Annotated in this window: 54 protein-coding genes and 7 tRNA genes (2 of these 61 running past the window's edge); 36 read left to right on the top strand and 25 right to left on the bottom strand. The window is 37.9% G+C overall.

Annotation, left to right across the window (positions count from 1 at the left end; genetic code table 11):
- From LC419_RS09525 to LC419_RS09540, 4 genes are all read right to left on the bottom strand, one after another.
- On the bottom strand, window positions 1–562 hold the 5' end (the start) of the coding sequence (locus LC419_RS09525; RefSeq protein WP_223607121.1) for an erythromycin esterase family protein. Its footprint begins 716 nt before the window's first position; the window shows 562 of its 1278 coding nt (coding positions 1–562); it begins with the start codon at window positions 560–562; the stop codon falls past the left edge of the window.
- 329 nt (window positions 563–891) lie between these two features.
- Window positions 892–965, bottom strand: a tRNA-Arg gene (locus LC419_RS09530).
- Window positions 966–997: 32 nt separating this feature from the next.
- Window positions 998–1072: transfer RNA gene (locus LC419_RS09535), tRNA-Pro, on the bottom strand.
- A gap of 31 nt (window positions 1073–1103) precedes the next feature.
- Window positions 1104–1188 (bottom strand) — tRNA-Ser (locus tag LC419_RS09540).
- 135 nt (window positions 1189–1323) lie between these two features.
- Between LC419_RS09540 and LC419_RS09545 the strand changes: the two genes are divergently transcribed.
- The 4 genes from LC419_RS09545 to LC419_RS09560 all read left to right on the top strand — a co-directional run bounded on the left by LC419_RS09545 (window position 1324) and on the right by LC419_RS09560 (window position 5908).
- Window positions 1324–2349 (top strand): N-acetylmuramoyl-L-alanine amidase, encoded by a 1026-nt coding sequence (locus tag LC419_RS09545; RefSeq protein ID WP_223607122.1) that lies wholly within the window; start codon window positions 1324–1326, stop codon window positions 2347–2349.
- Between the two features lie 70 nt (window positions 2350–2419).
- Window positions 2420–3820, top strand: a complete 1401-nt coding sequence (aspA, locus tag LC419_RS09550) for an aspartate ammonia-lyase (protein WP_223607123.1) — start codon at window positions 2420–2422, stop codon at window positions 3818–3820.
- An 80-nt stretch (window positions 3821–3900) separates the two neighbouring features.
- Window positions 3901–4755, top strand: a complete 855-nt coding sequence (locus LC419_RS09555; protein ID WP_223607124.1) for a glycosyltransferase family 2 protein — start codon at window positions 3901–3903, stop codon at window positions 4753–4755.
- Window positions 4756–4861: 106 nt separating this feature from the next.
- Window positions 4862–5908, top strand: a complete 1047-nt coding sequence (locus tag LC419_RS09560) for a hypothetical protein (RefSeq protein ID WP_223607125.1) — start codon at window positions 4862–4864, stop codon at window positions 5906–5908.
- Between the two features lie 174 nt (window positions 5909–6082).
- Here the strand turns inward: LC419_RS09560 and LC419_RS09565 are convergent, their stop codons facing one another.
- The 5 genes from LC419_RS09565 to LC419_RS09585 form a co-directional block, all read right to left on the bottom strand.
- Complete coding sequence (locus LC419_RS09565; RefSeq protein WP_223607126.1) at window positions 6083–7561, bottom strand: lipopolysaccharide biosynthesis protein; 1479 nt, start codon at window positions 7559–7561, stop codon at window positions 6083–6085.
- A gap of 9 nt (window positions 7562–7570) precedes the next feature.
- Window positions 7571–8365, bottom strand: coding sequence for an FkbM family methyltransferase (locus LC419_RS09570; protein ID WP_223607127.1), 795 nt, complete (start codon window positions 8363–8365; stop codon window positions 7571–7573).
- A gap of 544 nt (window positions 8366–8909) precedes the next feature.
- On the bottom strand, window positions 8910–9737 hold the full coding sequence (locus tag LC419_RS09575; protein ID WP_223607128.1) for an N-acetylmuramidase family protein: 828 nt from the start codon (window positions 9735–9737) through the stop codon (window positions 8910–8912).
- Between the two features lie 197 nt (window positions 9738–9934).
- Window positions 9935–11812 carry a hypothetical protein gene (locus LC419_RS09580; protein WP_223607129.1) on the bottom strand — a complete coding sequence of 626 codons (1878 nt, stop codon included), beginning with the start codon at window positions 11810–11812 and terminating at the stop codon, window positions 9935–9937.
- A gap of 229 nt (window positions 11813–12041) precedes the next feature.
- Window positions 12042–13643: a hypothetical protein gene (locus LC419_RS09585; RefSeq protein ID WP_223607130.1), complete on the bottom strand. Its 1602-nt coding sequence runs from the start codon at window positions 13641–13643 to the stop codon at window positions 12042–12044.
- A gap of 388 nt (window positions 13644–14031) precedes the next feature.
- On the opposite strand from LC419_RS09585, the gene LC419_RS09590 reads away from it, so the two are divergent.
- From LC419_RS09590 to LC419_RS09690, 21 genes are all read left to right on the top strand, one after another.
- A complete protein-coding gene (locus LC419_RS09590) occupies window positions 14032–14874 on the top strand; it encodes an energy transducer TonB (protein ID WP_223607131.1) in 843 nt (280 codons plus the stop codon).
- Between the two features lie 165 nt (window positions 14875–15039).
- The gene (locus LC419_RS09595; protein ID WP_223607132.1) at window positions 15040–15813 is read left to right on the top strand and encodes a ParA family protein; all 774 of its coding nucleotides are present in this window, start codon (window positions 15040–15042) and stop codon (window positions 15811–15813) included.
- A 69-nt stretch (window positions 15814–15882) separates the two neighbouring features.
- Window positions 15883–16773: a ParB/RepB/Spo0J family partition protein gene (locus tag LC419_RS09600; protein ID WP_223607133.1), complete on the top strand. Its 891-nt coding sequence runs from the start codon at window positions 15883–15885 to the stop codon at window positions 16771–16773.
- A complete protein-coding gene (locus LC419_RS09605; protein WP_223607134.1) occupies window positions 16773–17432 on the top strand; it encodes a DUF5683 domain-containing protein in 660 nt (219 codons plus the stop codon). Before LC419_RS09600 ends, LC419_RS09605 begins: the two co-directional genes overlap by 1 nt.
- Window positions 17433–17499: 67 nt before the next feature.
- Complete coding sequence (gene dapB / locus LC419_RS09610) at window positions 17500–18201, top strand: 4-hydroxy-tetrahydrodipicolinate reductase (protein WP_223607135.1); 702 nt, start codon at window positions 17500–17502, stop codon at window positions 18199–18201.
- A 135-nt stretch (window positions 18202–18336) separates the two neighbouring features.
- Window positions 18337–19983 (top strand): signal peptidase I, encoded by a 1647-nt coding sequence (gene lepB, locus LC419_RS09615; RefSeq protein ID WP_223607136.1) that lies wholly within the window; start codon window positions 18337–18339, stop codon window positions 19981–19983.
- A gap of 61 nt (window positions 19984–20044) precedes the next feature.
- A complete protein-coding gene (locus LC419_RS09620; RefSeq protein ID WP_223607591.1) occupies window positions 20045–20668 on the top strand; it encodes a WbqC family protein in 624 nt (207 codons plus the stop codon).
- Between the two features lie 75 nt (window positions 20669–20743).
- Window positions 20744–22426 (top strand): S8 family serine peptidase, encoded by a 1683-nt coding sequence (locus LC419_RS09625; RefSeq protein ID WP_223607137.1) that lies wholly within the window; start codon window positions 20744–20746, stop codon window positions 22424–22426.
- A gap of 125 nt (window positions 22427–22551) precedes the next feature.
- The gene (locus tag LC419_RS09630; protein WP_090024080.1) at window positions 22552–23043 is read left to right on the top strand and encodes a lipocalin family protein; all 492 of its coding nucleotides are present in this window, start codon (window positions 22552–22554) and stop codon (window positions 23041–23043) included.
- Between the two features lie 25 nt (window positions 23044–23068).
- The gene (locus tag LC419_RS09635) at window positions 23069–23758 is read left to right on the top strand and encodes an OmpA family protein (protein WP_223607138.1); all 690 of its coding nucleotides are present in this window, start codon (window positions 23069–23071) and stop codon (window positions 23756–23758) included.
- Window positions 23759–23866: 108 nt separating this feature from the next.
- The gene (locus tag LC419_RS09640) at window positions 23867–24754 is read left to right on the top strand and encodes a decaprenyl-phosphate phosphoribosyltransferase (protein ID WP_223607139.1); all 888 of its coding nucleotides are present in this window, start codon (window positions 23867–23869) and stop codon (window positions 24752–24754) included.
- Window positions 24751–26070, top strand: a complete 1320-nt coding sequence (locus LC419_RS09645) for an FAD-binding oxidoreductase (protein ID WP_223607140.1) — start codon at window positions 24751–24753, stop codon at window positions 26068–26070. The genes LC419_RS09640 and LC419_RS09645 overlap by 4 nt, the downstream gene beginning before the upstream one ends.
- Entirely contained in the window at window positions 26070–26795 is a 726-nt protein-coding gene (locus LC419_RS09650; RefSeq protein WP_223607141.1) for an SDR family NAD(P)-dependent oxidoreductase, read from the top strand. The genes LC419_RS09645 and LC419_RS09650 overlap by 1 nt, the downstream gene beginning before the upstream one ends.
- Before the next feature lie 5 nt (window positions 26796–26800).
- Window positions 26801–27388, top strand: coding sequence for an HAD family hydrolase (locus LC419_RS09655; protein ID WP_223607142.1), 588 nt, complete (start codon window positions 26801–26803; stop codon window positions 27386–27388).
- 23 nt (window positions 27389–27411) lie between these two features.
- Window positions 27412–27876 carry a hypothetical protein gene (locus tag LC419_RS09660; protein ID WP_223607143.1) on the top strand — a complete coding sequence of 155 codons (465 nt, stop codon included), beginning with the start codon at window positions 27412–27414 and terminating at the stop codon, window positions 27874–27876.
- 2 nt (window positions 27877–27878) lie between these two features.
- Entirely contained in the window at window positions 27879–29054 is a 1176-nt protein-coding gene (locus tag LC419_RS09665; protein ID WP_223607144.1) for a cysteine desulfurase family protein, read from the top strand.
- A gap of 84 nt (window positions 29055–29138) precedes the next feature.
- Window positions 29139–29456, top strand: a complete 318-nt coding sequence (gene trxA / locus LC419_RS09670; RefSeq protein WP_034730057.1) for a thioredoxin — start codon at window positions 29139–29141, stop codon at window positions 29454–29456.
- A gap of 132 nt (window positions 29457–29588) precedes the next feature.
- Window positions 29589–29662 (top strand) — tRNA-Asp (locus LC419_RS09675).
- 33 nt (window positions 29663–29695) lie between these two features.
- Window positions 29696–29769 (top strand) — tRNA-Asp (locus tag LC419_RS09680).
- A 36-nt stretch (window positions 29770–29805) separates the two neighbouring features.
- A tRNA-Asp gene (locus LC419_RS09685) sits at window positions 29806–29879 on the top strand.
- 33 nt (window positions 29880–29912) lie between these two features.
- Window positions 29913–29986 (top strand) — tRNA-Asp (locus LC419_RS09690).
- A gap of 389 nt (window positions 29987–30375) precedes the next feature.
- On the opposite strand, the gene LC419_RS09695 is transcribed toward LC419_RS09690, so the two are convergent.
- On the bottom strand, window positions 30376–31056 hold the full coding sequence (locus LC419_RS09695; RefSeq protein WP_223607145.1) for an aspartate/glutamate racemase family protein: 681 nt from the start codon (window positions 31054–31056) through the stop codon (window positions 30376–30378).
- 293 nt (window positions 31057–31349) lie between these two features.
- Between LC419_RS09695 and LC419_RS09700 the strand changes: the two genes are divergently transcribed.
- Together LC419_RS09700 and LC419_RS09705 are read left to right on the top strand one after the other, a co-directional pair.
- Entirely contained in the window at window positions 31350–31766 is a 417-nt protein-coding gene (locus LC419_RS09700; RefSeq protein ID WP_223607146.1) for a hypothetical protein, read from the top strand.
- A 34-nt stretch (window positions 31767–31800) separates the two neighbouring features.
- A complete protein-coding gene (locus tag LC419_RS09705; protein ID WP_223607147.1) occupies window positions 31801–32628 on the top strand; it encodes a hypothetical protein in 828 nt (275 codons plus the stop codon).
- A gap of 304 nt (window positions 32629–32932) precedes the next feature.
- On the opposite strand, the gene LC419_RS09710 is transcribed toward LC419_RS09705, so the two are convergent.
- Window positions 32933–33319 carry a hypothetical protein gene (locus LC419_RS09710; protein WP_223607148.1) on the bottom strand — a complete coding sequence of 129 codons (387 nt, stop codon included), beginning with the start codon at window positions 33317–33319 and terminating at the stop codon, window positions 32933–32935.
- 162 nt (window positions 33320–33481) lie between these two features.
- Here LC419_RS09710 and LC419_RS09715 point away from each other — a divergent pair, with 162 nt between their 5' ends.
- Window positions 33482–34237, top strand: a complete 756-nt coding sequence (locus LC419_RS09715) for a response regulator transcription factor (protein ID WP_223607149.1) — start codon at window positions 33482–33484, stop codon at window positions 34235–34237.
- 113 nt (window positions 34238–34350) lie between these two features.
- Window positions 34351–35385 (top strand): L,D-transpeptidase, encoded by a 1035-nt coding sequence (locus tag LC419_RS09720; RefSeq protein ID WP_223607150.1) that lies wholly within the window; start codon window positions 34351–34353, stop codon window positions 35383–35385.
- Here LC419_RS09720 and LC419_RS09725 read toward each other — a convergent pair.
- The 3 genes from LC419_RS09725 to LC419_RS09735 all read right to left on the bottom strand — a co-directional run bounded on the left by LC419_RS09725 (window position 35378) and on the right by LC419_RS09735 (window position 37993).
- Window positions 35378–35905 carry a hypothetical protein gene (locus LC419_RS09725; protein ID WP_223607151.1) on the bottom strand — a complete coding sequence of 176 codons (528 nt, stop codon included), beginning with the start codon at window positions 35903–35905 and terminating at the stop codon, window positions 35378–35380. The genes LC419_RS09720 and LC419_RS09725 overlap by 8 nt on opposite strands.
- A gap of 3 nt (window positions 35906–35908) precedes the next feature.
- On the bottom strand, window positions 35909–37231 hold the full coding sequence (locus LC419_RS09730) for a retropepsin-like aspartic protease (RefSeq protein ID WP_223607152.1): 1323 nt from the start codon (window positions 37229–37231) through the stop codon (window positions 35909–35911).
- 123 nt (window positions 37232–37354) lie between these two features.
- Window positions 37355–37993, bottom strand: a complete 639-nt coding sequence (locus tag LC419_RS09735; protein ID WP_223607153.1) for an alpha/beta hydrolase — start codon at window positions 37991–37993, stop codon at window positions 37355–37357.
- A 224-nt stretch (window positions 37994–38217) separates the two neighbouring features.
- On the opposite strand from LC419_RS09735, the gene LC419_RS09740 reads away from it, so the two are divergent.
- Window positions 38218–38640, top strand: coding sequence for a hypothetical protein (locus tag LC419_RS09740; RefSeq protein ID WP_223607154.1), 423 nt, complete (start codon window positions 38218–38220; stop codon window positions 38638–38640).
- A gap of 51 nt (window positions 38641–38691) precedes the next feature.
- On the opposite strand, the gene LC419_RS09745 is transcribed toward LC419_RS09740, so the two are convergent.
- The gene (locus tag LC419_RS09745) at window positions 38692–39330 is read right to left on the bottom strand and encodes a response regulator transcription factor (RefSeq protein WP_223607155.1); all 639 of its coding nucleotides are present in this window, start codon (window positions 39328–39330) and stop codon (window positions 38692–38694) included.
- Window positions 39320–41317: an ATP-binding protein gene (locus LC419_RS09750; RefSeq protein ID WP_223607156.1), complete on the bottom strand. Its 1998-nt coding sequence runs from the start codon at window positions 41315–41317 to the stop codon at window positions 39320–39322. Before LC419_RS09750 ends, LC419_RS09745 begins: the two co-directional genes overlap by 11 nt.
- A 174-nt stretch (window positions 41318–41491) precedes the next feature.
- Between LC419_RS09750 and LC419_RS09755 the strand changes: the two genes are divergently transcribed.
- Both LC419_RS09755 and LC419_RS09760 read left to right on the top strand, forming a co-directional pair.
- Window positions 41492–41998 (top strand): outer membrane protein, encoded by a 507-nt coding sequence (locus tag LC419_RS09755; protein WP_223607157.1) that lies wholly within the window; start codon window positions 41492–41494, stop codon window positions 41996–41998.
- A gap of 24 nt (window positions 41999–42022) precedes the next feature.
- Window positions 42023–42436: a hypothetical protein gene (locus LC419_RS09760; RefSeq protein ID WP_223607158.1), complete on the top strand. Its 414-nt coding sequence runs from the start codon at window positions 42023–42025 to the stop codon at window positions 42434–42436.
- Window positions 42437–42722: 286 nt separating this feature from the next.
- Here the strand turns inward: LC419_RS09760 and tyrS are convergent, their stop codons facing one another.
- Window positions 42723–44018, bottom strand: coding sequence for a tyrosine--tRNA ligase (gene tyrS / locus LC419_RS09765; protein WP_223607159.1), 1296 nt, complete (start codon window positions 44016–44018; stop codon window positions 42723–42725).
- A 145-nt stretch (window positions 44019–44163) separates the two neighbouring features.
- Here tyrS and LC419_RS09770 point away from each other — a divergent pair, with 145 nt between their 5' ends.
- A complete protein-coding gene (locus LC419_RS09770; protein WP_223607160.1) occupies window positions 44164–44724 on the top strand; it encodes an RNA polymerase sigma factor in 561 nt (186 codons plus the stop codon).
- A 92-nt stretch (window positions 44725–44816) separates the two neighbouring features.
- Here LC419_RS09770 and LC419_RS09775 read toward each other — a convergent pair whose 3' ends face one another.
- Window positions 44817–45449 (bottom strand): hypothetical protein, encoded by a 633-nt coding sequence (locus tag LC419_RS09775; RefSeq protein WP_223607161.1) that lies wholly within the window; start codon window positions 45447–45449, stop codon window positions 44817–44819.
- 310 nt (window positions 45450–45759) lie between these two features.
- On the opposite strand from LC419_RS09775, the gene lipA reads away from it, so the two are divergent.
- Complete coding sequence (gene lipA, locus LC419_RS09780; protein ID WP_223607162.1) at window positions 45760–46626, top strand: lipoyl synthase; 867 nt, start codon at window positions 45760–45762, stop codon at window positions 46624–46626.
- Between the two features lie 58 nt (window positions 46627–46684).
- Here lipA and LC419_RS09785 read toward each other — a convergent pair whose 3' ends face one another.
- Both LC419_RS09785 and LC419_RS09790 read right to left on the bottom strand, forming a co-directional pair.
- Entirely contained in the window at window positions 46685–47986 is a 1302-nt protein-coding gene (locus tag LC419_RS09785) for a serine hydrolase (RefSeq protein ID WP_223607163.1), read from the bottom strand.
- A 70-nt stretch (window positions 47987–48056) separates the two neighbouring features.
- On the bottom strand, window positions 48057–48917 hold the full coding sequence (locus LC419_RS09790; protein ID WP_223607164.1) for an AraC family transcriptional regulator: 861 nt from the start codon (window positions 48915–48917) through the stop codon (window positions 48057–48059).
- A 195-nt stretch (window positions 48918–49112) separates the two neighbouring features.
- Here LC419_RS09790 and LC419_RS09795 point away from each other — a divergent pair, with 195 nt between their 5' ends.
- A complete protein-coding gene (locus LC419_RS09795) occupies window positions 49113–50315 on the top strand; it encodes an MFS transporter (protein WP_223607165.1) in 1203 nt (400 codons plus the stop codon).
- A 306-nt stretch (window positions 50316–50621) separates the two neighbouring features.
- Here LC419_RS09795 and LC419_RS09800 read toward each other — a convergent pair whose 3' ends face one another.
- On the bottom strand, window positions 50622–51002 hold the full coding sequence (locus LC419_RS09800; RefSeq protein WP_073335395.1) for an STAS/SEC14 domain-containing protein: 381 nt from the start codon (window positions 51000–51002) through the stop codon (window positions 50622–50624).
- 116 nt (window positions 51003–51118) lie between these two features.
- Here LC419_RS09800 and LC419_RS09805 point away from each other — a divergent pair, with 116 nt between their 5' ends.
- Complete coding sequence (locus LC419_RS09805; protein WP_223607166.1) at window positions 51119–52324, top strand: FAD-binding oxidoreductase; 1206 nt, start codon at window positions 51119–51121, stop codon at window positions 52322–52324.
- A gap of 79 nt (window positions 52325–52403) precedes the next feature.
- Here LC419_RS09805 and LC419_RS09810 read toward each other — a convergent pair whose 3' ends face one another.
- The 4 genes from LC419_RS09810 to LC419_RS09825 all read right to left on the bottom strand — a co-directional run.
- Window positions 52404–53600, bottom strand: a complete 1197-nt coding sequence (locus LC419_RS09810; protein ID WP_223607167.1) for a VWA domain-containing protein — start codon at window positions 53598–53600, stop codon at window positions 52404–52406.
- Between the two features lie 18 nt (window positions 53601–53618).
- Entirely contained in the window at window positions 53619–55220 is a 1602-nt protein-coding gene (locus LC419_RS09815) for a DUF4139 domain-containing protein (protein ID WP_223607168.1), read from the bottom strand.
- A gap of 152 nt (window positions 55221–55372) precedes the next feature.
- Window positions 55373–56050: an SIMPL domain-containing protein gene (locus tag LC419_RS09820; protein WP_223607169.1), complete on the bottom strand. Its 678-nt coding sequence runs from the start codon at window positions 56048–56050 to the stop codon at window positions 55373–55375.
- Between the two features lie 289 nt (window positions 56051–56339).
- Window positions 56340–57671: the 3' portion of an amidohydrolase family protein gene (locus tag LC419_RS09825; protein ID WP_223607170.1), read on the bottom strand. It continues 423 nt past the right edge of the window; the window shows 1332 of its 1755 coding nt (coding positions 424–1755); its start codon lies off the right edge, out of view; its stop codon occupies window positions 56340–56342.

Genomic DNA, 57671 nt, shown 5'->3' on the forward strand with positions numbered 1-57671 from the left:
AATCTTTTAACAGCTTTCCCCGGTTGAATGCCAGTACACTTCCGGAAAACTGAATGTCAAAACCTCCTACTTCAATAGGGTGAGCAGTCGTTTTAGTTTTTTGATAATACCGGATCAGCGGTTGGGTTTCTTTGCCATTCCACCAGAATTCGAAGAGGCCGAGACCTCCGATGGAATCTCCAGAAGTCTTAAGCGTGTGGTGCTTCATTTCTTCGTTCATGATCCAGGTATCATACTGTCCCGCTTCGTAAAGCACAACATTATAGTTCATATTTTCATGGAGGTACTTGATAAGCCTGCTTTTAGCTTCGGAAGTAGATCCGTCCATATGTGTATTTTCCCCAAGTACTAAAACCTTATTATCTTTCAGAATGGAGTCAAATATTTTCAGATCACTGTTGTCATTGAATTCCATAGAAATGCTTTTCACAGGATGTTTGTAGCGCTGGATTTCTGCCAGCTGCTCTTTCGTATCCTTCTCAGGAATTTCCTGGTATATTATTTTGTTCAGGACAAAAATCGCCATGACGGAAATGATAAAACTGTAAAGTATTTTTTTCATTCATTAAAATTTACAGGTTAATAAATTTTCTTTTGTTTTTATTGATTGGTGGTGTTTTATTAAAGAATGTTACTCTTCTGTGTGAATTATTTATGTGGATGACGAAAATAATGCCGGAAGGTAGAGTGGTGACGAATTGTCATCTAGTCTTTGACTACCATAAATGAAAATTGGTTTTTTATTGAAGGATCAGGTATTTATACAAAAGTAAAAGTAGATAGTTTGAAATTTTTGAGCGTACGTATTTGTTTTGTAAAACGTAAAATTTGTGTGAAAATGGAAGGTTGTAAAACAAAAGACTCACAATGAAAATTGTGAGTCTTTTTAAGTGAGCGCGTCAGGATTCGAACCTGAGACCGTCTGCTTAGAAGGCAGATGCTCTATCCAGCTGAGCTACGCACCCATTAAGTAATTTTGAGAAAATTAATAAAACTGTCGGGGCGGCAGGATTCGAACCTGCGACCTCCTGGTCCCAAACCAGGCGCGATGACCGGACTACGCTACGCCCCGAAGTGTATATTGATAGTAAAAGAAAAAATAGCGGAGGGTAAGGGATTCGAACCCTTGCGACGCTTGCACGTCGACAGTTTAGCAAACTGCTCCATTAACCACTCTGGCAACCCTCCTTTTTTCTTATTTTTTAATGATCGTTGTTCCGTTATTGCGAGTGCAAATATAGAACAGATTTCTTTATTTACCAAATAAAATTCAAGAAAAATTTGCGTATTTTTGAGGTGATAAATGATTAAAAAAATAAACTGATGCGTAAGACATTATATATCATCGGATTAAGTACTTTTGTTTTTTCATGTACTTCCCAACAAAATGTAAAAAAAAATACATACAAGCCGAAAACCCCGGTATCACAGGTAAAACCAACTGTTAAAACTCCGGTTGCTGAAACTCAAAAACCAAAAATTACCAACGAGCACGGTGTAGAATTTTTTACAACCAATCTGGCTGATCCCACGAAAAATGACAATACGGCAAGCTACGGTTCTATAGTATCCGCAAAACCGGCAGGATATAAAGTGGTAAAGACTTATTTCCCTTCCATTGCACAGAATTTCAGACAGCGTTATCTTATCTTACATTACACAGCACTTAATGACGAGAAATCCCTTACTGCTCTTACCCAACAGGGAGTAAGTGCTCATTATCTGGTCAATAATACCGGAGACAATGAGATCTATCAACTGGTAGATGAAAACAAACGTTCTTATCATGCAGGAGTAAGTGCATGGAGAAATGACAAAAACCTTAACGATACTTCTATAGGGATTGAGATCGTTAATGCAGGTTATACATCAGATACTACAGGTAAAAAGATATTTGCAGGGTTCAGTGATGAGCAGGTGAGAAAAGTAGCTGCACTGGCTAGGGATATTGTAAAGAGATATCAGATTCCGGCAACGAATGTACTTGCTCATTCCGATATTGCTCCTACCAGGAAACAGGATCCGGGACCTATGTTTCCTTGGAAGAAATTGTATGACGAATACCAACTTGGGATGTGGTATGACGAAGCAGCTAAGCAGAATTTCCTCACCCTTGCGGAAGCAGATTTCTCTGTGAGATATGCAGATCCTTCATTTGTTTTTGTAGTTCAGACTGCATTGCAGAAATTCGGGTACTATGTTGACCTGAGCGGAAAATGGGATGATGCGACCAAGAAAACAATCGAAGCCTTTCAGTATCATTTCCGTCCGGGGAATTATGACGGCATTATGGACGCCGAAACCTGGGCGATCCTGCAGGCTTTAAATCAAAAATATCCAGCGAAATAACGACTAAAACGCATCGGTTCAGATGCGTTTTTGCTATATTTAAAAAATAAAAACAGTTAAAATATCTGTAATGGAAAATTTCAGAAAAGAGAGTGATCTGTTAGGCGAATTGAATGTGCCTGCAGACGCATACTACGGGGTACAGACGCAGAGAGCGATCGATAACTTCAAGATTTCAGGACAGCTTCTGTCTTCATATCCGGACTTTATCAAAGGTTTGGCTTTCGTGAAAAAAGCGGCGGCAAAAACCAATTATGAATTGGGACTGCTTGATGAAAATCTTTATTTCAAAATAGCGGAGGCATGTGATGAAATTGTAGCAGGGAAGTACCACGAGCAGTTTCCTGTAGACATGATCCAGGGAGGAGCCGGAACTTCAATCAATATGAATGCGAACGAAGTCATTGCCAATATCGTTTTAGAAAAATTAGGAAAAAATAAAGGGGAGTACGAATTCTGTTCACCCAATGACCATATCAATCTTTCCCAATCCACCAACGATGCCTATCCTACAGCGATTAAAATGGGGCTGCTGCATATGAATATCGGACTTGTGGAGAGACTTGAGAAAATTGTTGAAGCTTTCCGTGCTAAAGGAAACGAATTTCATGACGTGATCAAAATGGGTCGTACGCAGCTTCAGGATGCCGTTCCAATGACTTTGGGACAAGAATTTGAGGCCTATGCAGCTACTTTGGAAGAAGATATTTCTAAATTAAATAACAATGCAAACCTTTTCGTGGAAGTTAATATGGGAGCTACAGCTATTGGTACAGGGCTGAATGCTCCGGTAGGTTATGCTACACTTTGCGCGAAAAATCTGGCCCAGATCACAGGTTTCCCGGTTATTTCTGCACCGAATCTTGTTGAAGCAACACCGGATACAGGTTCTTATGTGATTTATTCTTCTGCCACAAAACGTCTTGCTGTAAAGCTTTCGAAGATCTGTAACGATTTAAGACTTCTTTCCTCAGGCCCGAGAGCCGGATTATTTGAGATCAATCTTCCACCGATGCAGCCAGGATCATCCATCATGCCAGGAAAAGTGAATCCTGTTATCCCGGAAGTTGTGAATCAGGTATGTTTTAAGGTATTTGGAAACGATCTTACGGTAACTTTTGCTGCAGAAGCAGGACAGTTGCAGCTTAACGTAATGGAGCCGGTGCTTTCTCACGCTATTATGGAAAACATTAATTTCCTTTGCAATGCTTTGGATACACTTCGTGAAAAGTGCGTGGTAGGAATTACAGCCAATAAAGAGATCTGTCTGAACATGGTAAAACACAGCATAGGTATCGTAACGGCTCTTAATCCTTACATTGGTTATAAGAAGTCTACAGAGATCGCAAAAGAAGCTCTGGAGAGCGGAAACAGCGTTTATAATCTGGTTTTGGAGAAAGGTATTCTTTCTCAGGAAAAATTAGATGAGATTCTTGATCCTAAGAACATGCTGAAACCGCACAACAAATAAAATAATATAAGTGATAATTGATCGATCCATTATTGATCAGTTATCGCTTATTATTCATCATTTATATATAAATTCAAAACTTGAGGTTTTTAATCATCATTCCTGCCCATAACGAAGAGGAAAATCTTCCATTCACTCTGGATTCTTTACAGCAGCAAAGTTTTAAGGATTTCAGAACGGTGGTTGTTAATGACGGTTCTACAGACAGAACTGCGGAAGTGATCAGGAAATATACCGGTCAGGATTCCCGTTTTGAAACGGTGGATCTTCAGAAATCGGAACACCAGCCGGGCTCTAAAGTGGTGAATGCTTTCAAAAACGGTCTGAAAACTCAAAATACAGAGGAATTTGATATCATCTGTAAATTTGATGCAGACATTATTCTTCCTGATCATTATCTGGAAACACTGGAAAAAGCTTTTAAAAACAACCCGGAATTCGGACTTGTCGGAGGACTACTGTACGTGGAAAAAGATGGAAATTGGGTGTATGAAGGAAATTCAAATAAACATCACGTGAGAGGGCCTATGAAGGCTTATCGCAAAGAATGTTTTGTACAGATCGGAGGCTTGAGAGAAACGTTGGGTTGGGATAATATTGATTCTATTTTGCTGGAAAATCTTGGTTGGAAAGAAATGGTCCTTCCTGAACTTCAGGTTAAACTGATCAAGGTGAAAGGAGCGGATTATACAATCAGACCGGCAGATTATTACGGCAGATATTTTTACTTTTTAGGATTGAACAGATTCCTGGCTTACATTGCCTCTTCAAAAGAAGCCGCGAAAAGCAAATCCATATCTTTTTTCTTTAATATCATCAAAGCTTACGAAGCCTGCAAAACAGCAAAACTGGAACTGAAGATCTCAAAAGACGAGCAAAAAGCCATCAACGACAAACGATGGAAAACACTGAAGAAAAAATGGCTGAAAATCTAATAAATGCAGACTGAAATTCAGTCAAACCTTTTACCTTTGCTAATCCCTAATCCCTAATCCCTAATCCCTAATCCCTAATCCCTAATCCCTAATCCCTAATCCCTCATTGAAAAAAATAGCCTACATAGAAATAGACACCCACGCAGAAATTGCACAGGCTTTCATGAATATCATGAAGGATTCCAGTGATTTTAATGTAGATTATTATTATTCAAAAAAGATAAAGGATCTGGTGGAGGAAAATGGTGAAACGGTATTTTTATCTGATAGTTCCATGATTATGGAGCAGCTGAAGTTAAAGAAATATGATCTGATTATTGTTGGAACCGTTCACCGGTACTTCAATACTTTTCATGCATTGGTTCAAAAATATAATGCATCGGTCATTGTTCATAATATCAATTTTTCGACGGCTTCAAAAGGCGCTTTGATGAAAAGTATTTTCAAAGGAGACGTGATTTACAGACTTAAGCTCTGGTGGAAAGAAGGCTTGTTTTACACAGCAAAAGCGTATAGGAATGCCAAAAGTTTATTGGTGTTGGATCAGGAAATTTCATCAGATATTTACAAGTTTCTGCCCCTTTTTTATAGTGAAAAGGTCGAAAAACAGGAAAATGAGGCGCTTACCATTGTTATTCCCGGAGGGGTTTCTCAGAAAAGGAGAGATTATGATTATGTTTTTAAGACCATTCAAAATTTAAAAGCTGGGGAGAAATGTGAGTTTATATTTCTTGGAAAAGCGGAAGGTAATGAGTTGAAACAGCTTGAAAAATTAGCGAAAAAACTTCCCGGAAATATCTCTATAGACTATTTTTCAGACAGAGTTTCCAATCACGACTTTGAAAAATGGATGCAGAAAGCAGATGTCTTGTGGTGTCCGATTCAGCAGAAAACAGAATTTTTCAGCAGGGAAGAAGTTTATGGCCTTACAAAAATGACCGGAAATCTGGGAGATGCTATTAAATATGGCAAAACAGCTGTTTTTCCTAAGGATTATCCTTCGAAACTGGAGTTTATTATTCCTGAGGGGGAAAATATTTTAGAACAGTTTATAGAGTTAAAAAACGGCCGTTTCGATTTCCAGAAAGAATACAATAAAGAGTCAGTACTGAAAAAACTTGAAGATGTTCTTTCGGGCTTGATTTCTACTTAGGGAGATATTAGACGTCAGAGTCAAGATTTCATATGCCAGACATCAGATTTCAGACTGTCAATATAAGTCTTAATTACCAGCAACCAGCAACTGTCAACTAGCAATCTTTCATACTCATAAACCCTAAAACACTCAAACTCTCCAACCCCGCATCCGAGAACACGAATCCATTCCTTATTTAAATTTAAAAATACTTTTGATAAATTTTGCATTCAGATAATCCTCAAGTGGAAATACTTTTGTAAAATAATTCCCGATATAGATCAAGATCAGAACAACAGCCGGTTTGTACATCAGGTTGATGAAATTATTATTGAAAGTAGGTAAAACAATCGCTACTGTAATGGCTAAAGTACAGATAATGGAAACAAAAATCATCTCAATCGTCAGTGGAGAAACTTTGAAGACAAAGTAATTGAAAGCAATCTTGATGACATTGTAAGTCGTCAGTGAAATAGCGGTAGATAAAGCAATTCCGATCAGTTTCAGATCTGTATTTTTAATGAAATAATAGTTCAGTCCTATCGTAAGTCCTGCCAGCAGAAGCATGACAAGAATATTGAATCTGTAGTATTTGGAAAGTGAAATAATATTTCCGTTAAATCCTGTCGCAAGATCTATTAAAACGGCAGAACCCCAGATCCACACTACAGGCTCGTATTCCCTGAGCATCGTTCCGTTTTTAGGCATAAATTCAGTCAGGTAAGGAAAGCCAACCATAATGCATGAGAACAAGACAGCGCCTAAAAAATATAAAGATAATGACGTTTTTTTATGAAATCTGTCAAGTTCCTCCATATCACCTTCCAGCAAGGTTTTATTGATGATAGGGGCAGAAATATTAAACAATCCAAGCTGCGGAATAGAAATAAGTGAGATCAGGGCATACAGAACAGAGTAGATGCCTACCTCTTCCATTCCCATAAACTCACCAATCATAAAACTGTTGATAGCTAAATAATTTCCGAAAGTTCCTAAAAATCCGAAAAAACTGTAATTAAAAAACTCTTTCCAGAAATTATCTTTCTTGAAATAATCGGTATTAAAATCCAGCTGTATTTTTTCAAGTTTGTTGGTGTAATAAATATATCCGAAGAGCATTAAAGCAAAAATCCCGAAAAAGAAAGCAAAAGCAATCTGTTGTGATAATAAGAAATAAGCATACAGACAGAATGCTCCCAGATTGGCTATTTTAGGGAAAAGGTTGTCGAAAATATTGGAAACAACAATTCTTTTGTAGTTGGAAGTATATTTATTGAAGATGGTACAGAACGAAAGAATAAGAATCAATGGGATGATCATTTCCTTAAGCTTCCATGCCTCAGACCGTTGAAATTTTGGAAAAAAATAGGGGAGTATAAAAAATACGCCCGTAAAAATGATAAAATTAATAAAAACGACAAGCAGTGACAGCGACAGCATATTCTGTTTTTTGCCATCTTTTTCCACCCTGTGAAAAAACTTTACGTTGGAGTAGGAGATGCCCAAGACCACAACAGGAACCAGCATTTCCGCAGTGGGAAGGATATAGCGGAGCTTTCCATAGAATTCAAAATTATACGGAAAAATAAAAATGGCGGATATGGTACCCAGCAGAAAACCAATATAACCTATGATGGAATATTTGAAACCCTGTCTCGCTACTACACTCATATTGTTTTTTTAATGGTTTTTTGGCGTGAAAATAATGTTGTTTATATAGCTGGTCTTGTTTTTTTCGTCGTTTGTGTTGTCCAGTAAAATCTCTTCCGTCAGAAGTTCCAGCTTAAAACTGTCACGGTTAAGATATTGTGCTTCATAGCCCCAGCCTTTTACTTCCGAAATGTCATTCCAGATAGGAGTGTCGTGGTGTCTTTGTTCCATTTCTACCATGAGGGTAGGAAGGAAGCGTTTGATGATTTCTTTAGCCCCGGATAAGGTCTTCATTTCATTGCCTTCTACATCTATTTTAATAAAATCCAGTCTGTCGAAATGCTCTATGGCAGCCCATTCGTCAAGCTTGATCACTTTAACCTTTTCCGTGTAGCTTTTCTCTTCGCCTTTTTCTTTGTATGAGGTGTTTAAAGTCCCACGGGAAGCAATCTTTTTGCCGTTGATAATCGGAACTTTAAATTCAGCGGTCGTGTTCTCGTCAGAAAGTGCTAAAGGGAATATCCTCATCCTTGGAAACAGTCTTTTCAGACGGCGGTAAAGCTTCTTGTTGGGTTCAAAACCATAAATATGTTCATGATTGAGTTTATCTTCCAATTGATAAAGAAAAGTTCCCACATTCGCCCCGATGTCTAGTATCACAGCATTTTTAGGAAGGTATTCCTTGATCCATACCAGTTCCGGTTCTACATTCCGTGCCGAAAAATTACTTTTTGTAAGATTGTTTAAATTCTTAAAATATCTTTTCTTGTAAAAACCCGGACTTATATATTGTAGTTTTTCTGCAATTGTTTGGTATAAAGACATCCTTAGTTGTTTGACGAAAAGCAAAGATAAGGAAAAATGTTAAACTGATGTTAAAAAATAATAAACATAACCAGTTGATTATCAATTTACAACTTTTTAGTTGTATTTTATAAAAAACTGGATTTTAATAGATTGACGTTTTGCTTTTAAGACGATTCCTGAAAAGATATTCTGAAGTAAGATTTCATCTTTATCGATTTTAATTAACAATAAAAATTCATCTGTTTAAATTTATTATCAAAACAATAATCTTTTATCAACCACAAAAGTCACAAAAGTTTTATGACTTCAGTTATTTGAAGTTTAAGCGCTTGGTGAAAAGAAGATCACATAAGTTTTGAATAAATCAAGACCTTTATCCTGATGAATACCAGTTATTGAATCGGCAAAAAATTCTCCTCCCGTGGAGGGGTGGCGAAAATTCAAAGAATTTTTGACGGGGTGGTTTACAAAAGCAAAATTCCCACAGCTTACGGCCCCAAAAGCAATAAACCGCTCCTGAAATCGATGCACCTGCGGGAACTTTAAAAATAAAACTCCTTATTTAGTTTTGAGAATATTTTGCATAGGCTTTGGCAAGCTTTTCATCATATTTATTTTGCTTGTAGCCCGCTCCGTTATAAAGTTTGGCAAAACCTGCCCAGTTTTTATTTCTGAGATGAATCAGACAGTTATTTTTCTCCAGAAATTTCCCAAAAGCTTTCAAATGCTCACCCTCATTCACCTCCATTTGCGAAACAAAATGATGTACATCTGTGTAACCTAGGTTTTTAGCATGATAGCCCATAATCTGGAAACTTCCCCATGACGCAGATGATAAGGCAGCCTCTTCGAAGTTCGGACTGTTGTCAAGGCTGATCGCTTCATTAAGCCGGTCATATTCTTTCACGCCACCTTGGTAATAGGCTCTGGTCCATTTAGGATAAAGAACATTCTGACTGTTTGAATTGTAATAAGAATTAGGATCAATGCCTCTTTTCTTAAGCTCGCTCCAGAACACATGACCTTCGAACAGAATTTTAGGTTTATTGTTGATTAAAAAACCTTTTCCACTGCTTTCAATTTCATTCACGGCTTTTACAGCGGCCAGTTCCAGGTTGTATTCCTCCGCAAAATTGACAAGGTCACTTTCTTTCAGGAATTTATCAGTCTGGCTGACTGGTCTCGCATCTTTTTCAAGAAGAACAGCCCAGGTTTTCACTCCAACGATTCCGTCTACGACCAAACCGTTTTTGCTTTGAAAATCCTTTACCGCTTCATCTATTTCCAGAGTAAAGGAATCTGAAATCTTAATGCTGTATCCCAGTTGATAGAGGATCTCGCATAGTGTTAGTACTTCCGGTGCTTTTGTATAATATTTTAAAAGTTTCATGACAATAGTTTTATAAATTGTGAATTGTGAATTGTGAATTATGAATTATGAATTATGAATTATGAATTATGAGTTATGAATTATGAGTTATGAATTATTTGTGGTAAATCTCGAGATCATAATCCTCCTGCCTCATGCTCATCCTTAGCCTCAGTCTGATATCTGAGATCTGAAGTCTGTCATCTGCCATCTGTCATCTAATCAACCGGTATCCTCGGCATTCTCTCACAAATCATCCCGATCAGGAAATAAGATTTGAATTTCACCTCCTCTCTTTGGAGTTTGTATTCCAAATTGAGAGGCATGGCGCTGGTTACGCTGAAGTTCTGATTTAAAATTGCATAATCATCGATTCTAAGTTCAATACTGTATTCCCCGAGAGGAATTAATTGACTGATCATGCCGGTTTCATTGCTTTCGATCTCAAAAATCCGGTTATTATTGGTGCCTTTGATGGAAATAGCGCATTTATAGATAGGTTCATTATTGATCTTGTCCAGAATTCTGAACTGTACAACGGCACCTGCGGGCGGTGGTGGTACGGGGATGGGAATCGGCGTAGGAATTGGCGTCGGTATTGTTGGAAATTTAGGTCCCCAGGAACCCCAGGGTACTTTAATGGGGTTAGCTGGCTGGGGAGTAGGTTGTACCGGGCTGGCTCCGTGAGGAACCGGATTGAGTTGTTGTAAGTTTTTAATGTTATTGATCATGTTTCCCATGTTGGTTTTACCGGCGAAAGATGCATTGACCGTTGTTTTCATGGCATCTGCCGGTTCATGTTCCATTGCAGTTCTGGCATTGATGCTGTTGATAACTGTTGCCTTTTGGGTTCCAACAATGGCAGTTTTTCGGGCTAAATAATTTAGCTGGTCAGACTTGATGGTTTTCACATTCGTTACCGCCTTCAGGAATTTCTGATTATTGTTTTTATTCACAAAAACTTGCTGCTTCATCACCATTGGCCCAAAATAAACCAGCTGCTCCGCATTGCTTACGCTGGCGCTGATAATAGATGGATCTAAAATTACTTTCAGATTTTTAATCAGAATCATCGTCTTCGGAAATGCAGGAAGTTTAAAATCATTGGAGATCGTCTGCCCGTCTGATATTTTTTTTGGTTCTTTCCATTCAAAATAATTGGAGAGCATGAAGTTTTTATTGAACCAGTTTCTTTTTAAGTGTACAAAAGAATAGTCCACTTCCACAGCCTGAATCATACTTTCGTCATAATCTATCGATAAAATTTCTGACGGAATATTCTCATTACCGTTTTTCGCCTCGGAATGAAGTCCCTCGAGTTCAGATTTTTCAATACGCATGCTGTTCCATCCGGATTCATTTTCCATAAAATCGTAGGGAATGAAACTAATGTCATGAATCGAAGAATTACTGATCACATCTGTTTTCTCAGCAGCTTCAAAAGTGTGTTTTGCATTCTGTGCCATCGCGAGATAAAGGTCGGCATCGGATGATTTGTTAATCCTTGTCAATTCCTTTTCAATCGTGTCTTTACTGCCCTTTACCTTCCATTCAGAAAAAGCGAGTTCTTTTATGTTGTTCAGGGTGACAAGTTTGTCGTTCCAGTTGCTTTTTTCTTCGTCAGTATCCAATCCGTCAAACAATAGAAGGTGGTCGGTTATTTTATTGACGGCATCTTCAAATAACGTTCTGTATTTTTTATAAGCTTTAAATTCCTTAGTGTCACTGTTTTTAGCATCAAATAAAATGGTGCTTTTGCTGTCCAGAACTTTATCCAGATTTTCTTCCAGATTTTTCAGATTGTTTTTGTCCAGAATATCCCTGTAAATATCAAATAAAGAATTGTTCGGATTCAGATCCCAGAAGTTGGGTGAGATAGGAACAGAGTTCAGTTCATAGGCTACATTCTGCTTTTTAATAATCGAAAGCGCTTTTTTCTGTTCATCGTTCAGCAGACTCTGAGGTTTCAGAAGTTCCAGTTCCTCATTGTCATAGATTCTAAGCGATGGACAAATCATTGGCAGGTCATTCTCCATCGAACTGTGCGACATATAGATATTCTTAAGCTTCTGGTAAACGGCTACAAAATATTTCATGGTTATAGTTTTTAGTTTAGAAGAATAACCGGCAGAAAAAACTTCTGCCGGCTATTCTTATTGAGAAGGATATATGAAGTTATAAGATGGGAAGAGGGAAGAAGGGAGGTTAGAAGTTAGTATTGTACATTCATCTTTTAATAGTTCTCATAAATTAATTAAAACTATACCGTGATTGAATTTTGGTACTTAATAACTTGCTTCTTCCGGCTTCAGACTTCCTTTCTGCTTATGATTTTCCGTCTGCCCATTTCTTGATCTCCGGATTCGGGTTGGGAGATTTTGGAACAATGTGACATTTGTAACCGATAATGTAAATTCCTGTAGAAGTCAGTTTTTTGCCTTCCCATTCATAGCTGGATTTTACATTCTGATTATCGTAGCTGTAGTTTCCTCCGATTACGAAAGGTCCTATTCCCACAGCACCCCCTGCTGAAACTGAGTTTTTAGCTTCCGTATACGCAGAACTGCTGTCCTTAAAGTTGAATGAAACATCTTTTGCAATAATCAGTTCTGTAATGATAGATGGCATTAATCCTTTACCTTTTCCGTCACTGATCATATCGCCGTTTAGGGTTTGTGGAGACTGTTCGTGAAGTTTCCAGTATTTGGATTCAATAAATTGTTGATTGAACCAGCCTCTTTCCACTCGTACCTTTCCGATTTTGAAAGAGATATCCATACTTGTGTAATCAGACTTGATCTGTGTTTTCTCGTTTTTTCCTCCGGCTTTCGCTCCGATGGAGAATAGTCCCATGCTGAAACCGCCTGCAGCTCCCCAGTTGTGAATGGTTTTAGAATAATCGTAATTGGCTTTCCCTTGTGAAATAGAGATTTCTGGCCATCCTTTTGATTCTCTTAATGCATTGGCTGCTACAGGAATACATGGAGAATAGTTTGTGTAATCTAGAATTCTGGTTCTCTGGCTGTTTCTGAATTCTGCTTGGATTCTTTTCTTAATCACAAGCATGTGTTTCTCTTCAATTTCGCTCAGATAATTTTGAATTCTTTCCACAGCTTCCTTGTATCCTAAAGACTGCCATGCTTTTAAAGAGGCTTCTTCACGTTTTTTCATGTTTTTCCCGTCGATGGAAACTTTAGCCATTGCATCAGGATCTCCGTTGTCAGCTGCTGTTCTGATTTCGTTGTTGGCATCTACAATATCATAATACTTCATCTGGTACTCTACATATTTAGCATAAGTAGGCGCTACAAAGGTGTGAATCAGTTCTGGCTTGTTAAAGTCATCTACCGGAGCATTCTCATCAAAATCAGGATTTTTTACCTTTTTTATTTTGAATAATTTGTCTCTCAGAGAGTCCAGTTTTTTCTCCGTTTTTTTGTCAAAATCTGTGTCTACCACTACAGACCACTGCAAAAGATCTTCATATACTTTGGATACTCTTTTCTGAGAATCATTCATAATGGTAATCGCTCTTCCTTTTCCGTCTGCCGTAAGTGGTGGAAGCTGCGAAGGAATAGCATCGGTCATCGCAGCGAACTGCTCCATCTGAAGATATTTTTTGAATTTGCTGTTGGATAAAGCAGTCTGGTAAGCTTCCATGTCGACTTTCGGATTTCCGTTCGCGTCAAGGATAGGTTTTCCTGTTCCGTCCAGCATGGGTTTTGGGGAAGGTGCGTCTCCGAAAAGTCCGTTCAGGGCATAATCGAAAGTATCTTCAGAGAGTGTAATCCCTACCGGGTCAAATGCGATAAAATCATCAGTTCCTAAATGTTCAGGATTTCCTCCGTTAGTTACTGTGTCATAAACTTGCTTTAAAAGCATGCTCATTAATGAATTTGTTTTTGCTTCTTGAGTTAAAGTTGGCATAATTATAAGTTTTTAAATTTTTCTTTGCTTACTCTTTTTTTGGTTTTCAGCATCCCCTTATTTCTATGGTACAAATGTATTTCAGTTTCGAAATAAATTCAACAGTGTTTTTCCTGTTTTTTGATGTGGTTTTTACTGTTTTTTAATTTATGTTATGTATTTTATAAATAACAATGGTTTTTCTGAGAATAATTAAATGATAGAGAGGTGATTTTTGAATATTTCCCATGAAGAAGAATGTTAAAGTTTGCATATTGTTATAATTTTTTTAAAATATTGATGTTTTGATAAAATTTTGGCAGAAGTTTTGATATCGAAACAATACTTATCGATAAGAATACCTAAAACTAATAATCACTGATTTTAACAGTTTAAATATTTAATAGTGATGAAACACCTAAACCAAAACCAGGAATTTCGTTTCAACGAAGTTCTGTTCGAGCACCGAAACAAAGAATACGGTGCCTATGCATTAAGAAATGAATCAGATAGAATATTAACCAAAGCACTTTTTGTGGGCGTAAGCTTACTGGCTGCCATTTCGATAACACCACTTGTGATTTCGGCTTTTACGAACGGATCGTCTGTTCATGCACCTGTAGACGGACCGCCGGTAGTTATTAAACTAAAAAAGGTTGATGATCAACCGAGACCGCCTGTAGAAATTGTAAAACCTGTACAGCCTGTTGCCCCGCCAAATGTGAAACAAGTAGATACTTCTGTGCCCACACCTAAAAGCGATGCAATAGAGCCAATTAAACAAGATAAACCTAAAGATGCAACTCCAGGATTAATAAATGATTTCAAAGGAGAACCTGTGAAATCTGATAGCTATCTTCCTCCTCCTCCTGTTATTGGAACGGGGCCAGTTGTAAAATATACTCCGCCAGCTCCAAAAGTGGATGACAATCATATCGCAGATCCTACAGAACTGGCTTCTGAAGCTACATATGCAGGAGGAATTGATTCATTCAGAAATAAAGTAATGAACAATTTTGACGGTTCAGGTTTTGGAGACGATGGAGGTACTATGAAAACGGTGATCACCTTTATTGTGGAAAAAGACGGAACCATCTCAGGAATAAAAGCAAATGGAAAGGATGCTGAATTTAATAATGAAGCCATCAGAACCATTAAAAATATTAAGGGTTTATGGAGACCTGCTAAAAATAAGCAAGGGGAAACCGTAAGAAGTTATTTTAAATTTCCGATTTCGATGAACTTTGAATAGTTGATGAAAAACAAATCTTGATAAGTTATCCACAAAGAATTTTTTTTGTGGATAATTTTTTTTATTGCTAAAGTGTTTATTAACAGTATTTTAACTCAATTTTGAATTTCGTTACTCATCGAGAGCAAAGAAAAAAGTGTATTTTTGAAACCTAAAGTTCTAATAATGGCAAAAATCATAGGTATCGCTAATCAAAAAGGAGGAGTTGGAAAAACTACCACAGCTGTAAACTTGGCGGCAGCGTTAGGGGTATTGGAAAAAAGAATATTGATCATTGATGCCGACCCGCAGGCTAATGCAACCTCGGGACTTGGTGTGGAAGACGTTCAGTATTCTACATATAATCTTCTAGAGCACAGCGCAGATACAAGAAGTTGTATCAAAAGAACCGCTACTCCCAATCTGGATATTATCCCTTCGCATATCGACCTGGTAGCAGCGGAAATTGAGCTCGTGGACAAAGAAAACCGTGAGTACATGCTGAAGAAAGCATTGGCTGAAGTGAGAGATGATTATGACTATATCATCATTGACTGTGCACCGAGTTTAGGACTTATTACAGTGAATGCGCTTACAGCAGCAGATTCTGTGATCATTCCGATTCAGTGTGAGTATTTCGCATTGGAAGGACTAGGAAAGCTTTTGAATACGGTAAAAAATGTGCAGAAAATCCACAACAAAGATCTTGGGATCGAAGGACTTCTTCTTACGATGTACGACAGCCGATTGAGATTATCCAATCAGGTAGTGGAAGAAGTGAACTCACATTTCCCGGACATGGTTTTTGAAACCATCATCAGCAGAAATGTAAGATTAAGCGAGGCGCCTAGTTTTGGAGAAAGTATCTTAAACTACGATGCAGAAAGTAAAGGTGCAATCCAGTACATTCAGCTTGCAGAAGAAGTTTTGCTGAAGAATGAGAATTTAGTAAAAAATTAATTTAATAATAAATGGATCCTAAGTGAATGGGCATCATCACTTATCAATTATCATTTATCAATTATATCTATGAAGGACAAGAAAAGAGCTATGGGACGTGGTTTGGGCGCTATTCTAAGTGCTGAATCCAAAGCGAGTATCAACTCCGCTACCGATGAAGGAGCAGATAAGTTTGTAGGAAATATCGTAGAGGTAGCCCTTGAAGATATTTATCCGAATCCGACCCAGCCGAGAACGTATTTTGATGAAAAAGCATTGAACGAACTTGCTCTGTCGATCAAAAACTTAGGCGTAATCCAACCGGTTACCTTAAGAAAAGACGGCGAGAAATTCGAAATCATATCTGGGGAAAGACGTTACCGTGCGAGTAAAATTGCCGGACTTCCGACGATTCCTGCCTATATTCGTTTAGTCAACGACCAGGAGCTTCTGGAAATGGCTCTTGTTGAAAATATTCAGAGAGAAGATCTTGATGCTATCGAGATTGCTTTAACGTATCAGAGACTTTTGGACGAGATCGGTCTTACCCAGGAAAACCTGAGCCAGAGAGTAGGAAAGGACAGAAGTACCATTACCAACTCCATCAGATTGTTGAGACTGAATCCGGATATTCAGAACGCCATCAGAAGCGGTGAGATCTCTGCCGGACACGGAAGAGCCATCATCAGTCTTGAGAGTGAAGAGCATCAGCAGATCCTATTTGACCTGATCATCAAAGAAAAACTCAATGTACGTCAGGCTGAACAGGCTGCGACTGCATTGAAAAACCCTAAATCACCGGCAGCGAAAAAAATAAATGCTGAACTTTCCAACAATTTTAAGAAAGCCCAGAAAACAATCGCTGATATTTTAGACGTAAAAGTAGAGATCAAAACCTCCGGAAACGGTAAAAAAGGTAAAATTGTCCTGGACTTCAAAAATGAAGAAGAACTGGAGTATATTTTATCCCATATTAAATAATGAAGAAAATACTTTTCACATTTTTTTTGTGCACTTTTGCTTTCGTTTATTCGCAGGTAGTTCCCGGCGATACTGTTCGTATAGGACCACTTCCGAAGGATAGTGTAGCTGTGATCACACAACCGGCAAAGACTGCAAAACCCGTAAAAACAGAAGCCAAGATTATAGAAGATCTTGAAAATGCAAACGGACCCACAAAGAAAACCATTAAACTTAATCCTACAAGAGCCGGACTGTATTCTGCAGTATTTCCGGGGCTTGGGCAGTATTATAACAAAAGGTACATCAAAATTCCAATTGTTTGGGGTGCTGTGGGGGCTGGTATTGGATATACACTATGGAGCAATAATCAGTACAAAAAGTACAGAGAATATTACGTGGCAAAACTTAACGGAACACCTAATGAATTTGTAGACAGTCACCCGTGGCTTGATAAAAAGGCTTTTGGAAATGCCCAGGACAGATATAAAAGACAGCGTGATTATGCGATTGCCATCACAGGTCTTATTTATATCCTGAACATTGTAGATGCCGTGGTAGATGCCCATCTTTACGAAAGCCGCCATGACCCGGATCTTAGTTTTAACCCTACGGTCATTCAGGATCAATATGGGTTTTCTACTCCGAAAACAGGCTTAAGTTTAAGCTATAGATTTTAAAACAGAATTTTAATAAAAGTTGATATGAACCGTAAGGTTGATACCATAATCATAAATAAGATATCACATGAGAATAGCATTAGTTGGATACGGTAAAATGGGGAAGATCATTGATGAGATCGCACAAAAGCGAGGTCATGAAATCGTAGCCCGCCTGAAAGAAACTCCAACCGCTGAAAATCTTAATAATCCGGACGTAGCGATCGAATTTTCATTACCTGAAGTGGCTTATGATAATATCAAAGCATGTCTTGAACATAAAATCCCGGTGATCTGTGGTACCACAGGCTGGCTGGAGAAAAAAGAAGAGGTTGAAAAAATAGCTGTAGACAACGACAGTGCATTCTTATACGGGTCCAATTTTAGTTTAGGCGTAAATTTATTTTTTGCTTTGAACGAAAAAGTAGCCGATATCATGAAAAATGTGGATGAATATTCATGCCAGCTGGAAGAAATTCACCATGTACACAAAAAAGATGCTCCCAGCGGGACAGCAATTTCTATCGCTGAAGGAATCATCAAAAATAATCCTAAATTTAATGCATGGAAACTGGAAGAAACCCAAGGTAAGGAATTGGGAATTTTCGCCATCCGTGAAGATGAAGTTCCTGGTACCCACAGCGTTTATTACAAAAGTGAAGTAGACGAAATTGAAATAAAACATACTGCCTTCAACAGAAACGGGTTTGCACTCGGAGCTGTGGTCGCTGCAGAATGGATTAAAGATAAAAAAGGAAACTTCACAATGAAAGACGTTTTGGGGCTTTAATTTGTAACAAATTCTTTAAATTGCAGACCAATACAAAGGAAATGATGACTAGTAAATTATAAATAGCAAAAAGCTGTAATCATTTATTACTCATCATTTATCATTTATATATTTAGAATAGGCACAGAAAAAACTATGAATTATTTTTTAACTTATACAGTATATGTTCTCATTTTGTCTGTACTGATGGGGATTTCCACTTGGAAACTGTTCAAAAAAATGGGGCACAGTCCCTTATTTGCATTTATACCTTTCTATAATTATTTCATTATTTTAAAGGAAACAGAGCATCCGAAATGGTGGGTAATCCTATCCTATCTGCCGATAGTAGGGCCTATTATGATGTCTGTTTTCCATGTTTATCTGATGAGAAAATTTGGAAAAACTCTTTTTCAGCAACAACTTCTTACGGTCATCCTTCCATTTATTTATATGGCTACGGTAAACTATTCCAAAAATGTGGAAATAGAGGATGAAAATGCCAATGAACTGTTCATTACAGATGAAGAGAAAAGCGCAAAAAAGAAAGATACATTCATAGGATCCATTACTTTCGCAGTAGTTTTCGCAACCATTATCCACGTTTTTGTGACACAGCCATTTGGAATTCCTACAGGATCAATGGAAAGAACACTTCTTGTAGGTGATTTCCTTTTTGTGAACAAGTGGAGCTACGGTTACAGAATGCCAATGCGCCCTGTAGCAATACCATTCCTTCAGGGAACCATTATGGATACGGGACAGAAAGGAAATCCAAAAGATGATCCGAAATCATATGTTGATGGAATAAAACTTCCATACACAAGAATTTTCCAGTTCGGAAAGCCACAGAAAAATGATGTAGTGGTATTCAACTATCCTAGAGATTCCGTGCATACAGCGATCGACAGAAAAGATCCTTACGTTAAAAGATGTGTGGCTACGGCCGGGGATACCTTTGAAATGAGAGCCGGAAGACTTTTCGTCAACGGAAAACCTGAAATGGTGTTAGGTGATCAGGAAGTACAGCACAGATACATTGTGAATACAGGAAGTCAATTGGATATTCCTGCATTATATAACACTTACGGATTCTTACCGGTACAGGAAATCCAGGGTGAGAAAGGATATATTTATGCTTTCCAGGGACTGACAGACAAAACGGCCAAAGAAATCAAACAGCTTCCTCAGGTTATTGACATGAAAGAGGATATTACGCCAAAAGATGAAGCAGCAGTATATTACAGGGACGAAGCCAAAACAAAAATAGATACCACACAATCTATCTTCCCGATCAACCAGCCTTGGAATCAGGATTGGTACGGACCGCTGAGAATTCCTAAAAAAGGAGATATTGTAGCCGTTAATAATGAAACGCTTCCGTTATACCAATGGATTATTTCTGACTACGAGCACAATAAGCTTGAAAAAAAGAACGGAAAAATTCTTATCAACGGACAGGAAACAAACCGTTACACCATTCAGCAGGATTATTACATGATGGTGGGAGATAACAGAGACGCTTCACTGGATGCAAGATTCTTTGGTTTTGTTCCGGAAGAGAACATCGTAGGAAAGCCTATGTTTACGTGGATGAGCCTTCAGGGAGCATTCAAAGACAGCAGCTCTACGTATCAGGCTCCGTTCAAGATCCGTTGGGACAGAATGTTTAAGGCAACCAATACAGGAGAAGCCAACAAAACTTCATACTGGTGGGTGGCTGCTATTATTCTTTTATTATTCTTCGGATGGGAATATTTCATGAAATTATTCGGAAAGAAGAAAAAGGAAGAAGAGATATAATTTAATCTAAAACTTAAAGATAAAATGAAGTATTTGAAAAAATACTTCATTTTTTAATATGATGAATATGACAAATGTATTATTGCCGGTATTTTATATGCCCCCGATTTCATGGTTTTCAGTGTTTTTGAATCCTGAAAACGAGATTGTATTTGAACAGTTTGAAAATTTCCCCAAACAGACCTACAGAAACAGGACCAATATCTATGGGGCCAATGGAAAGCTTTCTTTAATAATTCCCATCAATCATAACGGTAAAAGAGAGTTTAAAGATACGGAGATCTCCTACAGGGAAGACTGGAGAAATCTGCATTGGAAATCCATCAAAACTGCCTACCAGAGCTCGCCTTATTTTGAATATTACGAAGATAAATTCAGGAAAATATATGATCTGAAAGAGACATTTCTTCTGGATTTTAATCTGAAAGGATTGGAAATTATACAGCAGATCCTTAAAACAGAAAAGGCACAGTCTTTGAATGAAGAATATATTAAAAATCCTGAAAGTATTAATTTCAGAGAAAAATTCTCGGCCAAACATCCTTCTGAGTTTCAGATGGAAAAATACTACCAGACCTTCTCAGACAAATTAGGATTTTTAGAAGATTTGTCGGTTTTAGATCTTATTTGTAACAAAGGCCCTGAATCTCTGACTTATATAAAAAATATTAAACAATCATATTAACATGAAATCGCCGTTATCAGGAAAATAATCCTGTCAAAATGGCGATTACATACGACTAAAAGTAAATATCAACATATGAAAAAGGTATTATTAGCAGCTGTTTTTCTGACAGGTTTTAGTTTCTCTTATGCGCAGGAAGCTCAGGCTAAAAGCGTTGATCCGAAAGAAGATAAAGATCTTATGACCTGGTATCATAAAGATTTTTCAACATCAAAAGTTTATGGTGTAAATACGGCAAACGCTTATAAATATTTAGAATCCAAAGGTCTTAAGCCTAAAACTGTTGTAGTAGGAGTTTTAGACAGTGGTGTTCAGGTAGATCACCCGGGTCTTGTGAAAAACGTGTGGTCAAATCCTAACGAAGTTCCGGGAAATGGAAAAGATGATGATGGAAACGGATATATAGATGATGTACACGGTTGGAACTTTATCGGAGGGAAAAACGGCGACATTGATATCGATAATATGGAGGTAACAAGAGTAGTGGCTAAATATAAACCTGTTTTCGAGGGTGATGATTCTGCAAAAAACAAAGCAAACCAGGCAAAAATGCCGGAGGAATTTGCGATGTACATGAAATCCAAAGAGCTTTTCAATAAAAAAAGTATTGAAGCAAAACAGAACCTTCAGACCTATACGATGATCAACAGTATCATCCCCAATATGGTAAAATTATTGGGAGGTAAGCCTGTAACTGCTGAAACATTAGCAGGAATTAAACCTCCAACAGACCAGAAAGATGCTATTGCAATGCAGGTTCTCGGACAGGTTTCTCAAAGCCCTGAATTCAAAGGAAAATCTTCTGCAGATTTTGAAAAACTGATGAAAGAGCAGATGAAAGAAGCCATCGATCATTATGCACCGCAGTCTAAGCAGTACGACCTGAGCTATGATCCTAGAAAAGAAATTGTAGGGGATAACTATGATGATTATTCTGAAAAAAGCTACGGAAACAATGACTATGAAGGACCTGATGCAGAACATGGAACACACGTTGCAGGTATCATTGCAGGTCTTCCGCAAGGTAAAGAAATACAATACGGGGTAGCTTCTAAAGTAGCTAAGATCATGTCTGTAAGAACTGTTCCAAACGGAGACGAAAGAGATAAAGATGTAGCGAACGCGATCAGATATGCAGTAGATAACGGAGCTAAAGTGCTAAACATGAGTTTCGGAAAACCTGTTTCTCCTGGGAAAAATGTGGTTTGGGATGCTTTTAAATACGCTGAAGACAAAGGAGTTCTTTTGGTTAAAGCAGCTGGTAACGAAAATGAAGATGTAGCAGAGCACCTTGCTTTCCCTACAAACTTTAAAAACGTTACGGATGAGAAACCGTTTGTAACGAATGTATTGGTTGTAGGAGCCAGCACGAACAGAAATAATGAACTAAGAGCATCTTTCTCTAACTATAATAAGAAAATGGTTAACGTTTTCGCTCCAGGAGAAGAGATCTATTCTACAGTACCTAAAAACGAATATAAATATCTTCAGGGAACTTCTATGGCATCACCTGTAGTAGCAGGAGCAGCGGCCGTGTTATTGGCCTATATGCCAAATCTTAAGCCTGATCAGATTATTGAAGCACTTGTAAAAAGCAGCAACCTGAGCTCAGAGAACAAATTTCCTGAATATTCTCAGGCCGGAGGCGTTATAGATCTGCAGAAAGCAGCAGAGTATGCGTACACGAATTTCTACAACGGGAAAACTTCACCAACAAAGAAGCCTGCGAAATCCGTAAAAAAGGCTGTTAAAAAATAATATATCTCCCTGTATATAAGGAGAAACCATTTAAAGTCCGAAATTTTCGGACTTTTTTTGTTTTTATTTTTCAATTTGGCACGGTTTTTTGTAACTTTATAAATAACAAAATAATAAACAACAAAATGAAAAAGTTACTACTTGCAGGGATGATTGGAACATCACTTTTTGCAGTGTCTTGTTCCTCAGTGAAAAAAGCAGAAACATCACAAAACCAGAGAGTTGAGTATCTTAAATTAAAAGGCGACTGGCAGATTGTCAGCGTTGATTATGAAAAAGGATTCAAGATCAAGCCTTTTGACGAAGGTGCAGATGCTCAGTGTTTTGTAGGAAGTCATTGGAGATTAATTCCCAATAATTACACCGGTGCCTATACTTTAAATGGAGGTGGAGCTTGCCCAAGCATTACCCAGCCTATCAAATTTGAAGTAAAAGACGGCAATACTTTCATGTTCAAAAAAATCGCTGAGGGAACTAAAGCTAAGCAAAACCTTGCAGGATATTCTTTAACGATTACCAACCAGTCTACAGATCAGTTTTCACTTGTACAAAGCGTTCCTTTCGATGGAAACACAGTACAGGTTGTTTACAATTTCCAGAGAACAGGAATGAAATAATTTATCAACATAAAAGATCAAAAAAATGAAATTTACTAAAACATATATAGGAGCCCTTTTCTTATCATCAGCATTATTATTAACCAGTTGTGAAGCTGTTCAGAATTCTAACCACCAGCAAAGAGGTACAGCAGTAGGTGTTGCATCAGGAGCTGTAATCGGAGGTATTTTAGGAAATAATGTAGGAAGTGGTAAAAACTCTGCTTTAGGAGCAGTATTGGGAGGTATTATCGGTGGTGTTGCAGGTAACGTTATCGGTAACAAGATGGATAAGCAGGCTAAGCAGATTAAAGAAACTTTACCGGGAGCTGAAGTAGAAAGAGTAGGAGACGGTATTAAAATTACTATGAACGAAAGTATTGTAAACTTTGCGTTTGACTCTTCAAACTTAACTTCTGTTGCTCAGACCAACCTTAACAAATTAGCTCAGGTTCTTGCTGATAACCCAGATACGAACATCAATATCTACGGTCATACAGACAGCAAAGGTGCAGATGCTTACAACCTGTCTCTTTCTCAGAGAAGAGCAGATGCTGTAAAAGTTTACTTATCTGGAAAAGGAATCGCTTCTGGAAGAATGATCACAAAAGGTGAAGGTGAATCTATGCCCGTAGCCAGCAATGATACTGAAGAAGGAAGAGCTAAAAACAGAAGAGTGGAATTTGCCATTACAGCTAATGAGAAAATGATTAATGAAGCCAAGCAAGGGCAGTAATTAATTTAATTATATAAATATTTTCGTAAAAGACCGCCCCGGCGGTTTTTTTTGTATTTTTATGCTATGAATTTTGAATTTGCTATTTTTGTAACTGAATTAACATAAATGAAGAAATATCTTAAACTCCTCCGGGTGGAGCAGTGGGTAAAAAACCTGTTTGTTTTTGTTCCTCTGTTCTTTTCGGGAAACATTACAAATATAGATTTACTTAGCAAAAGTATCTTTGCGTTTATTATCTTTTCCCTTGCAGCAAGCGTAGTCTATATTCTTAATGATTATAACGATATAGAGGCAGACCGTAAACATCCTGAAAAAAGGAGAAGACCCCTCGCAAGCGGTGCTATTTCAAAACCAAAAGCTTTAAGCATTCTTACAGGACTTATTATTGTTGATATAGCGCTGGTATTCGTTGCTCAGCTTTATTTTCAGGAAGCTTTATGGAAATTTGCAACGATCATCGGACTTTATATTGTGATCAATCTCGCCTATACCTTTAAACTGAAACACGTTCCGATCATTGATATTTTTATCATTGCTACAGGTTTTGTACTGAGAGTTTTAGCGGGTGGTTATATCACCGGAATAGGCATCTCGCAATGGGCGATCCTGTTGACTTTTGTACTGGCTCTCGTTTTAGCCATCGGAAAAAGAAGAGGAGAATTGATCAATGCGCAGGTTTCAGGAAAGACAAGAAAAGCTCTGGACGGCTACAATGTTCAGTTTGCGGATATTGCCCTTTCTATTTCGGTTACGCTAGCTATCGTCTGCTATCTGATGTTTACACTTTCACCTGAGGTGCAGGGAAGATTTCATCAGAGGGTTTTCTACACCGTGATATTTGTAGTCTTTGCTTTTCTACGATATCTACAGCAGACTTTGGTATACAACAGAACAGAATCTCCTACAAAAATTGTCTACAGAGACCGGTATATCCAGGTGACTTTAGTGCTTTGGGTAGCCGCATTTTTAATCCAGATTTATTTTAAAAAATGAAGCCGAATTTCACACAAAAAGTTACTAACTGGGGAAATTTCCCGGTAGTGGAAAAAGAAATGAGATCTGAGGACAGCTTCAAAAGAATCAAGGAGTTCGTACTTAATCACAACGAAATTATTGCCAGAGGAAACGGAAGATGCTACGGCGACGCTTCCCTGGGAGAAACCATATTTTCTACCAAAAAATTAAATAAATTCATCAGTTTCGACCGTCTCAACGGGGTAATAGAATGTGAATCCGGAGTGCTGCTTTCAGATGTACTTGAAATTGCAGTTCCTCAGGGATATTTTCTGTATGTAACACCGGGAACAAAATTTATTTCCGTGGGAGGAGCCATTGCTTCAGATGTTCACGGGAAGAACCATCACGCGGAAGGTTGCTTTTCAGAATATGTGATCGAGTTTAAGCTAATGACCGAAAGAGGAGATATCATCACATGTTCCAGAGAAGAAAATTCGGATAAATTCTGGGCCACTATTGGTGGAATGGGACTTACCGGAATTATTCTTACCGTTAAATTTAAACTTAAAAATATAGAATCCGCCTACATTCGCCAGGAAAGCATTAAAGCAGAGAATCTGGATGAAATTTTCAGACTCTTTGAAGAAAGTGAAAACTGGACGTATACGGTAGCGTGGATAGACTGTCTTCAAAAAGGCAAGAATTTAGGAAGAAGTATTCTGATGAGAGGAGAACACGCCTTTCAGCATGAACTTCCCCAAAACCTGGCCAATCAGCCCTTAAGACTGAAGAAGAAATTTCAGCCTACGGTTCCGTTTTACTTTCCGGGTTTTGTTCTGAATGCACTGACTGTAAAAATATTCAATCTGCTGTATTATAAAAAGCAGACTAAGAAAGAAGTGAAGACTTTTATAGACTACGAAACCTTTTTCTATCCGCTCGATGCCATCACCGATTGGAATAAAATTTATGGAAAATCAGGATTTATTCAATATCAGATGGTGATTCCGAAAGAAGCAGGAAAAGAAGGAATGAAACAGATCCTTGAAACCATTGCAGCAAGCGGAAACGGATCATTTTTAGCGGTTTTAAAGCTCTTCGGGAAAAACAATCCAGAGGCTTACAATTCATTCCCTTTCGAAGGTTATACGCTGGCCCTTGACTTTAAGGTGAATTCAAAACTGAAAAAACTGGTAGAAAAATTAGATGATACCGTACAGCAATTCGGAGGTAGGATTTATCTTACGAAGGACAGCATGAGCAGGTCTTCACTCACGAATTACCTTAAAAATATTCAAAGTTCAAAATTTGTGTCTTTACAGCACAAAAGAATCATAAACAACAATTCATAATGATAGTTCTGGGAAGTACGTCTGAAGTGGCGCAGGCTTTTGTGGAAAAGGCTCTTCAGGAAGGAGAAAAGTTTGAAAAAATATACCTTTTCACTTCAAATAAAGAGACAACGGAAAGATTTGCGAGACACATTGATGTCAAATTTCTGCAGCAGTCTGAAGTGATCGAAATTGATTTGATGAAAGAAATTGATTACAATTCATTTGATCATGTCAGTTCAAATGTATTATTTTGTGCCGTGGGATATTTGGGAGACGGGACTGAGGAAGGTCTTTATGACAACAGGAATACAGACAGAATCATTACCATCAATTATTCAAAACTGATTCCTGTGATGAACTATTTTGCACAGAAGTTTGAAAGCAGAAGATCCGGAACCATTATAGGGCTCTCGTCGGTAGCCGGAGATCGCGGTAGACAGAGCAATTTTATCTATGGTAGCGCAAAAGCGGCTTTTACGGCTTATCTTAGCGGTCTTAGAAATTATCTTTTTGAGAAAAAAGTACATGTTCTTACCGTCAAACCGGGCTTTATGGCGACGAAAATGACGGAAGGTCTGCCTTTAAATCCTAAATTGACTGCAACTCCCAAACAGGCAGCGGCATGCATTTATAAAGCATTCAAAAAGCAGAAAAATGTGGCATATGTTTTGCCGGTTTGGAGTGTTATTATGATGATTATCAGGAATATACCTGAATTTATATTCAAAAAATTAAAGCTTTAGTAAACATGAAAAAATTGTATTGTTTTGATTTTGACGGAACCCTGACGTACAAGGATACAATGTTTATGTACCTTAAATTCTACGATTCTACAAAATTCCGGATACAGTTTTTAAGACACGTTCCTCTTTTTATTTTGCTGAAACTGAAACTTGCAGAAACCGAAAAAGTAAAGAAAAGCTTTATCGGATCTATTCTGAAAGGACAGACTCAGGAAAAGATTGAAATGAAATCTAAGCAGTTTTTTGAGCAGCACTATCCCAAAATCGTAAGGGAAAACGCCCTTGACTTTATACAAAATATCGATAGGAATAATACACAGAGTTTATTGGTAACCGCCTCGCTGGATATCTGGGTAAAACCTTTCGCCGAAGAACTGAAAATGCAGCTGGTATCCACACGTGCAGAGTTTAAGAATGGTGTTTTCACAGGGAATTTTATAGGTAAAAACTGCAACGGAAAAGAGAAACTGATCAGAATAAAAGCTGAAATTCACGACTCTAAGTACGATAAAATAATCGCTTTCGGAGATACTTCCGGAGATCGCCAGATGCTTAAATGGGCAAATGAAGGTCATTACCAATTTTTTCACTAATTTTGGATGGTAAAAATGTAAAAATGAAAAGACTGCTTATTGTATGTACCGCAATCTTACTGAGCTGTACAGCTACGCCGTCTCAAAAGCCGTCAGGGATGCAGGAAAATGCAGATCTGCTGGTTTCTGAGCCGCAGGGTGGTACAGATGAAGCTGGATTTACTATTATTAAGAATGAACAGGAATTCCGCAATGCCATCAAAGGCAGTTTCGGTCTTATCGATTTGAAAAAAGAGCCATCCGTCAACTATCCGAAATTTCCAAGAAACAAAAAAGTGGTTTTGTATCATATGGGACTTTTCAGATCCGGTAGCCACAGAATTACCAGCATCAAAAACGTATCTGTAAAAAATAATATCCTGTACGTGGAAGTTCCGGCTACAGCATCAGGCGGAATGGAAATTCAGGTACTTTCAAATCCCTGGTTTATTTTTGCCGTTCCTTCAGATTATCAGTTTACCTCAGTAGAATTAAAATATTCCAATTAAAAATGAACAAAATATATTTAGATAACGCTGCGACGACCCCTTTGGCAGAAGAAGTCATAGATGCAATGGTGAGCACCATGAAGATGAATTTCGGAAATCCTTCTTCTACCCACAGTTTCGGTCAGGAAGCAAAAATCCTTATTGAAAATGTAAGAAGACAGATTGCAGACTATCTTCATGTAAGTCCTGCGGAGATTATCTTTACTTCGTGTGGAACAGAATCGAACAATATGATCATCAAGTCCAGTGTGGAGCATCTTGGTGTAGAAAGAATCATCAGTTCTCCGCTAGAGCACAAATGTGTTTCTGAGAGTATTCTGGATATGAAAAACAGAAAAGGGGTAGAAGTGGTTTATATTCGACCTAATGAAAAAGGAGATATTGATCTTAATAAACTGGAAGAATTATTAAAAGCTTCTGATAAAAAGACATTGGTAAGTCTGATGCATGCCAATAATGAAATTGGAAATATCGTTGATATTAAAAAAATTGCAGAATTATGCAAAGCGAATAATGCTCTTTACCATTCCGATACAGTGAAGACCATGGCCCACATGGAATTTGATTTTTCAGATATCCTTGTAGATTTTGCTTCTTGCAGTGCTCATAAATTCCATGGTCCGAAAGGAATTGGCTTTGCTTTTATTAGAAAAGCTACCGGTTTAAGAGGAATTATTACAGGTGGTCCTCAGGAAAGAAGTCTGAGAGCAGGAACAGAAAATGTTGCCGGTATCGTTGGTTTAGGTAAGGCTTTAGAGCTTTGCACCAACAATATGGAGTCTTATGCTGCTCATATCAGAGAAATAAAAGAATACGCTATTGAAAAATTATCTGCAGAGGTTCCGAATATTAAATTTAATGGAAGAAGCGGGGAAATGGATCACAGTGTTGACAGTGTTTTAAGTGCCTTACTTCCGTATAAAAATCCATTGATAGGTCTTCAGCTGGATATGAAGGGAATTGCGATCTCTCAGGGCAGCGCATGCTCTTCGGGAGCGTCCAAACCTTCGATGGTGATGATGATGGTGCTTTCTGAAGATGAAATGGATCATTGTACGCCATTACGTATTTCATTCAGCCATATGACGACCAAGGCAGAGATCGATGCTCTGGCAGAAGCTTTGAAGGAAATTTCAAAAGATTATGCTATAGAAAAAACAAATGTTGAGCATAGATAGTCTTATTGCGTAAAAATCGTAATTTTGAATATCCAATTAGGGATAAATAAGAAAATAAATATTAATTTAAATAAAAGAAACAAAATGGCTTTAGAAATTACGGACAGCTCATTTCAGGAAACGGTTTTAAAATCAGATAAGCCGGTATTGGTAGACTTTTGGGCAGTATGGTGTGGACCATGCAGAACTTTGGGACCAATCATCGAAGAAGTAGCATCAGATTTTGAAGGAAAAGCAGTGGTAGGAAAAGTTGATGTAGACAACAATCAGGAAATTTCAATGCAGTATGGCATCAGAAATATCCCTACAGTTCTGATTTTTAAGAACGGTGAAGTGGTTGATAAATTAGTAGGTGTGACTCCAAAGGAGATTATCGCTGAAAAATTAAGCGCACACTTGTAAAAAATAACTTTGATAATGAAGGCCTTCCGTTTTTGGAGGGCTTTTTATTGGGAAATAATTTGCAGGTAATAAAAAAAGTTGTAGTTTTGCAATCACAAAAAAGAAACAACGTTCTTTACAACAACAAAAAATGATCCGGTAGTTCAGCTGGTTAGAATGCCGCCCTGTCACGGCGGAGGTCGCGGGTTCGAGTCCCGTCCGGATCGCAAAAGTTTTTCAATTTACTTTTAAAAAAATTAGATCCGGTAGTTCAGCTGGTTAGAATGCCGCCCTGTCACGGCGGAGGTCGCGGGTTCGAGTCCCGTCCGGATCGCAGAAGTTTTTATTCAATTTCTTTTAAAAAAAAATTGATCCGGTAGTTCAGCTGGTTAGAATGCCGCCCTGTCACGGCGGAGGTCGCGGGTTCGAGTCCCGTCCGGATCGCAGAAGTTTTCATCAATTTACTTTAAAAAAATTGATCCGGTAGTTCAGCTGGTTAGAATGCCGCCCTGTCACGGCGGAGGTCGCGGGTTCGAGTCCCGTCCGGATCGCAAGATCTTTAAAACCCTTTCAATTATTTGAAAGGGTTTTTGTTTGCATACCTATCGCCCGACCTAAGGAATAAGTTCTATCAGTGAAATCAGGATATTCAGCGGAATTAAATTTTATGGAAACTTCATTTTGGCTCTCGCAGATTATGCAGATAACGCATATTAACAAAAAGTAAAAACTTGCACACCTGATTAATCTTCAGGAAATTTAAAATCATGTGATTTGTATTCATTCCCTTCATCAGAATCAATGAAATTGATTCAGCCTTTGCCTCCCTTTATAAAACATGATAATAATTTTCTTTGCGTGAAAAAATAAACCTTATCTGCTGACCAGGTTTTGCGCATGACCTGCTTTTATCCGATGATTATCTCCTCAAGTATCCTTTCTATGAAACAATATACTCTACAATAGCCTCACAATGTATTTTTGTCGTATCAAAAACAGGCACACTAAAATCATCCTGACTGATGAGCATGGGAATTTCCGTACAGCCCAGAATAACGCATTCGGCACCACGACTGATCAATTCTTCTACAATGGAAATATAGCGGGCTTTGGTTTCGGGATTAATGAATCCTACTCCCAGTTCATCTTTTACGGTATGCTGGATATAATCTCTTGTTTCCTGTTTTTCCGGGATCAGTACTTCCAGTCCGTATTCCTCAAGTTTACTTTTGTAGAAATCCATTTCCATCGTAAACTTTGTTCCGATTAGACCAACTTTTGTAAGTCCGGCTTTCTGTATGGCTTTTGCCGTTTCGGTACCGATATGGATAATCGGAAGCTGTATGGAATCCTGAAGTTCGTCTGCAAAGAGATGGGCTGTATTGGCACAGAGGACAATGCTGTCTGCTCCTGTGTTTTTAAGGTGATTGCAGGCGTTTAATAATAATTCGAAGGAATTTGTCCACCCTTTAGCCTGAAGGTCTCCAAAATTCAAAGAATAGATCATGCATTCCGCGGCATTCAGTCCGCCCAGCCTGGCATTGACACCTTTATTGATGAATTGATAATAATCCAGTGTGGATACCCAGCTTATTCCGCCTACGAGTCCTATTTTTTTCATGAATGTGAAGATTTACAGTTGTTGACAAATCTAGATAAAAGTTTTCATTGTATCATGTGTATCTGTCGGGATACTGATCACTTCAAAAATTGATGCATTGGCTGAAACTTTCGTAGACTGCTCGGGTATATATATTGACTGAGTTTGAATTTTCGTTAAACACGTGTTCTGCTTTTTTAAAGGTCTGTAGTTTACTTATATGTTTTACTGCTATTTTTGTTCAGATAATCTGTCATATCAAATAATTTATTCGCAGTTTATTGCTACATTAGTGAAGCCCATAAACAGATTCAATGTCACAGAGAAAATTTATTCTGCTTTCCATCCTGAAAACAGGGGTTATTGCAACAGTTATTTCTACGGTTATTCTGATTATCTACATGATGATCACACAAGTTCCGCGTGATAATGAACACCCCAGAAACTGTGATATGAGCGGGATTGCCTATGGTCTTCTGATTGTTTGGATTCTGTCGTTGACTATTGTTTCCTTCAGCAGTCTTTTGTCTCTTTTAAAAAAGTTTCGGGGAAAAACGGAAAGATGGCTGTGCTGGTTTCTGCTTCCTGTATTGATCACCGGATATTTTTTCTTTGAAATTTCCGGCGGAAAGATTGATGGACAAGGAGTTGTGTTTTTATTAATCTCCAACCTTCCATGGTTTCTTCTGTGGGGAGTTTATTATTCCAGGTTTAATTCTAAATTGAAATAATTATTTACAACCTATAAGCCGATAAAGACAGACTATGAAAAAACTTTTTCTAATCTTTGTAATTGTTATTTCAGGGACTTTTCTGCACGCCCAGCCGATCACTTTAAAATATGTTTCTGCAATGAAAGAACTCAGGCTGAAGCTGTACTATGGGAATGGCGGGAAAGGAGCTTTTATACAGTATGAAGGGAAGAGAGAAATTATTCCGTTAAAGGTCAAAAGTTACAAACTGGACACCATTTCGCAAGGCCCCGGTCAGCCGGCCCATCATTATTTTGTATGGGATGAAATGGTTAACAGAAAACTTAGCGGAACCTATAAAATGATGCAAATGAATAATATTATTGTAGATCCTTCTTACATCAGAATACGGGATTTCACACATTTTGACCTTGAACTTGTGGAAGAAGAAGGAGATCCGGATGGCGAGGATAAATACCTGCTGCATGATGCCATAATCTCTTTTAATCATTTTTATAATAACAAGTTGCTGATCGAATATCCTGATGGGAAAAAAATGACAGCTGAACTTCCTTTTTCGGACAGTCCGGATCCAGTCCAGCAAAGCATTATTGAGGATTATAATTTTGACGGATACGATGATCTTGCTTTCACGATCCCCGATGCAGGAATGGGCGTATATCATACTTTTACCATTTACCTCTACAACCCGAAAACGAAGCGTTTTGATCTGTTCAAAGAACCGGATTACTCAAAGTCAGACTGTTCGTGCCTTTGTGATGTATCTGTAGACAAAAAAAATAAACTGCTGTACACCGGATGCAGAGGAGGAGCTTCGTGGCATCAGGATGCTTATCGTTTTGATAAAAATGGAACTTTGAAGTGGATAGGGACGAGGTAGCAGATATTAGGTGGCAGGTTCTAGGGATTAGGATTTATACCGAAGGTTGCAACTATGGTCTTTTGGTTTTAGTCAAGAGCTAAGAAGTAAGATCCCAGATATCAGATACGAACTAGCAACTATAACCCCGTATCCAAAAAACTCCCAAACCCGAAACCCGCATCCTGAAACTAGTAACTCTTAATTACTCTCTAACCCTGTATTCACACCAAAAAAATTACTGCCCAAAAGAACAGTAATAAGTTGGGATCAGCTGATATGATGCTTCAAACAATTTGTGGTTTTTTTCAGAAAATGAATTCTGTTATAGAGGAAGCTGATCTCTAAGGGCTGCTTTAATTCGGCCGCTGTTATTTATTATTTTCAGTCTGAATAGGCCCTCGTGGGCAGAATTATTTACGATAAAAACTTCATGGGCGAAATCTACTCTAACTTTGACCGAATCGTTCTTTGGCAGCTCCTTTATTTCATGGTTATTGATTGCATATTGAAGGGCGTCTTTCTGCGAAGGATTATATAAAATCACTTCAAGACTCTCTTTCGACGAGTTTTTAATTTTCAGATTTTTGTGAGCAGGTATTTTCCACTGATTGCGGTAAAGATGTCTGCCTTTGATAATTTGGAAAGAGGACAGGAGAATCATCAGGACTGTAGAAAAAATGAATAGGGGATAAAAACGGATACTTTTCATCTTTCGGGCTATTGATTTGTTTTTAGGTACAGAACTGAGGTTATTTTTCAGCAAAAGTATATCACTGTATTTTGATAACCACTACACTTTTGTGTAGATTTGCTTATGTGTAATAAATACTACACTTTTGGGTAGTGATTGTGTCAGTTTATTAAAGGATGTATGGAAGAAATAAACAGGTTTTTTAACGATAAAAATGATGTCCGCAATGATGCTGACATAGACCGCAGCCAGGTTGGGGACTATCTGGAAGCTATAAAAGCTTTTTCAAGACTCACATACCAGAGTCTGTATGTAATAGATTATCAGACCAGAGGTTTTGATTATGTCTCTGGAAATCCGTTATTCCTGTGTGGGAAATCATCAGAAGAAGTGAAAGCATTGGGTTACGCTTTTTATTTTCAGAATGTAAACCCTGAAGATGTGGAGCTTTTAATAAAGATCAATGAAGCCGGATTTGAGTTCTATGAAAATATTCCTGTAAATGAGCGAAAATTATATTCGATCTCTTATGATTTTTACCTGATCAATGGCAAAAAGAACATTCTTGTCAATCACAAACTTACCCCGATGTTCCTTACCGAAGAAGGGCAGATCTGGAAGGCATTGTGCATCGTTTCACTTTCAAATAGTACCACATCAGGGAATATTGTGATCAGTAAAGAAGGCTCAGAAGAAGTTTGGAAATATGATGTTGTTACCAAAAGATGGGAGAAAGAAGAAAAAATAAAACTTTCCCAGAGAGAACACGAAATCCTGAGTTTATACGCCAGTGGCTTGACAATCAATGAAATTGGAGAAAAACTGTTTATTTCTGCGGATACTGTAAAATTTCACCGGAAAAAGCTCTTTGATAAAATAGGCGTGAATAATATCGCGGAAGCCCTTTCTTACGCCCAAACCAATAAACTGCTGTAAAACAATATACTTCAATACCGTTTTTTTACGGTATTTTTTACAATGTCTTTTATGATTCAAATTTAGGTCTGATATTTGCAATGGGTAACCAAACTAAATGGCCTGTTTTATTTATGAAAAACATATCTGTGAGAAAAATATTTTTATATGCCTGCTTTAGCGTTGCAATGCTGGTTTCATGTAAGAAAGAAATTGAAAAAATAAGTGATACTTTTAAAGATACAGCTACCTCGTCAGAGACTCCGACTGTAGAAAAAGATTCCATCAAAAAAGATTCTGTGGTACAAAAAGAATCCGTTCCGCCGGCAATGCAGGAAAACGGTTTCTATAACGCTTTTGTCCTTCCAAAGGATAAAAAGATGAGAGATTCTGTATACGCAGCATTCAGTAAAAAATACAGCGAAAAGGAACGTTATGCGATTTTAGCATTAAACAGGCTTGATTCTAAAAATAGATTCAATGCGGATACTTTGGTAGTTCCTGCTAAAATAGATACAACGCTAATGTCTTATTCGCCGTTTCCAATGCAGCTGGATATATTAAGCGGCGTGAAAAAGTTTGTGATTTTTTCATATCCGATACAGGCTTACGGAGTATATTCTAACGGAAGTCTTGTAAAATGGGGACCAACAAGTATGGGAAAAAAAGCAGCGCAAACCACGCGTGGACTTACTTTTGCCAACTGGAAAAAGAAACTGTCGATCTCAACGGTGAGCAGCGAGTGGAAACTTCCTTATAATTTCAATATTCATAATATCGGAGGAATCGGATGGCACCAGTATGACCTTCCGGGTTATCCGGCCTCACACTCATGTCTGCGTCTGTTGATGAAAGATGCGCAGTGGTTATATTCATACGCAGATACCTGGATTCTGAATCCCGGAGGTGCTACTACAAAAGCAAAAGGTACTGCAGTAATGGTTTTTGGAGATTATAAATGGGGTGGAAGAAAGCCTTGGAAAAAGCTTTTGGATGATCCCAATGCCAATAATATTTCAGTAGAAGAAATGACCAAGCTTCTGGAACCCAGCGTTGACAGAATGCTGAAAGAGCAGGACAACAGAGAAAAAGTAGCAGATTCTATTAAAACGGCTAAAGCTATGGCTCCGGTTCAAACTGAAAAGCCTATGGAAGTTCCCGTTAATTAATTTTCTTTTCAAACTGTAAAGTAGATTCTTCAGCAAATCTTCTAAGCTTAAGCATCTCTTCCTTCCCCTTATGTTGCCCGAATCTGGCCGCTACATACGTAAGAAGAATACAGAATAACATCATAAATGAAGCGCTCAGGGCCCACGGGAACTCAGCGCTTTTTATCTGTCTTTCCACGTAGTACATGGTGAAAAAAGTCATCCAGAGAATTGAAAAGGAAAAATAAAGGAACATGAAGAAAGTCCAGACTGCAGAACTCGGCCCGAAGACGCCACGTATGACGGTCTCATCATCTTCCATTTCTATTCTTAAAGAGAGTCTGGGTTTCGAGTAATTGTCATATTTCGTTTCCACCCAGATTGTGGCTACTTCCTTGTTGATATTTCCTGAAAATTCTTCTTTATGCCCGGCAAGGTATTTTTTTAAGTTTTCCGCATATTCCTCTTTCGTAAGATGAGTAAACATCTTGAATCTCGGGCGGGTTCTTATCTTATCTATGGTGCTTTCTTCGGTTTTCATAGGCTATTCTTGATATGGGATAGGGTCTTCTAATACAAAATCAAAGGTCAGTTCCATATTTTTTCTCTGGACTACCATTGTGATGTTCCTTCCTTCCTCAGATTTCATCAGTTCCATGATTTTTTCCATGGTCATATCGGAGGTACGGCTTCCATTAATGATCATTACGCGGTCATCTTTTTTCAGGCCTGCTTTAAATGCTGGAGAGTCTTTTCTGATCCCTGCGATGGAAAATACGGGTTTTAAAGTAAATTTATACTGAAAATTGTTACCTACAGAAATTTCAGTGCCTACTTCGGATATTTTTTTAGGTTCGATTTTTACGCGGTCTTCATGCCATTCCAGTCCATCCTGCTTAAAGTCTAACCCGCTCATGTTAAAATGAAAAGGATCATCGAAATTTTTATTTTTTTTCAGGTAAATCTTTCCTGCGGTGTAGTCGAAAACAGTGGTAAATCTGCGGATAATTTCTCCACCCACGGATCCCTTTCGGTTGGAGACAAGGTTTACGTGCTGGATAGAATATTCATCGGGCATTGCTGTAAGAGGCATATTAAATTTGAAATCTCCCAGATAAAAATTATGGATCCGGCTCCTTTTACCATAAATATCTCCATTGAATCCGCGGCCCAGATAATCATCAATATTGGGTCTGTTGTACACAAAATCTTTGATCAGGGTAGGGAAGAGCCAGATGGCATCACTGTTTCCAAGATCGATCAGCAGTTTTGAACTTTTCTTTTCGTTGGTCATTTCTACATCTGCATGGATATAAGGTTTGTCCTTTTCTATCGTCATGGGCAGTTCCGTAAACTTTCTGAGTTTCTTCTTAAAAACATCAATATCCTGGTAAACCGTTATTTTTTTTGAGGTATAATCTATTGAGATCGGATGGTTTTTGAAAAAATGGTAGCCGATCACTCCGTTCACAGGAATTCCAATATGAGATGAGATGTTGAATTCTTCATCAATAACAATAAACAGCAGCATGGATATATTGATGAGATGATCACCTATTCTGGCGATATTACGATCCGATTTAAATCCGTCTATACTTACATTTCCTCCGAGGCCGGAAAATTTTATTTTCTCGATATTTTCTAATTTGACTTCCTTATTATCCAGGCTGAAAAGAATGGTTTCGGCAACACCTGTGTCCAGCATAAATGTAAGTTCGGCACCGTTGACGTTGATGGGGATAAAGATGAGATTGTTGATGAGCTTAAAAGGGATGACTACTTTTTTGGCATTCACGAGCTCGAAAGAGTTCTGGGCACTGAGAAAAATGCTGAAGAATAATGCCAGTAAAAGAAGCTTTAGTTTCATTTACTGAATTTAGTGAAATTATCGTTACTGTGCATAAAAAAACATTCCAAAGGTAGGAATGTTTGTATAAACTGCAACGGAGCAATATATTTTGATAAAATTAATGTAAAATAAGATTGGATGTTATTTGGAGAAGAATTCCATGAGATCCATATAATTTTTCTGGTTGACACCATGTCCGCTCATATATTCTCTGAAACTAAAATAACAGCTCAGGTCATAGAGAAGGTCAGCTGCCTTTCTTCCCCACTCAAGAGGAATCACCGCATCGTCTGTTCCGTGAGAGATGAAAAAACGAAGTCTTTCCAGTTTCTTTTTATCTTTAACGATACCGTCCAGCAGTTTTTCTTCAGGGTAGCTGCTCAGACAGGCGATATAATTAAACATTTCCGGATGCTTTAGTGCCAAAGCATAACACAGTATCCCACCCTGACTGAAACCACACAAATGCACCTTTCCTTCAATGATTCCGTAATGATTGACTACTTTCAGGATGTTTTCCAGTACGCCGTCCAGCGATTCCTTAGCCTGTGCAAGATCAATGAAATTTTCAGGACTATTGAAATCTATGTCAAACCATGAATACCCTTCAAACTGTGTGTCTCTGGGAGCTCTGAAACTTACGATAAGCCAGTCGGCAGGAAGGGTTTCCCTGAAGCTGAAAAGATCCTGTTCATTGCTGCCATAGCCGTGCAGCATGAAAAGTACAGTAGTATCTGGGGTGATATGTTCCGGTTCTCTTACTATATAATCTAAATTCATACGGCAAATATAATTAATAAATCACATTGTAGACTTCAAAACCGGAACGCGTATATCTATATTTAATATTGACCGGATGAAAGCGCAAATACTGACCGATCCTGCAATTATGCTTTTTGCTGATTTGATATTAATTGGAAATCTTTATTGGAAATTTTTCATAAAAGTTATTTTTATATTAATAAAAAACTTATATTTGAAACATTAAAAATCTATTTGGAGAAATGAAGCAATTTTACAAATCAAAAAGTTTACTTAGACTTTCTTTTTTATTCGTTTTATTATTTTCTGTAATTACGGTAGTGAATTCTTGTAAAAAGGATAACGATGACGAAGAGTTTGCAGATCACGTTGTTCAGTTTGAAGTAAAAACAACTACAGGTGGTGTTATCAGAGCAATTGTAACGCAGGTAGGAACCGTAAAGACTGATATTTTCGATCCGGTGGGAACTACTTGGACGAGCGGCGAATTTTTCGTGAATTCAAGCCAGGCACAGTTGAATCTTGATGCGAAGGCAGATCTTCCCAACGCAGATTCTGAACTGGTGATAAACCTTTGGATAGACGGAGAAATCGTAAGAACTCAAAAGAAGAAAGGAGCAGGTCCTTTGGTAGCTTCTATTGATTACAGCTTCTTAGAATTATAAAAATATATTTTCTATATATAATGAAACCGCTTTTAAAGCGGTTTTTTTATTTTATTCTTCGATCATATGATGCTGGATTGCCCGGTTGATGAGCTCAGTAGAATTCCTGGCCTGGAATTTTTGCAGCAGGTTCTTACGGTGTGTATCCACAGTAAGCGGACTTAAAAACAGCTCATCTGCAATCATAGCGCTTGTTTTCCCTTGGGCTACCATCTGGAGGATCTGTTTTTCACGTTTCGTCAGCCTGGGAACCGGCAGGTCATTTTGGGAAGGGCGGCTGATGATCTGTTTGGTTTCATTACAGAAAACAATATTTCCCGAAAGTGCCCCTTTGATGCATACTACAAGTTCGTCAATCGAAATGTTTTTCAGAAGATAGCCACTGGCTCCGTTTTGTATAGATTGCATGATAATGCTTCGTTCAGAACGGTTACTGAACATGATCACAGCTGTCTCCGGCGATATTTTTTTGATTTCCCGGCACAGTTCCGTTCCATTGGCATCAGGCAGCGTAATATCCAGAAGAATAATATCTACCTCGTGAGAACGGATAAAGGCGATGGTTTCGGATCCGGAAGTAAAGCTTTCTGATATATTGAAAAAGGGCTGGCTTTTCAGCATCATTTTCAGTCCTTCGATAACGATAGGGTGATCGTCTACGATGACAATATTAATTTTTTCATTCACCATGGGTATTGAGTTCGATGTTAATTGTTGTGCCCTGACTGTCTGAGCTTACCTCCATTTTTCCTCTAAGATAATTGACGCGGTTGTTCAAATTGTGGAAGCCCATACTTTTTGTGGTCTTTTCGGTGCCTTTTTCAAATCCTTTTCCGTTGTCTTCTACAGTGATCATGAAGTTTTCGCCGGATTGAGAACATTGAAGGAGAATATTACTCGCTCCGGAATGTTTCACGGCATTGGCAAGAAGTTCCTGTACAATTCGGTAAATATTAAGCTGAATCGTAAGCGGAAGGTCTTTGTCTATATTGATAGGCTGGAAATAAATATCCAGATCTTTACGGATATAAAATTCGCACAGGTCATTCAAAGCTGTTTCAAGACCGAAATTGAGTAGAGATTCCGGCATCAGGTTTCGGGCTACATGTCTGAGTTCGGATATGGAAAGATCAAGTTGGTCCAGGATCTTATAAAAATCCTTGTGCTGTTCAGTTTCAAGATGTGAGGATGACCAGGTGGAGAAATTGATTTTAACGCCTGCCAGCATCCCGCCAAGGCCATCATGAAGATCTTTTGCAATACGCTCCCTTTCTCTTTCTTCGCCTTCCAGAATAGCTTTCGTCAGCGCCAATTCTTCTTTCTGATTAATGTCTTCTATTTTTTGACGTAGGTTGATTTCTTTTTGTTCGGACAGTTTTTTATTGTTCCTGTAAATGATGAACAGGAATACGAGGAGGATCAGAATAAACAGCAGAAAAAGGCTCAGTATCCACAGATAGTAATTCTTTTTGTTGACCTCCATCTCCTTCTGGTTCTTTTCTGAATTCAGGAAAGCAATTCTCTTTTCCTTTTCAGAAGTATTGTATTTGGCCTCCAGTTTATTGATTTCGAGTTTGATATTTTCAGCATTCAGGCTGTCATTCAGTTTTGAATATTTTTTTTCCCAAACCAGAGCCTGACTGGGATTTCCCATGATCTCGTTGATATTTGACAAATTGCTGTATAGTATCTTTTTGTTGTTAAGATCCGTGGCCAGGGTTTTTTCAGCAAGAATTTCTTCTAAAAGATTCTTGGCTTCCGTATATTTTTTCTGCTTTTTGAATATATCATACTTATGAAAATAGAACATCTGCATCAGCAGCTTCTGATTGAATTTTTTAGTGTAAAACAACCCTTTTTCTATCGCTGCCAGTGCCTGATCATGACTTTGTTTGCTGACGTGATAGAGTGTTTTGCTGTAATAAAATAATGCATTGGACGAAGAATCAGGATAGGGAGAGATCATTTTCTCTGCTTTGTCAAGGAATTTTTTTCCGATGTCCGCTTTTATCTGGTAGCAGTAATTGTTTGTAATGTTGAGATAATTATAAAATAGCTCTGTAGAATGGGGAGCTGTTTTTTCAAGTATCTGAAGCGCTTTCATATTATAATTACCAGCCTTTTCAAATTCCGCGTTGTAAGTAAGCATTAACCCAAGCTGCGTGTACAGAAACCCTGTAATCTTGCTGTCACCATATTTTTCAGCCGTAGGAATACTTTTTTCAAGCATCACTTTAATTAAATAAGGATAGCCCTCCTTATTCTTTTGGGTAATACCGTAGCCATACCAGCATAAAGACTTGTAAAGATCAGCTTTTCCGGCCTTTAATTTTGAAAATTCTTCTATCGCTTTGTGATAGGATGTTGCTGCTTTATCCTTATTCTGATCCAGAAAATACTGTCCTTCGTAATAATAATATTTAGCAGCGTTCAACGGATCTTCTCTTCCCGATACCTTTCCATTTTCTAAATATTTTTTGCTGGCAACGGAATCAATATTTCTGTAATAATTGGATAGCAGAAAACAGGCGTCAGCCTTAGAAATCGGGCTCCTGGTATTTTTAACCGCAAACTCCAGACTGTCTGTGAATTTTTTCTCATTAAGCGGAAACAGCAGCTGAGCCTGCAGTACGAAGCCTGTCAGTAAGCATAAAAAAAATAATAGTCTCGTCATCATTCAATTTCACAGTAAAGGTTGAATATAAAGAAAAATTCAGGGACTAAAAATACCTAAAAACAGGTAGAAAAAATTACTTTTTTTTAAGGATTGTTTTCAGTTCCCCAGGCTGATAGTTTTGCAGAAGTCTTCTAACAGACATGAACACTAAACATTGAAAACGATAAATATATAATGAAAAAAAAGATCTTTTTACTGAGCTTAATTTCCTTTTTCGGAGTAATGAATGCCCAGAGAGTACAAAAGGGAGAAGCTCAGATGAATGTAGGGATTGGTCTTGCCAATGGATGGGGAATGCCCGTTTACGCAGGAGTTGATTATGGAATCCATAAAGACATCACAGTAGGTGCCGAAGGAAGTTTTTCCACAGAAAAATACTCGGGAGATGTGAAAGGCAGATGGATTTCGGTAGGATTGAACGGAAACTACCATTTCAATACGCTGTTGAAAATTCCTAACAAATTTGACGTATATGCGGGAGTAACCCTGGCTTACAATTCTTTTTCTTACCGCTACAAAGGTTCAGATTATGATTATTTAGGGGGAGAAAGTTCAGGAGTCGGTTTTGCAGGACAGGCCGGAGCCCGGTATTATTTCACAGATCATTTTGCAGTGAATGTAGAAGTAGGAGGAGGAAGCGTGGCATCAGGAGGAAAAGCCGGAATTTCGTACAAATTTTAAACACAAATTAATAGATTAAATCAAATGAAAAAATCAAAATTATACCAAACCATCCAATATACATTGGTCGTATTAGTAACTGCAGTCCTTCTGGGATTTTCAAGTTCATGCAGCAATGATGATGACGATGATGCGCCGGCAAGACAATCACATAAAGTTGTTTTTAAAGCAACAGCCTCAGCCGGAAGCAATATTGATGTGGCTGTTTATGGATATGACAGCACAATAACGACGGCATCAAGTCTTAGCGGAACTACATGGACGAGTCCGGAAATCACAACGCCTGCAGGTGCCGTAAACGTTAATGTTGGCGTGAACGCTACAGGTTCGTCTTCATCATCAACATTAAAAGTTCAGATTTATGTAGATGGAGAGTTGAAAAAAGAGGGAACTTCCAGTGGACAGGTACTTTCTGCCAGTGCCAATTACACATTTTAAAAACAGAACTTCTAAAAAGAATTAAAACAATCACCAGACACTTAAACATATCTTTTTTATAATAGTTTTTTCATGGCTCTTCAGAATCAATAATTGTGGTAAGAGCTTTTTAAAAGTGGTAACTTTCTCTACGAGAGCCGTGAACTCCTTTCACGGCTTTTTTTACTTAAGATAGATGATAACCCTGTTGAAAACTCTACTGAACATAGGTAGTGTTCTTCCTTGATATTCAATAAAAAAGAGACTGTCTCAGACAGTCTCTTTTGATTCTTATATGCTTGTATTCTTATTGAGCTTTTACAATAAAGTAGCTTTTCTTACCTTTTTGAAGCAGTAGGAATGTACCGTCAATAAGATCGCTTTCGTTCGCAGTATACGTCTCGTTTACTTTTTCTTTGTTTACAGAAATCGCATTTCCTTTGATTTCTCTCTGAGCCTCACTTTTAGACTTTAGGAAACCGGATTTTTCTGAAAGAAGATCTACAATGCTTACGCCAAGAACATCAGCTTTTGGAAGTTCTTTTTGTGGAACACCGTCAAAAACTTCAAGGAAAGTTTCTTCATCAAGGCTTACCAGATCTTCAGCAGTAGAACGTCCGAAAAGAATTTCTGAGGCTTTCAATGCTTTTTCATATTCTTCTCTGCCATGTACCCAAACCGTTACTTCTTCAGCCAGTCTCTTTTGAAGTTTTCTTTCATGAGGTGCTGTTTTGTGCTCTTCAATTAAAGCTTCAATTTCCTCTTTGGATAGGAAAGTATAAAATTTAATGAATCTTTCGGCATCATCATCGGTAGCATTCAGCCAGAACTGGTAGAATTTGTACGGTGAAGTTTTCTTTTTGTCCAGCCAGTAATTTTCTCCGCTTTCAGACTTCCCGAATTTAGAGCCGTCAGCTTTCGTGATCAAAGGAACCGTTAAGGCAAATGCCTCTCCCTGGGCCTTTCTGCGGATCAGTTCAGTTCCTGTCGTGATATTTCCCCACTGGTCAGAACCGCCCATCTGAAGCTTCACGTTATTATTCTGGTACAGGTGAAGGAAATCATATCCCTGGATCAGCTGGTAAGTGAATTCCGTAAAACTCATCCCTTCTGCACTGCCGTCTCCCGAAAATCTCTTTTTTACAGAGTCCTTCGCCATCATATAATTAACGGTGATGTTCTTTCCTACATTTTTAGCAAAATCAAGGAAAGAAATATTCTTCATCCAGTCGTAATTGTTCACCAATTCAGCTTTATTGGCACCTTCGCCTTCGAAATCCAAAAACTTTGAAAGTTGGTTTTTTAAACAGTCTACATAGTGAAGAAGAGTCGCTTCATCCAGCAGATTTCTTTCTGCAGATTTCCCTGACGGATCTCCGATCATTCCTGTAGCACCTCCTACCAAAGCAATTGGTTTATGACCGTGCTGTTGGAAATGGGCTAAAATTTTGATCTGAATAAGACTTCCGATATGCAAAGAATCAGCAGTCGGGTCGAAACCAATATATGCAGTAGTTACCTCTTTATTCAGCTGTTCATCGGTTCCTGGCATCATATCGGCAAAAAGACCACGCCATTTTAGTTCTTCTATAAAGGAATTCATCTATACTTTTCTTTAAAATTTTATGGTGCAAAGATAGTAAATTCAGGAGTATAGAGAATAGGTGCCGGAAGGTAAAAAAATCAGAGGATAAAAAGGCCTGTATAGCCCTTTGCCCTTTCATTTAAAAAAATTATATTTGTTAATAATGAACGACGAACAGCTATTCCTGCTTATTCAAAAGGCCAAAGAAAAGGACCAGAAAGCCCAGACCAAACTCATCAATGTTTTTTGGGTGGATGTTTTCTCTTTTGTCATGAAGAAAGTAAAAGATGAAAATGATGCAGATGAAATCACGGTGAATGTTTTTTCAAAAGTGCTGTCGAAACTGGATATGTACGACCCGCATTTTCAGTTTAAGACCTGGGTATTAACCATTGCCCAAAATACGGTCATTGATTTCTGGAGAAAAAGAGCCCGGGAAAACCAGGACCCGACTGAGAATCTTGATGAGGTTAAAAACCAGTTTGCAAAATCTCCTGAAGAGCTCATGATCTCCAATGAAGAACAGAAAAAGATCATTAAAACAATTGAATCCTTAGACGCCAACTACCAGGATATTATCAAATTAAGATTCTTCGAAGAAAAAAGCATCAAAGAAATTGCAGAAGAACTGGGAATTTCCGTTGCCAATACCAAGGTAAGGGTGATGCGTGCGAAAAAAGTTCTGGCAGAACTGCTCAAGAATAATGAGTTTGATGATAATTAGTCTGATTTCGGGTTTCGTGGTTTGTGGTACAAACCTGCGACTCAAATCAGTTTAATTTAAAGAGCTTAGTACAATCTTAATCGTTCAAAATTTTAAAGGTAGACTTCCTCCTTAGTCTTAGGAAGAATAATTTTTCTGGATTCTTTTTGATTTCTGTTCTGCAGATCGATCTTTAACCCCTTTTTAATATAAGTTTCCTGTTTGGATTTACCATATTCTTTAGTGTTCTCCACATCTTTTTTATAGTTGAGCTGGCCCGTAGAAAGATTAAAATCTACCTCTGCCCAATAATCTCCCGATCTGCCGGATTCCGAAGAATAACCGATCAGTTCAAAATGTCCGTTCTGAAACCGGTATTTATCTGTATAACCCCATTTCCAGCTGCTTCCCCCTGCCTGGGTGATGCTTAAAATTCCTTTTGAAATGCTTGTACTCTGGTACGGATCGCCCATCATGCCGCCGCCGGCACTTTCTAAAATCGCATTCCTTGATTTACTTAAAACCATCCAGGTTCCGCCACTTTTTTTCTGAATCTGAATCTCACGGATTTTACCCAGCTCACCTTCATCTTTGGTATTATAAATGACCACTCTTTCAGGAATTTGATCACCGTCCAGATCTCCTTCCACCGTTTCAATAATCTCCGAACCTGCGGGCTGAAGTTCTTTCTGGGCAAAACAAAATGTACTGATGATAAAGGATAGGGCAAAAAGAATCTTCTTCATATTTTAAATTTGGTTATTTAAAATTACAATTATATTCTGAATTAATGTTAATGAGGCTGGAAGCAGGGAGAGGGATGCTGGAAGATACTGCTTAATCAAACTTGTAACATTTACTTAAAAATTTGATGAAATAGCCTTAAGATTAATTAAACTGTGCTGTAGATTTGCTTTCGTCCTTAATAACCTCCCTCTTCCAGCTTCAAACTTCCTGACCTCATTAAAAACATAAATTTATATTATCTGTTCCATCAATTTTTCCATTAGATGGTTTCCATTAAAAATTCCTTAACTTTGAGCTTCAATTTTAGAGATGGAAAATTTAGTTCAAGATACTACCGTTCAAAAACCAAAGTGGATCCGTGTAAAACTTCCTACCGGAAAGAACTACAGGGAGCTTAGGACTTTGGTCGACAAATATAAATTAAACACCATATGCCAGAGCGGAAGCTGTCCGAATATGGGTGAATGCTGGGGAGAAGGAACGGCAACGTTCATGATCTTAGGAAATATCTGTACAAGAAGCTGCGGATTCTGCGGTGTAAAAACAGGAAAACCGCTTGACGTGAATTGGGATGAGCCTGAAAAAGTGGCGCGTTCTATCAAATTAATGAAGATCAAGCATGCTGTTCTTACGTCTGTAGACCGTGATGACCTGAAAGATATGGGTTCCATCCTTTGGGGCGAAACCGTGAATGCAGTAAGAAGAATTTCTCCGGGAACAACAATGGAGACGCTTATTCCTGATTTTCAGGGACTCACTAAGCATATTGACAGATTAGTGGAGGTAGCTCCTGAAGTGATCTCTCACAATATGGAAACTGTAAAACGTCTGACAAGAGAAGTGAGAATACAGGCTAAATATGAGCGAAGCTTAGAAGTATTGAGATACTTAAAAGAAGCGGGTCAGAGAAGAACAAAGACGGGAATGATGCTAGGTTTGGGCGAAACTAAAGATGAAGTTTTCCAAACCATTGAAGACATCAGAAATGCCAATGTTGATGTGATCACGCTTGGACAGTATCTTCAGCCTACCAAAAAACATTTGCCGGTGAAAAAATTCATTACACCGGAAGAGTTTGATGAGCTGGGAGACTTTGCAAGAAGTTTAGGGTTCAGACATGTAGAAAGCTCACCTTTAGTAAGAAGTTCTTACCACGCTGAAAAGCATATACACTAAAAAATAAAACCGCTATTTAGGGCGGTTTTTTTGTATTATTATTTCGATAGATTTTGATTTATCGATCTCTTGTGAATTGATATTTTTGCCCTCTTTGTATCATGAGCATTTTCTTTTCAGAAGGATTAAATTCCATGATGATCCCGGCAGGAAAATATTCAAATTTGTTTTCCCCGATTTTATCAAGAGTGAAAGAAGAATCACCTATAACTTCCGCTTTTAAAAATTGATCTCCATAAGATAGTTTTAGTTTAAAAGGAAGTTCGACCGAACTGTATGTCCCGGTATAAAGTTCTGCATGCATACCGTCTATTTGTCTTTCAGATTGTTTTCTTTTATTCTTATATAAAATATTTAGAAGATAATAAACAAAATCATCTTTGCTTAGGCGTTCTCCGTTTACTACGAGGGAAATGGCTGTTTTATTTTTAATATCAAACAAAACTATGCTGTGAGAGCCATACGTATCACCATAATGGCCAAATAATATATTACCGCCAAAAGAAAGATCTATCAATCCTCTTCCAAAAAAAGATTCGTCAGCAGGGACCATTTTTTCCAAAGATATTGTGCTGATGATTTTGCCTGCAAATAATTGAGAGATAAAGACATTAGTATCATACATTGTAGAGGCAATATCGCCAACTCCGATTACATTTTCAAAATAAAAATCTTTTACTTTTTTCCAGCCGTTTTCATAGCGGTAGGATGGAGCGATATTATTGTAATTATGATGATGAAAAGATGCAAAATTCTTGAGTTTAAGCGGTTTTATTATTTTTTCTTCTAAAATTGTGCTGTAACTGGAATTATATTTACTTTCTACGATTTTGGTAAGTAAATAATACGCAGAATTGGAGTAAAAAACTTTTTTACCAGGCTGAAAAGCAACTCCCTGTTTTGTGATTTCTTCAATAATTTCCTTTTGAGTGGCTTTTTCTGTTAACCATTGACTGTTGTTCTCCTTGATCACAAAGTTTTGCAGTCCGCTGGTATGTTCCAGAAGATTTTTAATTGTTATTTTTTTTGAATTTGGAATATCAGGGAAGAAAGAAAAAAGAGTATCATTTAAACTGATTTCTTTTTCATCAACTAATTTAAAGATCAGAGTTGCGGAAATCATCTTTGAAACAGATCCGATATGATATTTTAGATCTGGTGTTTTTTGCAGTGCTTTGATATTGATTTCCCCGAAAGTTCTGCTATAAACTTCTTTGTTATTTTTGAAAATCGAAATGCTGCCTATATCCTGATTATTAACTTCAATGGCTGTTATTAAGCTATCTATTCTAAGTTTGTCTATATTTTGAGAATATCCTTTTATTGAAAAAAGAATGATGAGCAAAATAATATTTTTCATTTTAGTTTTTTTATTGTATAATAATCAGTAAATCAATGAATAGTACGTACTAGCTTATAAGTATATTAAATTAACTGTGTATTTCAATATTCTTCAAATACTTTTTCCTGAATTCAGATGGCGTTTCACCCGTATGCTGTTTGAATAGCTTATTGAAATAGGACAAACTCTCAAAACCCACCTGAAAACAAACCTCCGTCACAGAATAATCCTTCAGCAGAAATATCTTAGCCTGATTGATCCTGTAATTATTGACGAAATCCGTGAAGGTCATATTCGTCTGCTTTTTAAAATAGCGGCAGAAAGCAGGCGTACTTAAACTGACTATTTTTGCAATTTCGTTAACGTTTGGTTTCTTATCATAATTTTCGTGAATGTAGTCGTAAATCGTTCCCATTCGGATCTTGTCATTCAGAAACCATTTTATCCTCGTATCTTCTTTATTCAGCTCTTTCACGTTATCAGAGGCAGCGAGAATTTGCAAAATTTCAATCAGCCCCATGAGAGCATCAAACGAGTTTTTATCTTTAATCTCATTGAGCTTTTCAACAACCGTTTTCTTCGTATCTCCCGTGAAGGAAAGCCCCAGATAAGATCTTTCCAGAAGTTTTTTGATGTTTTCAAACTCAGGAACGGGGAAAATGATGTCCTGAAGAAAATTTTCTCTCATCTGCAGAACCAGCTGCCTGCATTCTGTCTGGATACCATAATCGAAATTAAGATGTGGAACATTGGAACCAATCAGCAACAAATCACTTTCTGTAAAACCTGAAATATCGCGCCCTACGTGGCGAATGCCATTGACGGCCTCTACATAGACCAGTTCTATTTCGGGGTGATGGTGCCAGAAAAAACAGTTCTTTAAAGACGGTGAAAAAAGCTTGAAAGATTTTCCTTTTTCAAATTCTATAACCTCTTTCTGGATTTTCATTTTGTTCTCATTTGATTGATTCTGATTTTAAAATTACATAAAAAGGTTAATATGGAGCAAACTTTTATCATTTCAAGAGGAGTAAAAGCCAATATTTCTTGCGACTTTTGCACTTTCAAAATAAAGGTGGAATACTGTTTTTATTTTTTAGAAAAAATCATTTAAAATTTAATTCGAAAAAGAAGTTTACTCACAATGAAGATTGATAAAAGAATAATACCGCTGGCGATAGGCGGACTGGGAATCGGAACAACGGAATTTACCGTTATGGGCCTGCTGCCAGATATTGCAAATACCCTCAAAATCACCATTCCTGAAGCAGGACATCTGATCTCGGCCTATGCAATGGGAGTAGTGATCGGAGCACCAATTCTGATTGGGTATTCCGTAAAATTTCCACCTAAAAAAGTGCTGATGGTTTTAATGATCCTGTTCACCCTATTCAATGGACTTTCTGCAGTAATGCCGGATTACACGAGCATGCTGATCATGAGATTCATGTCTGGACTTCCTCACGGAGCATTTTTCGGAGTAGGAACAGTAGTGGCATCCCGGATGGCTGGAAAAGGGAAGGAGGCATTTTATATATCCCTGATGTTTACCGGGCTTACGGTGGCCAACCTGATTATGGTTCCGCTCGTTACCTACATAGGACATGCATATCACTGGAAGCTCTATTTCGCGATTGTAGCACTGATCGGCCTTTTCGCTATATTATTCCTGAAATTATGGCTTCCGGCCATAGAATCGAATCAGGATACTCATTTCCTGGAGGAACTGAAATTCCTTAAAAATAAACAGTCTTGGCTGGTATTGGGAATTACTGCAATCGGATTTGGCGGACTTTTCACCTGGTTCAGCTATATTACGCCTTTAATGACCATCGTTGCCGGAATCCAAAGCAATCAGATGGCCTATGTCATGATTCTTGCCGGCGCAGGAATGGTGGTTGGAAACCTTGCCGGAGGATTTATTTCCGACCGTCTCGGACCTGAAAAAACATGTGCATTACTGATATTTCTGATGATGATCTCTCTAGGAGGTGTATTTTTATTTGCAGAGCATCAGAATATAGCGTTGATCCTGACATTTGTTTGTGGAGCACTGTCAATGTCTGTTGCCGCACCGATTAATATCATGATGATGAAAGCGGCCCCGAAAAGTGAAATGATGGCTGCTGCGTTTATGCAGGCTGCTTTCAATATTGCCAATGCGATGGGTGCCTTTTTAGGAGGAATTCCTTTGGAATACGGTTTTTCATTTAAATATCCTTCACTGGTAGGAGTGGGAATGACATTCATCGGTTTGGCCATAAGCTTAAGATACAGATATCTGTATGGAAGAGAAACTTCAGATAATGACGATACAGCTGTAGAATGTGTGCCTTGTGATAAATAATAGGTGAAGAAGGTACATTGAATAATTCAGTATTTAACTTCACTAATACATACAAAAAGAGACTTTGTTCAGTAGATGGACAAAGTCTCTTTTTTATTATAATATGGCTGAAATGAGAAGATATCAATGGTGAATTTTGCTTCGCAAGTGAAGGGTGAATTTTTGAATAGATGTAATCAGACATCAGATTTGTATGTTGAGATTAAGGAAAGTGGAAACCTCCAACTCGAAGACCGCTTTAAATAACTCATAACTCATAATTTATAACTCATCACTTTTCAAAACCCTCATACTCTCAAACGCAAATCACACCTCTACCTCATCTCCGTTTTTACACCAATAAAGCGCGTTGTATAAATTTTCTTTAGGAAAAGATTTGAATTCTCCCGGCATCAGGACACTGAAAATATCGGTAAAGTTCTGTACGGCTTCTTTATCTGTAACAATGGCTGCCCGATTCCATTTTGAAAGATTTTTTAATCCTAAAAGAGCATCCTGAAGCCATGCTCCCATGGTAAACTTATCCAGATCCGTGTCTAAATATAAAAGGTAATTCAGTTCACCAAATTCGTCTACTTTCTCCTTTACATGAGGAATGACAAGGTTTTCAAAATCTTCTCGCGTTATTTCTCCCGTTGCATTGAATGCAGCAACATTTTCCGGAGCTTCTGGAATAATCGTTATCATATAATTTATTTTTAATGTGGTTGGGTTTTAAACTGGGTACAATAATTGCACCATAATTTGATAATAAATCGTTAAAATACTTATAAATGTTAGAGTTTTTAATATAATATTCAATTATGGATTTAAAATCAAACGAACCTTTCTGGTTGATAAAGAACGGACTGATAGAATCTTATCCTTCTCTGAAATCAAATGAAAACTGCGATGTTTTAATTATCGGTGGAGGTATTACCGGAAGCCTTGTTGCCCATCAGATGATCAGTGACGGATATAAAACAATCCTGATTGATAAACGCGAAATCTGTAATGGGAGCACTTCTGCGACCACTTCCATGCTGCAGTATGAAATAGACGTTCCTCTGTACGAACTGACTGAAAAGATAGGTGAAAAAGGAGCTGTAGCAAGTTATAAAGCCTGTTCCGAAGCAATAGATAATCTTGAAAAGCTTACGAAGCTGATCAAGTCTGATGCAGGTTTTAAACGAAAAAAATCGCTGTATTTTGCTTCAAAAAAGAAAGATGTAAAGTGGCTTCAGGAAGAATGTAAAGCCAGAAAAAAGGCAGGATTCAACGTAAAATGGCTGGAAGCAGAACAAATTGTAGAACAGTTCGGATTTGAAAACACATATGGAGCTATTCTGTCAAAACAGGGAGCCAGCATTGATGCGTTTAAATTTGCCCATGAACTGCTTGAACATAATGCAAAAAAAGGCTTAAAAATCTTTGATAAAACGGAAATGAAGAAGGTAGAATATCACAAAGGCTTTAATCTGGTAACTGTTGAAAGCGGCTTTCAGATCAAGGCTAAAAAGGTGATTTACTGCATCGGCTATGAAAGCAAAAACCTGTTGAAGGAAAACTTTGTGGATTTAAAAAGTACATTCGCTATCGTTTCAGAAATTGATGATGACAAATTCAAAAACATCAGCAGTACATTGGTCTGGAATACGGATGATCCTTATATCTATATGCGTACAACAGATGACGGACGACTTCTGATAGGTGGAGGAGATGAAGATTTCTATGATGCTGAAAAACGGGATTCTCTTCTCGGTAAAAAAGAGAAAGAAATTCTGAAAAACCTTAAAAAAATAAAACCCGATTATCATTTCTATACAGATTTTGTCTGGGCCGGAACTTTCGGGGAAACTAAAGATGGGCTGCCTTATATCGGCGAACATAAAAAATTTAAAAATTCATACTTTGTTCTGGGCTTCGGAGGAAACGGTATTACTTTTTCCGTGACGGGAATGGACATGGTTTCTCAGTTTATGAAAAACAAAGAGCATCTGCTGTCTGAATATTTTCAATTTGGGAGATAAAACTGATCTCGGCTACAATTGCAGACTGATATTTAAGAAAAACACAAGAAAAATGGTGGCTGAAAAGCCACCATTCCTACTATTTCGAAGTATATCCACTCGTTTTTGCCTGCTCCAGAATAGACCTTTCAATCGCTTTTCCAAGGTCGTCGGAATCTGCATTACCCCGTTTTTTCATTTCGGCATCAATGTATTCCTGACGTTTTCTGGACAGTTCTTCAATCTCCTTCTGGATTTTTCCGCGCTCTGCAGATTTAACAGCAACTGCTTTTTTAATTTCTTCCTTGCTTTTACCTTTCAGTTCAGCCGGAAGTGCGTCGTCTTTTACGGTGGCGATAAATCCTGCATCTTTTTCTGCTTTGTCTACCAAATCCCAGTGATCGTTTTTATAGGCATTCTTCTTAGACTTGGCAACAGTTCTTTCAACATAATTGGAAACCGACTGTACCTCAGCATTTCTGTCCTGAGCTTCCTGTTTTAGTTTATACTCTGAGCCGTGATTTCCGTAGAAAATGTATGTGTCATTCAGCCTGGTATTGCATTCTGAAATTCTTACATCATAAGGCGTTTCAATATAAATTACCTTTCTATCGCTGTCGATATTGAAGTATTTTCCGCCACCTACAACCGCTCCGTTTTGCCAGAAGGTTTGGGTTCCTTCTTCTCGGCTTCCGCAGAAAATGGTATTGGTGTAGATATTTTTGCTTTTGGCTTTAGAGATCACTTCTTTGTAATTCACTTTTCCCTGATCGAAGGGTTCATTACCGGCAATATAAATCAGTTTCATGCTTTTTTCGTTGCCATCCCAGTTCAGGTTCATCGAGGCGTCACGGATCACAGCACCGCAGTATTCGTTACCGCCGTTGGTTCTCAGGGCAAATAATTTCTCGGAAACCAGATCGAGATCCTGGGTAAGCGGAGTAACCTGGCGGATATAGTTCTCATCACGAATACCGTCATTTCCGTATTCATAAAGGGCAATTTCTATCTGAGGAGCCTTTCCGTTATACTTCAGGGTGGTCAATGTGTTCACAATATTCCAAAGTCTGGATTTAGCCTGATCAATCAGTCCGTCCATACTGTTGGAAGTATCCAGCAGAAGCGCGACCTGGATTTTATTATCCTTTGATGGTGTTGGAATCTCGGTTATGGAAGCATTCTGTACCAATGCTGCTCTGTCTGTTGTGGTGCTGTTTGAACAGCGGATGTCTGAAAAACTGCCGGAGCTTAAAAAAGCGGTAACGGCTGTCATTGCTAAGATTTTTAAAGTTGTCATAGTGCTATTTTTTATGGGTTATCTGCTGTAATACTGAACCTGCATTTCTTTCGGATACTTCACTTCATAAGAGAAATTAATCTTGTCCGAACTACCACTGCCGATGTTTCTGTTCCAAAGAATGCTTCCTGTTTTCTCATCAAAACTGCCGTTTCCAATCTCTAAGGCTTTAACCTGTATTTTAGAATTTTCGCTGATCGGAAGCTGATCAAGGATTTCCAGCTCAATGTTTTCTTTGGTATTGTTTCTGATGCTGATCTGGAAGGACTCTGTTTCCCACTTATTGCTGTTGAAGTTTTTCTGAGAAGTTTTGTCCTCCAGTTTGATTCTTTTAACGGTAATTCTTTCATCCACACCTAGAGAAATAGGGAATTCATCCTTTACATAATTGCTAGCAATGCTGGTTTTCCCGATATAATTATCTTCAAAATAGATATTGGCTTCTCCGGAGATCAGATTAAGATTCTGCCAGTTTTTAATAAATGCCATCAGGAATACCTGGTTGTTCAGTTTTGGTACTGTGTGGTATTTATAGGTAGCATCGATTTGTTTTTTATCAAGGATCACATACTGTTCTTTTTCCTGGCTTAAGATCGTTTGGTCATAATTAAGCTCATAAATGACATTCATCTGGCTGTCCGAAACGGTGGCTACAGGGATTTGACTTGGTTTAACCACTACTTCATCTCTCATCTGATAAGAATTCACTTCTTTTGCGGCTGCTTTCAGTCTGTAGCTGGCGGTTTCAGCCTGTGGATTATGTGGCGTATATTCGGCAACATAAAGCGGAGAAAGGATAGGTCTGTCCTGATTGTAGGAAGGTCTGTAGGTAGAAACAAACAGTTTTATATTTTTCCAGTCCTGGCCGGTTTTCTGGTAGATTTTTCCTTTGTAAACCATTTCAATCGGCTTCTTCACCGATTCTGCATGGAGATCATAAGATGGAACCCAGCCTGCATCAGAAACGATATAGCTCACCCCTAAATTCAGATTCGTTTCATGGTCTGCAAGGATTTCCAGAAGAAGTTCTTTTCTGTTGGTATTTTTATTCGTCTGTTCTTCTGCGAATTGATTGCTGATCTTCGCAATACCTTCATCCAAAACTGTTTTCTGTTCATTCAAAACAAAAACCTGATTATCGATTTCCAGCATTCTTTTTCTGTAAAACTCAGTCAGTTTGATTAGCTGCTCCTGAGGAGTGGATTTGTCATTGGTAGAGATCTTTAAATTGTCATTAATGATCTGCTGCTCGCCGTTCAGGTTCTTGATTTGGATATTCAGTAGATTGACCTGTCTTTGCAATTTTTTTCTTTCATCATCCAGTTTCTTTTCTCCTGCAGAAAAATCTTCATCTTTCAGAAAGTTGCTCTGTGGCGTGATGGAAAGAAGCGTTGTATTTTTTTCAAGATTGATCTTGTAAGTATTTTCGTCAAGGTTGTTGGGAAGATTGATGATTCTTACCATATTTCTTCCTTTTTGCAGGGTAACGGAGGTGCTTCCGAAAACTTTGGCACCCTGAAGGAAGACGGTGGCCTGTTTCACTTCAATTTCCTTCTTGATTTCCTGTCCTTTTAATAACGAAACAGAAAATGCAATGAGTAGTAATAAATAGCGTTTCATAGTGTATTATTTTAATTCCTGTAGTAAAATTATCCCTATTTAAGGCTGAAAATAAGGAGACTTGGTGAAACCTGACTTTCACTTGGTGAGCTTAAACATCAGCCTGGAAAAAAAAACAGCCCTTTCGGACTGTCTTTTTAAATCTGTTAATTCTAAAGGATTTCGTATCTTGTTTTGATGCTGTATTTCAGCTTGATATTTTCGATATTGTCGAAAGAAAAATCTATCGTAGCGTCTGCTGCTGCTTCCATCTGCATATTTCTCACACTGCTTTTGTAAGCTACCGGAAGAACCATATCGCTGGTGTAATCTTCAATTTCGATGATCTCAAGAGGAGCTCCGGTTTTTTTACCCATACTTTCCAAAAGATAATCTGCCTTTTCTTTGGCTGCCTTTAATGCATTGATTTTAATTGTTTTTCTGAAGTCTGCTATTTTAGTGTTCTTCACTTCCGAAACATTCAGGTTGCTTACCCATTTTTGGTTGAGGTCTTCAAATATTTTGCTGATGTTCGCTTTCGTATTGACTTTGAACTGATAGCTTTTCGTGAATTTTCCATTTTTAGCGTAAACATTCTGGTACATGGATTTGAATTTGATGTCTTCGTTCTTTACACCTCCGTTTTTCAACGTTTCAAACAGTTTCTTTTCATTATCTGCCAGATCGTTCTTGTTATCCGCTTTAATGCCTACGCTGAAGATGATTTCATCCGGTTCTACTTCCATTTCTGCAATCCCTGTAACTTCAATTGCATTTTTCTTTACTTCCTGTGCATTTACAAAACTTCCCAGGGTAAAGATTCCGATCAATAAAAAATGTCTCAATTTCATAATTTCTTGTTTTAAATTCTGATGTAAAATTACTGCTATCTGAAACCCGAAATAAAGAGACTTGGTGAAATGAGGTTTTCACTTGGTGGATGCCTATAAAAAAGACGATCCCCGTGAGAATCGCCTTTTCAAGCTTTTTTTAAAACGTTTTAAAACATTAAGATCAATGAAGGATGTAAGGTTAGTTAAGAAAAAATCAAATGATTTTTAAGCTGTACGTCTTAAAGCGAAGCTAAAACTTAATACTCTTAAAAGCTTAACAAGAATCTTAATGGTTCAAAAATTAAGTTTAATAGATAAAGTAAACCTTTGAAATCTTATCGTTTTTAATTTCATAAATAGCAGTTGCTTCCGTTTTTACACCAGGTCTAACCCCTGAAACGCTCTCTTTATCAATAACCGTATTGAGATTGACGATCCTCTGTTTGATCTCGCAATGCAGATCAGGATATTTATCAAACATAGCGGAGTAGGTTTTTTTCATGGCTTCTTTTCCTTTACTGATCAGCTTTCCGGGGAACATATAAAGCTCTACATCATCTGAATAAGGTTCCAGAAAAGCATCAATATTTCTTGCGTTATAAGCATTGAGCTGCTGCTGCGCCAGGGATTCCGGTGTTACTTTTACAATTTTTGTCAGATCTACAGGCAATCCGTTTTTCATGACCAGATCAATTTTTGTCAGATTGTCAAGGTTATCAACCGGATTGGCATTCAGTAAAACAAAATCAGCGGTTTTGCCAGCTTCTATGCTGCCGTATTCATTGTCTTTATTAAGGATCTTCGCAGGAATAATGGTCGCCGACTGAAGGATCTGCCATTCGTTCATCCCACTTTCTTTCATCGCTTTAAGTTCTGCGAGAAAGGATGACGCGTGCTGTGTTCCTATATTTCCGGCATCGGTACCGGCAGCAAGCATTACGCCTCCATCAGCCAGTTTTTTAAGATTGACTTTTCGGATAGAGTCTGTTTTTGAGATGTACGCTTTTATCTTAGGGTCACTGAACCGGACTTTACGTTTATTGAGCATCGCAGAATCTGAGGTTTGCGTAAGATGCTTCAGATCATACATAGAGCCGATGCTTTCAGGATTGGAGTTTTCAAGTTCATAGGTATTGTAAACTTTTTTTTGTCCGTAAGTGTCATAATAATTATCCATAACCGTTAGGGTAGGGCTTACAATAACTTTTTTTGACTTTAAAAGTTTTACAAAATCATCAGAAACAATTTCGTCTTCTATATTATGAACCAGAAAATCGGCACCGTTGAGTACTGCTGTTTCTGCAGTGAAGCGTTCTGTAGCGTGAACGGCTACTTTTAAATTATTTCTGTGCGCTTCATCAATGACTGCTTTTATCGTCGGTTCCAGCTTCTTCGTCTGCTCTTTCTTTTTATCTGCTTCTCCTGTGACGATATACCATATTTTGATAAAGTCTGGTTTGTAAGGAATCTGTTCCTGTACGAGTTTTTTAGCATCATCAATGGATGTAAGCAGCCGGAAAGGTTCATTTTTATTGAGGTTTTTAAACACTTCAGGTTCATAGGTCGTGATCAGCGGTCCGGACATATAGACTGAAGGAAGACGATCATTGACTTTTAGAGAATCCCGAAGCTTCAATAA

The sequence above is a fragment of the Chryseobacterium sp. OSA05B genome (assembly GCF_019970065.1).
GTDB lineage: Bacteria > Bacteroidota > Bacteroidia > Flavobacteriales > Weeksellaceae > Chryseobacterium.

Coding starts and splice junctions, on each gene's coding strand:
- LC419_RS09790 (WP_223607164.1), bottom strand. CDS start 48,917: ATGAAAATCCAGAAAGAGGTTATAGAATTTGAAAAAGGAAAATCTTTC.
- LC419_RS09705 (WP_223607147.1), top strand. CDS start 31,801: ATGAAAAAACTTTTTCTAATCTTTGTAATTGTTATTTCAGGGACTTTT.
- LC419_RS09635 (WP_223607138.1), top strand. CDS start 23,069: ATGAAATTTACTAAAACATATATAGGAGCCCTTTTCTTATCATCAGCA.
- lipA (WP_223607162.1), top strand. CDS start 45,760: ATGGAAAATTTAGTTCAAGATACTACCGTTCAAAAACCAAAGTGGATC.
- LC419_RS09805 (WP_223607166.1), top strand. CDS start 51,119: ATGGATTTAAAATCAAACGAACCTTTCTGGTTGATAAAGAACGGACTG.
- LC419_RS09660 (WP_223607143.1), top strand. CDS start 27,412: ATGAAAAGACTGCTTATTGTATGTACCGCAATCTTACTGAGCTGTACA.
- LC419_RS09760 (WP_223607158.1), top strand. CDS start 42,023: ATGAAAAAATCAAAATTATACCAAACCATCCAATATACATTGGTCGTA.
- LC419_RS09605 (WP_223607134.1), top strand. CDS start 16,773: ATGAAGAAAATACTTTTCACATTTTTTTTGTGCACTTTTGCTTTCGTT.
- LC419_RS09565 (WP_223607126.1), bottom strand. CDS start 7,561: ATGAGTGTAGTAGCGAGACAGGGTTTCAAATATTCCATCATAGGTTAT.
- LC419_RS09775 (WP_223607161.1), bottom strand. CDS start 45,449: ATGAAGAAGATTCTTTTTGCCCTATCCTTTATCATCAGTACATTTTGT.
- LC419_RS09715 (WP_223607149.1), top strand. CDS start 33,482: ATGGAAGAAATAAACAGGTTTTTTAACGATAAAAATGATGTCCGCAAT.
- LC419_RS09575 (WP_223607128.1), bottom strand. CDS start 9,737: ATGAAACTTTTAAAATATTATACAAAAGCACCGGAAGTACTAACACTA.
- LC419_RS09700 (WP_223607146.1), top strand. CDS start 31,350: ATGTCACAGAGAAAATTTATTCTGCTTTCCATCCTGAAAACAGGGGTT.
- LC419_RS09785 (WP_223607163.1), bottom strand. CDS start 47,986: ATGAAAAATATTATTTTGCTCATCATTCTTTTTTCAATAAAAGGATAT.
- dapB (WP_223607135.1), top strand. CDS start 17,500: ATGAGAATAGCATTAGTTGGATACGGTAAAATGGGGAAGATCATTGAT.
- LC419_RS09580 (WP_223607129.1), bottom strand. CDS start 11,812: ATGAAATATTTTGTAGCCGTTTACCAGAAGCTTAAGAATATCTATATG.
- LC419_RS09600 (WP_223607133.1), top strand. CDS start 15,883: ATGAAGGACAAGAAAAGAGCTATGGGACGTGGTTTGGGCGCTATTCTA.
- LC419_RS09745 (WP_223607155.1), bottom strand. CDS start 39,330: ATGGTGAATGAAAAAATTAATATTGTCATCGTAGACGATCACCCTATC.
- LC419_RS09590 (WP_223607131.1), top strand. CDS start 14,032: ATGAAACACCTAAACCAAAACCAGGAATTTCGTTTCAACGAAGTTCTG.
- tyrS (WP_223607159.1), bottom strand. CDS start 44,018: ATGAATTCCTTTATAGAAGAACTAAAATGGCGTGGTCTTTTTGCCGAT.
- LC419_RS09795 (WP_223607165.1), top strand. CDS start 49,113: ATGAAGATTGATAAAAGAATAATACCGCTGGCGATAGGCGGACTGGGA.
- LC419_RS09585 (WP_223607130.1), bottom strand. CDS start 13,643: ATGCCAACTTTAACTCAAGAAGCAAAAACAAATTCATTAATGAGCATG.
- LC419_RS09800 (WP_073335395.1), bottom strand. CDS start 51,002: ATGATAACGATTATTCCAGAAGCTCCGGAAAATGTTGCTGCATTCAAT.
- LC419_RS09620 (WP_223607591.1), top strand. CDS start 20,045: ATGAATATGACAAATGTATTATTGCCGGTATTTTATATGCCCCCGATT.
- LC419_RS09725 (WP_223607151.1), bottom strand. CDS start 35,905: ATGAAAACCGAAGAAAGCACCATAGATAAGATAAGAACCCGCCCGAGA.
- LC419_RS09595 (WP_223607132.1), top strand. CDS start 15,040: ATGGCAAAAATCATAGGTATCGCTAATCAAAAAGGAGGAGTTGGAAAA.
- LC419_RS09645 (WP_223607140.1), top strand. CDS start 24,751: ATGAAGCCGAATTTCACACAAAAAGTTACTAACTGGGGAAATTTCCCG.
- LC419_RS09640 (WP_223607139.1), top strand. CDS start 23,867: ATGAAGAAATATCTTAAACTCCTCCGGGTGGAGCAGTGGGTAAAAAAC.
- LC419_RS09665 (WP_223607144.1), top strand. CDS start 27,879: ATGAACAAAATATATTTAGATAACGCTGCGACGACCCCTTTGGCAGAA.
- LC419_RS09630 (WP_090024080.1), top strand. CDS start 22,552: ATGAAAAAGTTACTACTTGCAGGGATGATTGGAACATCACTTTTTGCA.
- LC419_RS09695 (WP_223607145.1), bottom strand. CDS start 31,056: ATGAAAAAAATAGGACTCGTAGGCGGAATAAGCTGGGTATCCACACTG.
- LC419_RS09650 (WP_223607141.1), top strand. CDS start 26,070: ATGATAGTTCTGGGAAGTACGTCTGAAGTGGCGCAGGCTTTTGTGGAA.
- LC419_RS09770 (WP_223607160.1), top strand. CDS start 44,164: ATGAACGACGAACAGCTATTCCTGCTTATTCAAAAGGCCAAAGAAAAG.
- LC419_RS09625 (WP_223607137.1), top strand. CDS start 20,744: ATGAAAAAGGTATTATTAGCAGCTGTTTTTCTGACAGGTTTTAGTTTC.
- aspA (WP_223607123.1), top strand. CDS start 2,420: ATGGAAAATTTCAGAAAAGAGAGTGATCTGTTAGGCGAATTGAATGTG.
- LC419_RS09655 (WP_223607142.1), top strand. CDS start 26,801: ATGAAAAAATTGTATTGTTTTGATTTTGACGGAACCCTGACGTACAAG.
- LC419_RS09740 (WP_223607154.1), top strand. CDS start 38,218: ATGAAGCAATTTTACAAATCAAAAAGTTTACTTAGACTTTCTTTTTTA.
- LC419_RS09730 (WP_223607152.1), bottom strand. CDS start 37,231: ATGAAACTAAAGCTTCTTTTACTGGCATTATTCTTCAGCATTTTTCTC.
- LC419_RS09570 (WP_223607127.1), bottom strand. CDS start 8,365: ATGTCTTTATACCAAACAATTGCAGAAAAACTACAATATATAAGTCCG.
- LC419_RS09710 (WP_223607148.1), bottom strand. CDS start 33,319: ATGAAAAGTATCCGTTTTTATCCCCTATTCATTTTTTCTACAGTCCTG.
- LC419_RS09810 (WP_223607167.1), bottom strand. CDS start 53,600: ATGACAACTTTAAAAATCTTAGCAATGACAGCCGTTACCGCTTTTTTA.
- LC419_RS09755 (WP_223607157.1), top strand. CDS start 41,492: ATGAAAAAAAAGATCTTTTTACTGAGCTTAATTTCCTTTTTCGGAGTA.
- LC419_RS09720 (WP_223607150.1), top strand. CDS start 34,351: ATGAAAAACATATCTGTGAGAAAAATATTTTTATATGCCTGCTTTAGC.
- LC419_RS09820 (WP_223607169.1), bottom strand. CDS start 56,050: ATGAAATTGAGACATTTTTTATTGATCGGAATCTTTACCCTGGGAAGT.
- trxA (WP_034730057.1), top strand. CDS start 29,139: ATGGCTTTAGAAATTACGGACAGCTCATTTCAGGAAACGGTTTTAAAA.
- LC419_RS09815 (WP_223607168.1), bottom strand. CDS start 55,220: ATGAAACGCTATTTATTACTACTCATTGCATTTTCTGTTTCGTTATTA.
- LC419_RS09545 (WP_223607122.1), top strand. CDS start 1,324: ATGCGTAAGACATTATATATCATCGGATTAAGTACTTTTGTTTTTTCA.
- lepB (WP_223607136.1), top strand. CDS start 18,337: ATGAATTATTTTTTAACTTATACAGTATATGTTCTCATTTTGTCTGTA.
- LC419_RS09750 (WP_223607156.1), bottom strand. CDS start 41,317: ATGATGACGAGACTATTATTTTTTTTATGCTTACTGACAGGCTTCGTA.
- LC419_RS09735 (WP_223607153.1), bottom strand. CDS start 37,993: ATGAATTTAGATTATATAGTAAGAGAACCGGAACATATCACCCCAGAT.